This window comes from Amycolatopsis sp. 505 (genome assembly GCF_031625235.1).
Classification (GTDB): Bacteria; Actinomycetota; Actinomycetes; order Mycobacteriales; family Pseudonocardiaceae; genus Amycolatopsis.
Genome location: NZ_JACKQP010000003.1, coordinates 838111 through 894475, shown reverse-complemented (window position 1 = coordinate 894475; position 56365 = coordinate 838111). Strand labels below are relative to the sequence as shown.

The window sequence follows — 56365 nt, the reverse complement described above, 5'->3', positions numbered from 1 at the left end:
TGCGGGAATTCCTCGAACTGCGTCCACTGGTTGTACGCGGTCGAAACGGGGACTTCCACGTCCACGATTTCGGTGATCGTGCTCATGCACTCCTCCTGGTCGTTGGTCGGTGCAAATCGGCTACCCGGTGCACGGGGCCTCAAACCCGGCGTGGTTGACGCGGGGCGGAGCCGGGTACACGGCGGCCAGGCAAGGAGGTGTTCGGTGATCGAAGAGGTGAACAAGAAGCCGGCTTCCGACCGCTCGGTCGGCGAACTGGTGACGGACCTGACCGACGAGGTCAAGCGGCTCGTCCGGGACGAGATGCGGCTCGCGGTCTTCGAACTGCAGCGCAAGGGCAAGAAGATGGGCCTGGGCGCCGGGTTGTTCGGCGCGGCGGGCCTGTTCGCGTTCCTCGGGGCCGGCACGCTGGTCGCGGCGGCCGTGCTGGCGCTCGCGCTGGTCGTGCCCGGCTGGCTGGCGGCCGTGCTCGTCGCGGTCGCGCTGTTCGTCGTCGCCGGGATCGCGGCGCTGGTCGGCAAGAAGGAAGTGACGCAGGGGGTGCCACCGGTGCCCGAGGAAGCGATCAGCGGCGTCCGCGAAGACGTGGACACCGTGAAGCAGGGAGTGCGGACATGAGCGGGGACTTCCCGAAGAACGCCGAGGAGGCGCGGCTCGACCGGGATGCCACCCGGGAGGAGCTCACCGAGACCCTGGAGGCGCTCGGGCAGAAGCTCGACGTCAAGACCAGGGTCAAGGAGAACGTCGACGAGAAGCTCGACCAGGCGACCGCCAAGGTCGCCGACGTGACGAACGAGGCGACCGCGGTCAAGTTCCGCCAGGGCGCCGACGCCGTCCGCGCCAACCCGCTGCCGGTCTTCGCCGGCGTGCTGGGCCTGCTGATCCTGATCCGCCTGATCCTGCGCCGGAGGAACTCGTGAACAAAGCGCTCTACAAGCCGCTGAGCTGGGTGGTGGGTGCCCTGGGCGGCATCCTCGCCGGCCAGGTCTTCAAGCAGGTCTGGAAGCAGGTGGCCGGCGAAGAGGACGCCCCGGACGCCACCGACCGCGACTACACCTGGCGGCAGGTGGTCATCGCGGCGGCGGTCCAGGGCGCGATCTTCGGAGCCGTCAAGGCCGCCACCGAGCGCGCCGGCGCCGTCGGTTACCGCAAGGCGACCGGCGACTGGCCCGGCGACGACTGACTGTACACAGTGGACGGCGGGAGGCGGGTCCGCGCGGCGGTCACGCCTCCCGGCCGGGCTCGGGGGTCAGGCCGACGAGCGCGGCCCCGACCCCGGGGTGGATCGTCAGCACCAGGTCGGCCCCGGTGGCTTCGAGCGAACGGGTGACCGCGTGGCCGCCGAGCACGACGGCGAGTTCGGTGCGGGCGTCCGCCTCCAGCAGCGACCGGACACCGGCGCAGCTGAGGAAGGCGACCCGGGTCAGGTCGACGATCAGCCGCCCGCCGGTGGCGAGGGCTTCGTCGAGGGTGCCGACGGTGGCGGCGTCGATGTCACCGACCAGGGTCAGGACGGTGATCCCGCCCGGTCGTTCGGTCGTGGTGACGGTGAGGCCGGACGGTTCGTAGATCGTGCGAAAACAGTCGTACATGGCGCTCCCTTTTTCAGCGGTGCAGGGGCGCTGACCGGAGCACGTGTCTGAACAACAGCCAACACCGTTGACCGTACGCCCCTGAGCGGTGAGGTCAACCCCGCGGGTTTCCCGGCTCCGACCTCGGGTAATCCGTTCGGGACCGAAATCGGCGTCCCGGAAGGAGATCCATGCGTGTCGTGATCGTCGGCGGCGGTTTCGCCGGATACCACGCGGCGAAGAGCCTGCGGAAAGAAGCCGGCGAAGACGTCGAAGTGGTCGTACTGAACCCGACGGATTACTTCCTCTACCTGCCGTTACTGCCCGAAGTGGCGGCCGGGATCCTGGACCCGCGGCGGGTGGCGGTTTCCATCCCCGAAACGCTGCGCGGGGTCCGGCTCGTGCTCGGCGTGGCCACCGGTGTCGACTTCGACGCCCGCCACGTCACCTACACCGATCCCGAGGACAACGAACACCGGATCGGGTACGACCGGCTGGTGCTCGCCGCGGGTAGCGTCAACAAGCTGTTGCCGATCCCGGGCGTGCCGGAATACGCGCACGGTTTCCGCGGCGTCCCGGAAGCGCTGTACCTGCGTGACCACATCACCCGGCAGATCGAACTGGCCGCCGCGGCCGAAGACCCCGCCGAGCGCGACGCCCGCTGCACGTTCGTGGTGGTCGGCGCCGGCTACACCGGCACCGAGGTCGCCGCGCAGGGTCCCGCGTTCACCGCGGCGCTGGCCGCGCGCCACCCCGAGCTCGCCGGGCAGAAGATCCGCTGGCTGCTGCTGGACGTCGCCGAGCGGGTGCTGCCGGAGCTGGACAAGCGGCTCGGCCGGACCGCCGACGAGGTGCTGCGCGCCCGCGGGGTCGAGGTGCTGATGAAGACGTCGGTCGACCACGCCGACGCCAAGGGTGTCACGCTGACCAACGGCGACGCCGTGCCGGCCCGCACCCTCGTGTGGTGCGTCGGCGTGCGGCCGGACCCGCTGGTGGCCGACCTCGGGCTGGAGACCGCCAAGGGCAGGCTCGTGGTCACCGAGCAGCTGAACGTGCCGGGCCGCGACGACGTCTTCGCCTGCGGTGACGCGGCCGCGGTGCCCGACCTGACCCGTCCCGGCCAGTACACCGCGATGACCGCCCAGCACGCCGAGCGGCAGGGCAGGCTGGCCGGGCGCAACGTGGCGGCGTCGCTCGGCTACGGCCGCCGCGGCAGCTACCGGCACCACGACCTCGGCTTCGTCGTCGACCTCGGCGCCGGCGCGGCCGCGGCGAACCCGCTGCACATCCCGCTGTCCGGGCGGCCGGCGAAGGCCGTGACGCGCGGCTACCACCTGATGTCGATGCCGGGCAACCGCGTGCGCACGGCCGCCGACTGGGTCCTGGAGGCGCTGACCGGCCGCCAGACCGTCCAATTGGGACTCGTCCGGTCCGGGGCCGTGCCGCTCGACACGGACAGCCCCGAACTCCCCCGTCGCTGATCGTCTCGTGTGAAAGGGAACCGCATGCCCGCCGAACCCGAACCCGTCCGTTCCGAAGGCCCGTCCGTGGTGACGGCCGGGGACCCGTCGGGCCCCAAGGTGATCGTGCTGGACCCGGCGGGTGCCGGGAAGCACGACGAGCTGCCGGCGACCTGGCGGCCGCTGGCGGACCAGCGAGCCGTCTTCTGGTGCCGCGTGCCGGCGGGCGGTGCCCTGACCGAAGCCGACGACCTCCTCGGCGACGCCGGCCCGGGCGACCCCGCCATCGCGGTCGTGGCGAGCGGCCCGTTCGCGGCGGAGGCGCTCCAGCTCGTCGAGCGCCACCCGGGCGCGGCCCAGCACCTGCTGCTGGTCGACCCGGCCTCGGACGCCTTCCTCGCCTCCGACGACGCCACCCAGGCCAACGACGCCTGGCTCGCCGAGCACGACGACGTGGTCACCAAGCTGCGCGAGGCGGGCACGGAGGTGCGGGTGGTGGCGTCGAGCAGCGAGAACCCGGACGACCGGGTGCCCCCGCCGCTGCCGCTCGGCCACCCGGTCGTGGTCACGGCGGTGCGCTCGGCGCTGGGCCTGGACTAGACCCAGGGCCGAGAAAAGTCCGCACGATCGGAGAAGCCGGCCCGAGCGCTCAACGCTGCCCGGCGGCCAGCTCCACGAAGGCCCGCACCACCGGGGAGACCGAGCCGGCCGGCCAGGCCACGCCCAGGTCGATCCTCGGGGGCGGGTCCTCCAGCCGCCGCAGCACCACGCCGCGGCGGCGCAACGCCCGCGCCCGGTGCTCCGGGACCGCCGCGAGGCCCGCTCCCTCCGCCACCGCGCGCATCAGCTGCTCGTCCTCCGGCTCCTCGCGGACGATCGGCGGCAGCCCGCCCGGCCAGACCTGGCCGCTGATCGCGTCGTACTGGCCGGGGCCGTTTTCCCGCGGCCAGAACACCACCGGCTCGGCGGCGATCGCGGCCCGCCGCACCCGCCCGCGGCGGCGGGCCAGCGCGTGGTCCGACGGGAGCGCGAGCAGCACCTCTTCCGAGCCCACCACCGCGACCTCGATCCCGGCGGCGGTGGCCGGCGGCCGCACGAACCCGACGTCGATCTCGCCGGCCGCCAACCGGGCCAGGTTCAGGCTGGTCCAGCCCGTCTCGAGGGCGAGTTCGACGTCCGGGTGCCGCTCGCGGTAGGCCGCCACCAGGTCGCCCGCCCGCGGGCCGGGCGCGGACCGCGTGTAGGCGATCCGCAGCCGTCCGGTGTCGCCCCGGCCGGCCGCGGTGATCACGCTCCGGGCCCGGTCCAGCCGGTCGAGCAGGTCGCGGGCCTCCGCAGCGGCCACCCGGCCGGCCTCGGTCAACGCGAACCGCGGGCCCGTGCGGTCCAGCAGCGCCACCCCGAGGTCCGCCTCGAAGGCGCGGATCTGCTGGCTCAGCGACGGCTGCGACACGAACAGCCGGGCGGCGGCTTTCGTGAAGTGCATCTCCTCGGCGAGCACGGCGAAATAGTGCCATCGGCGCAGGTCCACGCAGTGATTATAGGGCGTTCCTATCATTCCATCGGGACGAAGTCTTGGACCGGACGCGCCGCCCGCTGCTGTCCTGGATCCCATGACCACGACGAGCGCGCCCCTGACCCGCCCCGACCGCAAGCTGCTGGCCCTCGCGGCCGGGCGGCGGCTCGTCGCTCCGATGGCCGGGTTCGTCGACCTCACCGCCGTCCGGGAAGCCGTCGAAGACCTCACCAAGGCGTTCGCGCCGCTCGGGGCGGTCCAGCACACCGTCGCCGCCAAGGCGTGCGGCCTCGCGCCTCTCCTGCGGTACCTCGGCGACCTCGGGATCGACGCCGAGGTCGCGAGCCCCGGCGAGACGGCGGTCGCGGAGGCCGCGGGCCTGCGCGGTCCGCGGCTGGTCCTCGACTCCCCCGCCAAAACCACCGCCGAACTCGCGCACGCCCTCGCCGGGGGCACGGCGGTCAACGCCGACAACTTCCAGGAACTCGCCCGGCTGGACGCGCTGGTCGGCACGACGCGCCCGCGGTCGGTGCTGGGCCTGCGGATCAACCCCCAGGTCGGCGCCGGCCGGATCGGCGACACGAGCACCGCCACCGCGGCGTCGAAGTTCGGCATCCCGTTGCGGGACAACGGAAACCGCGCACTCCTGCGGGAGGCGTTCGCGAGCCGGCCGTGGCTGACGCGGCTGCACGTCCACGTCGGCTCGCAGGGCTGCCCGCCGGAACTGATGACCGAGGGGGTCGCCGCGGTCCACGAGCTCGCCGAGGAGATCAACGCCGAAGCCGGGTACCGGCAGGTCACCAGCCTCGACCTCGGCGGCGGCCTGCCGGTGGACTTCACGTCCGACGCGCCGGGCCCGACGTACGCCGATTACGTCGCCACGCTGCTGGCCCGGGTTCCGGCCCTGGCCGACGGGCGCTACGCGTTCGTCACCGAATTCGGCCGGTCCCTGCTGGCGAAGAGCGGTTTCCTGGCCAGCACGGTGGAATACACGAAGGTCGCCGGGGGCCGGCACATCGCCGTGACGCACGCGGGCGGCCAGGTGGCGGCGCGCACGGTGCTCCAGCCGGAGCACTGGCCGCTGCGGCTCGGCGCGTTCGACGCCACCGGCGCGCCGAAGACCGGGCCCGAGGTGCCGCAGGACATCGCCGGTCCCCTGTGTTTCGCCGGCGACCTCCTCGCCCGCGAGCGGCCGCTGCCGCTGCTGGAGCCGGGCGACCTCGTCGTCGCCCACGACACCGGCGCGTACTACTTCGGCGCGCACTACGCGTACAACACGCTGCCCCGCCCGGCGGTGTACGGCTTCACCGTGTCGCCGCGCGGTGACGTCGAGTTCACGCCGCTGCGCCGCGCGCAGACCCTGGCCGAACTGGTCGCCGACGCGGGCGGCGAATTCCTCGGAGCGCTCCCGCAAGGGTGACCAGCCGCGTACGATGCCCGGCCATGGGGGATGGTCGAGAGTTGCCGCGGTTCGCCGCGCTACCGGTCGGCATTGTCGTTGCCGTGCAAGCCGTCGTGCTGACGGCGTTGTCCGGCCGCTACGGATTCCACCGCGACGAGCTGTACTTCGTCGCCGCGGGACGCCGGCCGGACTGGGGGTACGTCGACAACCCGCCGATCACGCCGTGGCTCGCGCGCGCGTCGACGGCGGTGTTCGGCGAGACGCCGAGCGGCCTGCGCGTGGTCGCGACCCTGCTCGGCATGGCGACCGTCGTGGTCGTCGCGCTGATCGCCCGCGAATTCGGCGGCGGCCGCGGCGTCCAGCTGTTCACCGCGATCGCGACGGCGTTGTCGTCCTACGTCCTGGTCGTGTCGCACATGCTGGCGACCAACTCCGCGGACGTGCTGCTGTGGTCGCTGATCGCGCTCTTCGGCCTGCGGCTGCTGCGCACCGGCGACGGCCGCTGGTGGCTCGCCGTCGGCGCCGCCGCCGGGCTCGGCCTGGCGAACAAGTGGCTCGTGCTGCTCCTGCTGTCCGGGCTCGGCGTCGGCGTGGCCGTCGCCGGCCCGCGCCGGGTGCTGCGGACCCGGTGGCTCGCGGCCGGCGTCGGGATCGCCGCTCTCCTAGCCGCGCCGGTGGTGGTCTGGCAGGCTTCGCACGGCTGGCCGATGCTCACCGTGGCCGGCGGGATCAGCGAGGACGACGGCGCCGAGAACCGCGTCCTGTTCGTGCCGATGCAGCTGGTCCTGCTCTCGCCGGTGCTGGTGCCGGTGTGGGTCGCCGGGCTCGTGCGGCCGTGGCGCGACCCCGGCCTGCGCTGGGCCCGCGCGCTGGCCGTCGCCTACCCGGTCGTCTGCGTCGAACTGCTGGTCGTCGGCGGCAAGCCGTACTACTCGGTGCCGTTGCTGCTGCCGCTGGTCGCGCTGGGCGCGGAGCCGGTGCTGCGGTGGCTGGGCCGGGGCGGCACGGTCCGGCGGGCGCTCACCGGCGCGGCCGCCGCGGTGTGCGTGGCCGTGTCCGTCCTCATCGGACTCCCGGTGGTGCCGGCGGCGGCGCTGAACGGCCCGCTGCTGGCGCTGAACAAGGAACCGGGCGAGCAGGTCGGCTGGCCGGACTTCGCCGGCAGTGTCGCGGGGGCGTGGCGGCGGATCCCGGACGCCGAGCGCGACACCGCGGTCATCCTGGCCGGCAACTACGGGGAAGCCGGGGCGCTCGAGCGCTACGGTCCCGAGCTCGGGCTGCCGCAGCCGTATTCGCCGCACATGTCGTACGCGGACTGGGGGCCGCCGCCGGACCGGCTGGTCGGCCCGGTGCTGCTCGTCGGCCGCGTCCGGCCCGGCTCGCCCGCGGCCCGGCTGATCACCGGCTGCCGCGCGGTCGGCAAGCACCACAACGCCGACGGCGTCGACAACGACGAGGACGGTGTCGTCCTTTCGCTGTGCACGCTCACGCGGCCGTGGTCCGAGGCGTGGCCCCAGCTGCGGCACTACTACTGAGCGGGGTTCGCGCTACCCTCGGGCGCATGGTGGCGAGGCGCACGGCGGTGGCCGTGGTGGGGGCGGGCCCGGCCGGACTCACGGTGGCGAACCTCCTGCGGCGCACGGGGATCGGCTGCGTGCTGCTGGAGGCGCAGAGCCGGGCGTTCATCGAACAGCGGCCGCGGGCCGGGTTCATCGAGGAGTGGGCGGTCCGCGGGCTCGAAGAGCGCGGTCTCGGCGAGCGGCTCGTGGCGCAGGCGCCGCGGCACGAGAAGTTCGAGTTCCGGTTCGCCGGGCAGCGGCACGTCTTCCGCTACGGCGACGTCACCGGGCAGCGGCATTTCGTGTACCCGCAACAGCTTCTGGTGACCGATCTGGTCGCGCAGTACACCGACGCGGGCGGTGACGCGGTTTTCGAGGTCTCGGACGTCGAACTGCACGACCTGACGTCGGACTCCCCCGCCGTCACCTTCCGGGCGGACGGCGCCGAGCACCGCATCGACTGCGACTTCGTCGCCGGCTGCGACGGCGCTCGCGGCATCTGCCAGGGCTACCTGCCCGCGGAATCGACCGTGAAAGCCCACCACGACTACGGAATCGGCTGGCTGGCCCTGCTCGCGGAAGCCCCGCCGTCCGCCGACGGCGTGCTGTTCGGCATCCACCCGCGCGGGTTCGCCGCGCACATGGCCCGCACGCCCACGGTGACGCGGTTCTACCTGCAGACCGCGCCGGGCGAGACCGAGGCGGACTGGTCGGACGAGCGAGTGTGGCGGGAACTGCACGCGCGGCTCACCGTGCCCGGCGGCGAGATCATCGAGGGCCGGCTGTTCGAGAAGCGGATCCTCGACATGCACAACTACGTCGTCGAGCCGATGTCGCACGGCCGGCTGCACCTCGCGGGCGAGTCGGCGCACCTGGTCGCCCCGATCGCGGCGAAGGGCATGAACCTCGCCCTGCACGACGCGTTCCTGCTGACCGACGCGTTCCGGGCGCACTACGCGGGCGACCCCGCGCCGCTGGCCGGCTACTCGGCCGCGTGCCTGCCGCTCGTGTGGCAGTACCAGGAGTTCTCGCTGTGGCTGTCCGACATCTTCCACCACACCGCGGCCGCCGGCGAGAACCCGTTCGCGGCGCGCATCGCCCAGGCCCGGATGCGCCGCCTGCTCGGTTCGCCCGCGGCCGCGGCGGCGTTCGCGGAGCTCTACGTCGGCAAGAACGCCGATTTCTGAGGCACGGCTGACGCTGTCAAGAAGAACAAGACTGCACTTTCCGCGAAATCGCGGGCACGCTCTCCGGCATGCACGAACTCGCCGCCGAGCAGGAGCACCTGAACGTCCTCTACGCCCGCCTCGACGTCCTCCGGGAAGAGGCGGCCGCCGCGCTCGCCCGCGGCCACGCGCCGGACGTGTGGCGGGCCGAGGTGGCCCGGCTGGCCGCGGTCGAGGACGGGCTGTGCTTCGGCCGGCTGGACCTGACCGGCGGCCGGCGCGTCCACATCGGACGGATCGGGCTGTTCGACGGCGACGAACCCCTGCTGGTGGACTGGCGCGCGCCCGCCGCCCGGCCGTTCTACACCGCGACCGCCGCCGCGCCGGGCGAAGTCGTCCGCCGCCGGCGGATCACCACCCGCGGCCGGACCGTCGTCGCCCTCGACGACGAACTGCTCGACCCGGACGCTCCGGGCGACGGGCTGGTCGGCGAGGCCGCGCTGCTCGCCGCGGTGACGGCCGGGCGCACCGGGCGGATGCGGGACATCGTCACGACGCTGCAGGCCGAGCAGGACCGGATCGTCCGCGACGACGCCCAGGGCGTCCTGGTCGTGCAGGGCGGCCCGGGCACCGGCAAGACGGCCGTCGCCCTGCACCGGGTCGCCTACCTGCTCTACACCCACGAACACCTGCGCACCCGCGGCGTGCTCGTCCTGGGCCCCAGCCGGGTGTTCCTCGACTACATCGGCCAGGTGCTGCCCGGCCTCGGCGAGCACCGGGTGGTGACGGCGACCGTGCCCGACCTCGTGCCCGGCGTCGTGGTCACCCGGGTGGACACCGCCCGGGAGGCCGCGCGCAAGGGCCGGGCGGCCATGGCGGCCCGCCTCGCCGAACGGGTCCGTGCCGCGGTGGCCGTCCCCGAGGACGCCGTGGCCGTCGAGTTCGAGCAGCAGGTGCTGCGGCTGGACCCGGCGGCGCTCCGCCGGGCCGTGCGGACGGCCCGGGAGACCGGGCTGCCGCACAACCAGGCCCGCCACGTGTTCCACCGGGAGGTGGTCACCACGCTGACCGGGGAACTGGCCGCCCGGATGGAGGCGGTGGTGTTCACCGAGACCGGCGAGGCGCTCGACGGCGGCAGTGCCGACGGCCGCCTCGGCGAGGCCGGACTGCGGGCCCTCGCCGCCGCGGGCGTGGTGCTCGGCCCGGAGGACGACGGCCCGCGCACGCTGCTCGACGAGGTCGACCGGGAGGCGTTGCGGACGGCTCTGCTCGCCGACGCCGGGGTCCGGGACGTGCTCGACGGGCTGTGGCCGCCGCTGACCCCGGCCGACGTGGTCGAGGGGCCGTGGAGCGCCGCGGACGTCCCGTTGCTGGACGAAGCCGCCGCGCTGCTCGGCACGAGTGTGCCGGTGTTCGGCCACGTCGTGGTCGACGAGGCCCAGGAACTGTCCGAAATGGACTGGCGGATGCTGGTGCGCCGCTGCCCGTCCCGGTCGATGACCGTCGTCGGGGACCTGGCCCAGACCGGGAGCGCGGCGGGGGCCACGTCGTGGGACCGGGTGCCGAAGCCGCACCGGCTCGCGCAGCTGACCATCGGCTACCGCACCCCGCGGGAGATCATGGAAGCCGCTGCGGAGGTGCTGGCCGTCCACCACCCGGCGTTGCGGCCGCCGACCTCGGTGCGGGCGAGTGGCGAGCCGCCGTGGCGGCAGGAGGCCGACGACGTGCCCGGTGTGCTCGCCGAGCTCGTCGGCGAGCACACCGAGGGGAAGCTGGCCGTCATCGCGCCGGCGGCCGGGGACCTGGCGGCCGCCCTCTCGCTGCGGCGGCCACCGGACCCGGCCGACGACGTGGTGGTGCTGACCCCGGCCGAGGCCAAGGGCCTGGAGTTCGACGCGGTGGTGATCGCCGACCCCGCCGCCGTCCTCGCGGCCGGCCCGCACGGCGCAGGCGACCTCTACGTGGCCATGACGCGGGCCACCCGGTCGCTCGGTGTCGTCCACCCCGGGCCGGTGCCGCGGGAACTGCGCTCCCTGGCCGAACGGCCGGTCAGCTCCAAGCGATCTTGAACACCCAGGTGTAGCGGCCCGCCTGCCGGGCCGCGGCCGGGACGTCGATCACCAGCGAGCCGTTCTCCACCGTCCAGTGCAGGTTCCCGCGGTACCCGAGCAGCGTCACCCGGTCACCGGCGCGGATCGGCACCGGCGCGGCCACCACCACGCGGCTGCCCGGCGCGGTCAGCGAGTGCACGTAGAAGGCCTCGTTCTGCTTGACCGTGAACCGCAGGTCGCCGAGCTGGGCCATCCGGGACCAGTACGTCGTGCCGTAGATCGCCTCGCCGTTGACCTTCAGCCACGCGCCCGCATCGCGCAGGTGCTTCTGCATGACGTCCGGGATCGTGCCGTCGAAGTCCGGGCCGATGTCGAGCAGGAAGTTGCCGTTCTTGGAGACGATGTCGACGAGCGTCCGGACGACCTCCTCCGCGGTCATGTAGCGGTCGTCGGGGGTGGCGCGGTTGTAGCCGTAGGAGAACGGGTCGAGGCCGCGGCTCGCCTCCCACTTGGCGACGACCGTGTTCGGGTACGTCGTGTACTCCGGGGTCGTGAAGTCGTGGTCGGGGATGCCGCCGCGGTCGTTGTAGGTGACGTCCTTGGGGCGCTTGCGGTTCTTCGCGCGGTTGAAGTACTCGGTGAGCACGGTCCGGCTGTCGTTGACGCCGCCGATGTCGAACCACAGGACGTCGGGGTCGAACTCCGAGATCAGTTCCAGGACCTGCGGCGCCTGGTAGTCGCGGACGAAGTCCTTCCCCGCGGTGTAGCCGGTGTAGGGCAGCGGTGCGCCGGTGTAGGGGTTGCGCGGCGCGTGGCCCATCCACGGGTTGTCCGGGTTGAACCACTCCGGCAGCGAGAAGTACAGGCCGTTGCGCAGCTGCGGGGTGTACTTCCGCGACGCGGTGAACAGCTCGTCGATGATGTTCCGCTTGGGCCCGAGCTTGACGGAGTTGCGGTCGCTGACCTTGGTGTCCCACAACGCGAAGCCGTCGTGGTGCTTCGACGTCAGGACGTAGTATTCGGCGCCCGCGTCCGCGATCAGCTTCAGCCACGTGCGCGGGTCGAACTTCGCCGCGGTGAACAGCGGGATGAAGTCGTCGTAGGCGAAGTTCTCGCCGTACTTCTGCTTGTGGTAGGCGTAGGTCGCCCCGTTCGGGTCCTGCTGGTTCTGCCAGTACCACTCCGCGTACTGCTGCCCCACCGGCGCCCACGCGGGCACGGCGTACACGCCCCAGTGGATGAAGATGCCGAACTTGCTGTCGTTGAACCAGTAGGGCGCGCGGTGTGCCGACAGGGAGGCGTCGGTCGGCCGGAAGTCCGGGACGCCGAGGGTGATCGGCACCTGCTGGGTGGCGAGCGTGCCGCGGCCGGCGGTGACGCGGATCTGGCCGTTCGTCGTGGTCCCGGGCGGCACGGACGCGTTCGGGGCCAGGCCGAGCCGGACCGTCGCCTGCTCCCCCGGCGCCAGCGCGCGGATGGCCGCGGGCACGGTCGTCCGGCCGCCGGGGACGTCGACGGTGACGCTCACCCGGTCGCCCGCGCCGAGCCACACGGTCCCGGCGTTGACGATGGTCGCTTCGGCGGCCTGCGGGCCGCCGTCGGTCAGCAGGTTCGCCGTCGACCGGCCGTCCAGGACCAGCGCCGAGCGGCCCACGGCGACCGGCTGGAGGGTGAGGGCGAAGACGTGCAGGCTGGAGACGTTCGGCGCCGGGTTCGCCGTCGTGGGCAGGGTCAGCGCGACGGCTTCGCGGGCGGGGTCGATCCAGACCTGGCCGGTGGCCAGGGAAACCGGGTTGTTGTCGACGACGCCGCCGGGTGCGTAGCGGAACGGCGAGACGAGCGCGCCGCTGCCGGTGTACCAGTCGGGGCCGGAGAGGGATCCGGTGCTCGTGCTGCCGTCGGCGTAGTGCACGGTCGCCGGGCCGCCGGTGGCGCCGTAGCTGGCCGCGACCAGGAAGTACGCGACGAAGTACCGGCCCTTCGGCAGGTCGATCCGCTGGCCGGTGGCGGCGATGTTGTTCTTGGCTCCGGCGGCCGCGGACCCGAGCTCGAAGGGGACGCCGCCGGCGGTGACGGTCTGCCCGGCGGGCACGTGCTCGGCCGGGAAGGTGTAGCCGGAGCCGTCGAAGTCGCCGCCGGTGGCCGACGCGCTGTCGATGCCGTCGTTGCCGAACCAGGCGTCGAGGGCGACCGGGACGGGCGGCGGGGGCGGGACGATCGGGGTTTCCGGGCGGTCGGGAGCGGCGTCGACCGGGACGCCGGCGCCGGCCGGGGTGTGGCCGGCCACGCCGAGCGCGACGGCACCTCCCAGGGCGATGCCGAGGGCTTGGCGGCGGGGGAAGGTCGGCACTGAACCTCCAGAGATCGGATGACTACGGCGGATTTGCGACAAATTCCACCCACAATGGGCACACCTGTCGCTAGCGGAACTGATTCATCCGATGAATGACCCTGCTCGTTGGCCTCCGCTCTGTCAAGGGGCCATTCGGCGCGATCGTGGTGAACCGGGTTCGTGTTCGCCGCGTATCCCTAGGTAACGAGCTGCAGCACTCGCCGCCAGGACCCAGCCGCACCGAAAGGCCAGACCGATGTCCACCGATTCGAACGCGCTGAGCCGCCGCGCGATCGCCATGCTCAAGGCGATCGCCGACGGGCGCGCCGAGCTCCGCTGCAGCTGCGAACCCGACCTCCGCGTGGACGGCCTGTCGTGCTGCGACCAGAACACCGCCCACGACCTCGCCCGCGCCGGCCTGGTCAGAGCCACCCGGCTCGTCGCCCCCGGCCAGTGGGCGCCCGCCGAACTGACCGAAGCGGGCCACCGCGCCCTGACCGGGTTGCCCGCCGCCGCGGCTTGAGCCTCCCGCTCACCCAAGACCGTGAAGGCCACCTCGCGCTCGTCGAGGTGGCCTTCACGGCGTTCGGACGTCCTCGGCCGAGAAACCCCCGAGAGGGCTGAACCGGCGCGGGCCGGCGGCCGTGCTTTGGGTGAGGGCGTCTCGCACACGCCCTCCGGGGTCGCCACGACGCAACGATCCGGGCCAGCCTCCGCCCGATCGGGACCGGGCACCCCGGCGAGCGGCCGTCGCGGCAACGGCCACCTCGCGCGGGCCCGTCCGGCATCCCCAGAATCCCGGACGGGCCCGCCCCTTTTCCCGACGGGCGCTGTCGCGGATCTTGTCCGGTACCTCACCTGATCAGCGGTCACCGTCCCGCGAACCCACGCGCGACGGTGGGGACATGCGACGTTTCGTGGCCGTGAGCGCGGCCGTCCTGGCGGGCATCGGACTCCTCACGACCCCCGGGAGCGCGAACCCGGGCAGTGCGCATTCGAGAAGTGCCGTCCCGAACGTCGCCCAGCACGCGGTCGGCGGCTGGGTCGGCACCTGGGCCGCGGCGCCCGCGGCCGCCGTCGCGAACACGCCGGACGGCTACCCGGGCTACTCGATCCGCAACGTCGTGCACACCAGCGCGGGTGGTGGCCGCGCCCGCGTCCACCTGTCGAACGCCTTCGGCGCCGCTCCCCTGACCTTCGGGCACGTCACCATCGCGGTCCAGGGCACCGGGCCGGACGCCGTGCCGGGCACCCTGCGGTCGCTCACCTTCGGCGGCGCCCCGAGCGTCGTCGTCCCGGCCGGCGCCGAAGCCTTGAGCGATCCGGTGAGCCTCCGGATCCCCGCCGACACGAACCTGCTCGTGACCACGTACGTCCCCGCGAAATCCGGGCCGGTGACCTACCACCCGGCCGCGGCGCAGACGTCGTACTTCACCCGCAACGGCGACTTCGCCGCCAGCGAGTCCGGCACCCCCTACACCGAGCAGACGTCGGTGTGGCACTACGTCACCGGGGTCGACGTCCAGGGCGGCGCCGAAGCTTCGATCGTGACGCTCGGCGATTCGATCACCGACGGCGTCGGCTCGGTCTCCGGCGCCAACCACCGGTGGCCGGACTACCTCGCCGACCGCCTGCACGGCCGCTTCGGCGTGCTCAACGCCGGCATCAGCGCCAACCGGCTGCTGCTCGACGTCCCCGGTTCCGGCGCCGGCCAGAACGCGCTCTCCCGCTTCGACCGCGACGTCCTCAGCGTCGGCGGCGTGCGGACGCTCATCGTGCTGGAGGGCATCAACGACATCCAGCAGGACCCGCACCAGACCGACCCGGCCGCGATCACCTCGGCGTACCGGCAGCTGGTGGCGCAGGCGCACGCGCGCGGCATCCGGGTCCTGGGCGGCACGCTCACGCCGTTCAAGGGCTGGCGCGTGTACGACGACACCCTCGAAGCGACCCGCCAGGCGGTGAACGGTTTCATCCGCACCGGCGGGGTCTTCGACGGTGTCGTCGACTTCGACGCCGCGGTCCGCGACCCGGCCGACCCGCTCCGGATGCTCCCGGCCTACGACTCCGGCGACCACCTCCACCCCGGCGACGCGGGTTACGAGCGGATGGCCGCCGCCGTCCGGCTCGACCGGCTCTGATCCCGCGGGATGAACAGCACCGCGACCAGACTGAGCACCGCCACGGCCACCAGGTAGAGCGAAACCGAAAGCGAAGTGCCCGTGGCGGTCTGCAACGCCGTCGCGATCAACGGCGCGAAACCCCCGCCCAGCACCGCACCCACGGCGTAGGAGAACGAAGCCCCGCTGTAGCGGTAGCGCGGCTCGAACAGCTCCGCGAACAACGCCGACTGTGGCCCGTAAGTGGCGCCCAGGCCGATGTTGAGCACGACCACCGCGACGATCAGCCACACCGTCGCCTTGGTGTCCACCAGCAGGAAGAACGGGATCGGCCAGACCACCAGGAGCACCGAACCGGCCAGGTACACCGGTTTCCGGCCGACGCTGTCCGACCACGCGGCCGAGGCGAGGATGCTCACCAGCCACGTCACACTGCCGACGATGACGACGACCAGCAGCGTGGTGCGGTTGATCTTGAGCACCGACGTGCCGTAGGACAGCAGGTAGGCCAGGAAGATGTACCCGATCGCGGTGTTGGCGATGAAGCTGCCGGAGGCGACCAGCACTGCCCGCGGCCGCTCGCGCAGCACCTCGACCATCGGCCGGCTGCTGCGTTCCTCCGCCTCCCGCAGCCGCTTGAACACCGGGCTTTCCTCGATCCGCAGCCGGATCACCAGGCCGACGCCGACGAGCACGATGCTCGCCAGGAACGGCACCCGCCACCCCCACGACGCGAACTGGGCGTCGGTCAGCGCGCGGCCGAGGACGAAGAACATCAGCTGCGCCAGGATCAAGCCGGCCGGGACGCCGATCTGCGAGAACGCACCGTACCGCCCGCGGCGGTCCTCGGGCGCGTGCTCGACCGCCATCAGCGCGGCCCCGCCCCATTCGCCACCCGCGCTCAACCCCTGCAGCAACCGCAGGATCAGCAGCAGGATCGGCGCCCAGACACCGATTGCGGAGTACGTCGGCAGCAATCCGACGCCGACCGTGGCGAAGCCCATCAGCAGCAGCGACAGCACCAGCATCGCCTTGCGGCCGACGCGGTCGCCGAAGTGGCCCCAGAGGATGCCGCCGACCGGGCGGGCCAGGAAGCCGACGCCGAGCGTCGCGAACGCCGCGAGCGTCCCGGAAGCGGGCGACAGCGTCGTGAAGAACAGCTTGCCGAACACCAGCGCCGTTGCCGTGCTGTAGATGAAGTAGTCGTACCACTCGATGGTGGTCCCCACCGCGCTCGCCACGGCGACCCGCCGCAAGGGCCGGGCCGCGACCGCGCGGCCGGTCACGAGCCGGCTAGTGCTGGGTCGGCGGCAGCGACCAGGTCGTCCACGAGCAGGTCCATCAGCAGCCCGTCGTGCCAGCTGCCGTCGGGACCGCGCTCGTAGGACCGCATCGTGCCGACCGGCCGGAAGCCGAGCGACGCGTAGAGCCGGATCGCCGCCTCGTTGCCGGCCGCGGGGTCGATCACCAGCCGGTGGTGCCCGCGCACCGTGAACAGGTGCTCGGCCAGCGTGCGGATGGCGTCCGAGCCGAGGCCGCGGCCCTGGAAGTCCGGGTGCACGGCGATGTCGATCCCGGCGTGGCGGTACTGCGGATCGGCTTCCTCGAAGGCGAGTTCGATGCCGATCACGGCGGTGTTCCCCACGTCGTCGTACTCGATGGCGTAGGTCGTGGTGCCTTCGTCGGGGTCCAGTAGATAGGACACCTGGGCGGCCACCGGCTCCTCGGCGTCGGCCCACCAGCGGGCGACTTCGGGGTGCGACAGGATCTCCTCGAACCGGGCGGCGTCCGGGGCGGCAGCTGGCCGCAGCCGGACACGGCTTCCGGTGATCAGGCCGGTCATCGGCCCAGTGTCGCCCGCACGGGCGCCCGCTGTCGAGACCCCGAAAGGACCGCTCAGGCGTAGACGGTGACCACGTCCTGGCCGGCACCGGCCGCCTTGCGCAGGGCCGCGAGCACGTCGTCGATCACCTCGGCGTCGTCCTCGTCCAGGTCACCGGGCCGGTCGTCGCCCGCCTTCGCGAAGGCTTCCTCGAGCTCCCCGGCCAGCACGAACCCGACCATCGGGTAGTCGTACCAGACGATCCCTTCGAAGTTCCGCGAGATCAGGTGGTCGGCCACGTCGGCGCCCAGCAGCCCGGCGAGGACGCCGTCGAACAGCTCCTCGCGGAACCGGTCGCCGCCCGAAGAGGAGTGCCCGGTGCGGCCCACCTCCTCGCCCAGTTCCATGGCCGTGCGGGCGACGACGTCCGCCACCTCCGGCGTCGGCTCGCCGCCGCCCGCGTCGCGGAACGCCGCCACCACCGGGTCGGCGGCCACGCGCGCCCGGAACTCGTCGAACGACATCGCGCGGAAGACCAGCGCGTAGCTCATGCCCCTACTCCCCGTAGCCCGGCGTCACCTTGACGACCGCCTTGCCGTCCGGCCCGACCGTCGTGTTGACCGGAACGTACTTCACCGGCGGGTGGCCGTTGTGAATGGCGTTCCAGATCGACGTCCCGACCTCGCCACGGCCGTCGTAGGTCGCGTTCTCCGGCTTGCTGTTCTTCATGTTCGCGGCGACGTCCTTGAGGTACTCCGTGCTGCCCTGGTCCATCCGGTGGTCGTTGGGCCGCTGCGCGGGCGGCACCGGGTCACCGGTGTTCGGGTCGAACTTCTGCACGCGGCCGTGCATCGGGCCGCCGGTCAGCGTCGACCCGTTGCCCTTCGCCTCGACGACGTGCAGGGTCTTGCCGTCCCAGTAGGCGACGTCGGCGACGTTGTTGCCGTTGAAGGCGACCGCGTTCGGCCACGGCTCGCCCGGCTTGGTGCCGTACTTGCCCGCCGGCAGCGGGTTGGCCTTCGTCGGCGTGATCATCTCGAGGTCGTCCTTGCCGGTGGTCTTCTTCAGGTAGTCGTGCGCCCCGGCCTCGCCGACGTCCTCGGACCGCTTGACCTTCGTCTTGCCCTCGTCGTCCTTCAGGCGCCTGCCGAGCGGGTTGTCCGGGTCGTCCTTCGGGAAGTTCTTGTACTTGTCGATCGCCGGGTCCTTGAGGTCGTCGTTGACGATGTCCCCGGGCTTGTAGTCCTTGCCGGTGTTGGGCTTCTTGTTCGAGCCGGACCCGGAGGCCTGCGTCGAGTCGTCCTCGGAGCGCTTGCGCTTCGGGACCCGGTCGTCCTTGACCTTCCCGCACGGCGACACCGTCGGCGCCAGGCCGAGCGGGTCGGCCGCGACGAGCGGGTTCGCCACGTACGCGACCGGGTTCGGCGCCGGGTCGAGGCCCAGCGGGTCCGGGCTGAGGTACCGGCCGGTCGCCGGGTCGTAGTAGCGGTAGACGTTGTAGTGCAGGCCGGTCTCGGCGTCGCGGTACTGACCGGGGAAGCGCAGCGGCGTGCCGCCCGGGTCCGCCAGGTCGGTGCCCCACAGGTCCGCCTGGCCGCGCCACAGCAGCGCCCCGGCCGCGTCGACGAGCTCGATCGGTGTGCCCACCTGATCGGTGACGACGGTGGCCAGCCGCCCGGCGGCCAGCTGCGCCAGGGGTTTGCCGTCGTCCGGGTGGTACTCCCAGGTGGTGACCCGCGGACCGGTCTGCTCCTCGACGAGGGTGGTGCCGTCCCAGGTGAACAGCACCTGCTCGGCCACCACCGGGGCGCCGCCCGGCCCGGCGACGATCCGCTGCTTGGCGGTGCGCCGGCCGAGCGGGTCGTAGCGGTAGCGCCAATGGCTGCCGTCCGGGGTGACGACGCCGGTGAGCCGGCCGAGGGCGCTCCAGGCGTACTGCCAGACCGCGCCCGAGGCGTCCCGGCGGGACACGAGCCGGCCGTGGGCGTCGTACTCGTAGGCCGCGGTGTCCGAGGCCGTCAGCCGGGTGCCGGTGTAGAACCGGCGTTCCCGGGCGGTGCCGGTGATGTTGCCCGCGCCGTCGTAGCGGTACTGCTCGGCGCGGTTCGGGCCGGTGACCGCGGTGACCCGGCCGGCGGCGTCGAGCTGGTAGCGCACCGGGCCGGTCGCGTCGTCGTCGACCCCGGCGAGCTCGCCGTCGGGCCGGTAGTCGTACCCACGGGCGTGCACCCGCCGGCCGGCGACCGTGACGGTCTGCCCGGTGAGGCGCTCCCCCGCGTAGGCCTGTTCGAGCACGACGTCGCCGAAGACGCGCCGGGTTTCCGCCCCGCCGTCGTGCCCGAAGCGGATCGACTGGCCGGCGGTTTCCAGCGCGACCGGGACGCCGTCCGGGTCGAAGCGCCACACACTGTCCACTCCGGACGGTGTACGGCGGTGCACGACGTGGTTTTCGTCGTCGTAGCCGAAGGAAACGGTCCGGCCGTCGACGGTGTGGGCGAGGACGCGGCCGGAGTCGTCGCGCTCGATGTCCACGCGGGACTCGGCGTTCGCCGCGGTGGCGAGCCGGCCGACCGGGTCGTGGGCGAACGTCGTGAGCTCGTCGGCCGTGCGGCGGGAGACCACGTTGCCGAGCACGTCGTAGCCGTACTCGACGACCAGGCCGCCGGATTCCGAGCGCACCAGCCGGCCCGCGGCGTCGTGGGTGTAGCGGGTCACGCGGCCGTCGAAGTCGGACTCGGCGGCCAGGCGCCCGGCCGGGTCGTAGCTGTAGTGCCAGGTCAGCCCGGCCGGGTTGGTCACCGCGACCAGGCGCAGCTCGGTGTCGTAGGTGTAGGCCGTCCGCGCGCCGGTCGGGTCGGTGACCGCGGTCAGCAGGTCGAACGGGCCGTACTCGCGGGCTTCGGCCTGGCCGAGCAGGCCGGTGTGGCCGAGTTCGTTGCCCTGCCGGTCGTAGCGCCACACCTCCTGCGCGCCGGACGGCGTCGTCCGGGCCAGCAGCTTCCCTTCGACGCTCCAGCGCACCGCGGACCGCCCGCCCGCGGCGTCGACGACGGCCTTCGGGCGGCCGAACAGGTCGGTGCCGTCGCCGCGCTCGCGCACCCGCTCGCCCGTGGCCGCGGCGGGCTCTTCGGCGACGGGCGCCGTCTCGTCCGTGCCGTCGGCGATGCCGAGCAGCGTCGTGTACGGGTCCGGCGCACTGCCCGCCGGGTAGTGGCGGCGCCAGACGCGGCCGGCGGCCTCGACCGCGATGTCGAGGGCGCCGTCGAGGTGCCGGGTGACGGCGACGCGGCTGCCGTCGGGCCGCACGACCGCGCGCAGTGCGCCGGCCTCGTCGTGCTCGAACAGCGTCGTGTGGCCGAGCGGGTCGGTCCGGCTCCGCATCCGGTCGTAGCGGTCCCAGGTGTAGCCGGTGACCGCGCCGAGCGGGTCGACGTCCCGCACGAGCTGGCCGAGCTCGTTGAAGTGGTGCTCGCTGGTGTGGCCGAGCGAGTCGGTGAACCGGGTGACCCGCTGCGCGCTGTCGTAGGCGAACCGGCCGTCGAGGAACCCGCCGTCCCCGACGGTGACCACGCAGCGCCCGCCGGCGTCGTAGACGTAGCGGTACCAGACGCCGTTGCGGTCGTGCCAGCCGGTAATCCGGCCGGCGTCGTCGTACTCGAACCGGACCGGGGTCTCCGACGAGTCGACCACCGCGACCAGCCGCCCGCGCGGGTCGTAGTCGTAGCGGACGGCGCGGACGCGGTAGCCGGTGTCGCCGTCGACGACGTCCACCGCCACCACGCGGCCGCGGTCGGTGGTGAGCGCGACCTCGTAGCCCGCCGAGTGCGTCAGGCGCGAGGGCTCGCCGGAGGGCGTGTAGGCGCACTCGATGACGGCACCGGTGGCGTCTTCGACGCGGTCCAGGGGCTGCAGCGCGGCGCCGCGGCCGGGCAGCGGCGCGAAGGTGAGCGTGCGCCGGGCCAGGGGGTCGTGCAGCGTGTAGCCGGTCGCCGTGCGGGTCAGTGGCCGCCGCGGGCCTTCCAGCGGCAGCACCGCGACCCCGGGTTCGGCGTGCGGGTAGACCAGGACCAGGCCGTCGGCGGAGAAGTAGCAGACGTGCTCGTCGTCGAGCTCCAGCCGCTGGTCCACAGTGGACGTCCAGGTGGGACCGAACCACTGACCGGCCCGGTAGGACGAGATGTGCGTCCGGTCGAGCACGAGCGGGAGCGGGTCCGGCAGTTCGAGGTCGCGCTGCTCCAGGATGACGTCGCCGTTGGCGACGTCGACCGGGTCGGACTTGCAGACCCGGTCGTCCGGGCCGACGCCGCGGTCGCGCGGGTTGTCCGGCTTGTTCGAGCCGCCCTTGCCGCTGTCGCCCTTGCCCCCGCCCGACGGCGTGGTCGAGCCACCGCCCGGAGAGGAATCCGGGCCCTTCGGGTTGTCGTCGGGGCCTTTGGAGCCCGGCGGCGGGTCGGTCTTCGGTGGCGGGTCGCCTTTGGCGCCGGAAGTGCTGGTGCCGTCGCCCTTCGCCCCCGAGGTCGTGGTGCCGTCGCCGTCGCCTTTGCCCTTGGGGCCGCCGATGTCCTTCGGCCCGCTCTTGATGTCGGTGTGCTTGGGCGGTGGCGCGGTCTTGCCCGGCTTGATCTTCCGCAGCGCTTTCGCCGCGTCTGAGAACAGGTCCCCGGCGCGTTTGAGCAGCGGAACCAGCGCCTTCAACGCCGTCACCAGCCGCTTCACCAGGTCGGCGATCTTCGACGCCGTCTTGGCAACGGCGTTGATCACCTGCGGCACGACCCAGGTCATGCCGATGCCGAGGGTGAACAGCACCTGCAGCGCCCAGCTGATCAGGTGCCCCACCAGCTCCGCGATGATATCCCGCACCAGCGCCCGGACCGCGGCCACGACCTCACCGGCCGTCTTGACCCCGCTGGAAGCGCCTTCGCAGCCCTTCTGCGCGGTCTCCAGCAGCGTCACCGTGTCCTGCGCCCGCTGCCGGTAGGTGTCGGCCGCGGCACCGGTCCAGGACACGGTGTCGGCCTTGACCATGCCGGTCAGGTCCTCGCCGACGCTGCCCAGCTCGGTCGCGATGTTCTTCCACGTCTCCGACTGCGCGGCGATCTCATCGGCGTTGCCGGTGAGGCCGTTGAGCGCTTCCTTGAGCGGCCCGACGTGTTCCATCAGCCAGCCGACCCCGGCGGCCAGGATCGCCCCGAACGGGTCCATCGCCATCGACAGCGCGTCCAGCGCCGTCCCGACCGAACCCAGCGCGACCGACGCCCAGTCCCCGCTCTCGATGGCCGACTTCAGATCGTTCGCCGACTCCAGCAGCGAAATGCCCGAATACGCCTTGGTGGAATCCTTCGTCTCCGCGACCAGCGGATTCACCACGGATTGTTGTCCTCGTCGTCGGAAGTGGCAGGCCGCCGCGGCGGCTGCGGGGCACCGGGGGCGGGCGGGGTCGCCGCGCCACCCGCGGGGGCCGGGGGCACCGGCGCGGGCGGGGTGGGCGGCTGCTCGTCCGGTTCGTCCGGGTCGGGGAACCGGCCCCGCAGGTTGTCGAGCAGCAGGCCACGGGTTTCGCGGTCTTCGTCGCCGAGCTGCTCGGCCATCACCCCGGCGACGCGGTCGGCGATGCCGGACTGCGCCCGGCGCATGGTCGTCAGGATCTGCCGCGAGAGCTCTTCGAGGGGGAACGACTTGACCTTGTTCGAGAACGTCAGGTCGGTGACGGTGCCGTCCGCGCCGACGGTCACGCTGACCGCGCCGTCGGAACTGGTCGCGGTCAGCCGCAGCCGTTCGGTCTGCTCCTGCGCCGCCTGGTACCGCTGCGCCTTCGCGGCGAACCCGGCCGCCCAGTCGTCCATCCGGCGGATCGTCTCGTCGGGGTCCCGCATGAGGTCCCCCAGCCCGTTCGGACCCGTCATGCGTTGGACCTCGCTTCCACTGCACGCGGCGAAGCCGCGAGCTGACGCTCGAACGGCTGCGCGTTGGCTTCTTCGCCTTCCCGGTAGGACTTCGCGGCCGCCGTGACGTTGTCCGCCAGCCCGCGCACGCCTTCCGCGGACGCGGTCAGCGCGTCCTTCGCCTCCTCGTTGGTCGGCCGGATGATCGGCGGGAGGAAGGCGCACAGCAGCCCGTAGGCGTGGTCGGACATCGCCGTGTCGGCCGCCGAGCTCGCCGTGTTGAGCCGGTCCACCAGGCTCTCGACGTGACTCGCGTGCGCGACCAGGTCGTCCGGTTCGACCTCGAAACCGGGAGCCGTCACGGGCGTCACTTCCAATCCTGGTTCTTCCAGTCGCCGATCACCGGCGGTGCGACCGCCTGCTCGCCCGCGAAGAAGTTCGGGTCGTCGCTTTCGAGGTAGTCGGCTGCCTTGTGTTCCTTGTCGTCTTCCTTCTTGCCCCCGCGGCCGGCCCCCATGCCGCCCATGCCCGGGGAGCCCGCGGCACCGGCCGCACCGCGGCCCGACATCGCGTTGCGCGCCGCCGCCGCTTCGGCTTCCGCGGCCGCGCCGGACGCGGCACCGCCGCTGAGGTTGCCGGCACCGCGCAAGCCTGCGCCACCGGCGCCGGACCCACCGGCCCCGGAGCCGCCGATCCCGCCGAGCGAGCCACCGCCGCCACCGCCGCCGCCGGGGATGCCGCCGAGCCGGCTGGCGATGCTCTCGCCGTTGATGCCGCCGCCGCGGCCGATGGTCGGCATCTTCGCCCCGCCGGGGGTGTTGAGGCCGCCGGTGCCGGTGGGCAGCCCGGTGAGCGGGTCGATGCCGGGCGGGGTGAACCCGGGGATCGGGCCGCCGCCGCGGACGGTCCCGCCGCCCCCGGAGACGTCCGGGATGTTCGGGATCGACGGCGGTGTGAACCCGCTGCCGCCACCGGTACCCCCGCCGCCCGGGATGCCGGAGGGCGTGAAGCCGGAGGACGTCGTCGAGTCGTCGAAGTGCGGCAGCGACGAGCCGGGGATGCCGGCGCCGCTGAAGTTGCCGCCACCGGGGCCGTTCGGGGCCTCGAAGTTCGGCGGGGTGAAGCCCGCACCACCGGAGCCGCCCGCACCGCTGCCACCGCCGGGGATGCCACTGCCTGAATTGCCACTGCCTGAATTGCCACTGCCGTCGCCGCCCGCACCCGGGATGCCACTGCCGGAGAAGCCGGACCCTCCGGCGCCGCTGCCGTCGCCCGGGATGCCCGCGCCCACGGCACCACCGGCGCCGAGGCCGGCGGCGTTCACGTCGGCCGGGGTGCTCGCGGCATCGGGCAGCCGCCGGCTTCCCGCCAGCAGCGGCTGCACGTCACCGCCCGCCCCGGCGCCGCCCCGCGCGACGACGTTCTGCCTGGTCGCGGTCGCGGTCGGCAGCTTCGGCGGGGCCGGGAACCGCGGGGTGGCGACGGCGGCGCCGATGGTCTCGTCGTACTGCGTCATGATCTGCGCGGCGTGGTCCCGCGCGGCCTGCTGCGCCCGGTAGGTCTGCATGGCTTCGCCCGCGGCCGCCGCGTACTGGATCGGGTCGGTCATCGACATCAGGCGCTGGTTGGTCGACTGCAGGTCGAACTGGACCGGCGGGTTCGCGACCATCTGCCGCTGGGTCTCGTTGAGCGCCTGGGAGTGGATTTCCTGCTGCCGCCCGGCGAGCGTGGCGCCCTGCGCGGTCGCGCCGAGCCACTTGCCGACACCGGCGAGGTGCTCGCGGACGGCGTCACCGGCGTCGCCCTGCCAGTTGTTCGTGCTGGCGTTGATCGCGTCGGCCAGCGTCTTCTGGTGCGTGCCGAGGTCGTTGCCGACCCGGACCCACTCCTCCGAGGTTTCCGCGACGGTCGCCGGGTTGGCGTCCTGCGTGATGGCCTCGTTCATCTGCTCGTGGCTGGCGTTGTTCCACAGGGTGCGCGGCGCCCCGCCGTTCTCCCGCATGGTGAGGCCCTCGTCGAGGCCGTGCTTGGCGTCGTTGAGGTGCTGCTGGTAGAGCTCCTGGATCTTCTTGTCGCGCAGCACCGGGTCGACGACCGGGCCGAGCCAGCCGGCCCGGATCTCGTCGTCGATCTGCTTCGTGGCCATCTCGCGGATCTCGTCACCCGAGGGCGACTTGTCCGTGGTCAGCGGCCCGACGTAGTACTTCGACGACGAATCGGCGGTCACGTCGTAGAGCGGACTGCGCGGGTCGTAGTCCGGCGACGACGGGTCCGAGACGGACTCGGCGGTGGGTGCCACGGTCTCCCTCAGCTCTGGTCGGCGGTCGGGAGCGAGGTCAGCGTCGTGCGCGTGGTCTCTTCCCGGGACTTGTAGTTCTTCTTGGCCAGCTTGATGGCTTCGATGTAGGTCGGGAACTCCTGCCGCGCGGCCTGCAGCTGGGTGACCAGGCCGTGCTCGTCGGCGGCGGTGCTGACCATGTGCGCGGACACCCACTGCCCGGTGGCGGTGCGGCTCATCGCGGGCGCGTCGTGCAGCCGCTGCAGGTTGGCCCACCGCTGCTCGAGCGACTCGAGCACGCCTTCGAGGGCCTCGATCAGCTGGTTGCCGGTGGTGTCGTCGATGGCGAAGCCACCGGTCTGCGCCAGCCGCTTGAGCTGCGCCCCGGCGAGCCCGACCCGCACGGCGGCCATGGCCTTCGCCTCGGGGGTGGCCGCGCTCTGCATCTGCATGGTGGCCTGGATGGCCTGGGCCGCCGCGGCGGTCTCTTCCGTGGTCATGACTGCTCCTCCCCGATCAGTAGACGGCCGCGATGGCGTCGCGGATGGCGCGCGCGAGATCGGCCCGCCCGGCGGGCACGTAGTCCGCGGTGAGTTCCCCGCCGTCGCCGGTCCGGGTGTGCACGAGGTACCGGCCATCGGCGGTGTCGAGCCAGCTCAGCGGCTCGCTGGCGACGCGTTCCCCGCGCCGGCCCTGGGCGCTGACGGCAATGTGCCCCCCACCCAGCCGAGGTTCGGCCAGCACCCGTTCGAGCACGGCGACATCGGACGGTTTCGGAGCCGGCGGCCGCCGCCCGGGCCGCACGACGGCCTTGACCTCGATCATGCCGAAGGCATCGGTCTCTTCTTCGTCGAACTCGGCGTCGGCGATCCGCTTGGCGGCCATGGCGGAGACCTCCCGCCCGGCGGCCCGGTGCACGGTGTGCCGCCCGGTGCTGGCGGCGGGAGCCGGCGGAAGCACCCCGGTGACGACCTCGACGAGGTCTTCGTCGGCGAACAGCGAGAACAGCAGTTCATCGGTGTCGGCGGACTGCGTGATCCCGAGAGCCTGGGCACCATCGCTGACGACGAGGACGGCCACATCGGCCCCCAGCCCATCGATCCCGCTGACGGCCACGGAGATCCGCGGTTCGGCAAGCAGTTCGAAGGCGGTCCGCACGCCGGGGTGCAGCTCACCGGAGACGGACAGACGCCGCTCCTCGAGCTCGTCGTAGACCTGCCGGGCAATGTGCACGAACCGCACGGGATCGGACGGCAGGTTCCCGGCCCGGAGCGGGTACCGCCGGACATCGCCCCCGGTAGCCCGCCCGACGACGAGTGCTTCGAAGACCTCGAGGACGAACTCGAACCGCTCCGCCATTTCCCCTCGCCGGATCCTTTTCGTCAAACCTTCAAGCAAGTTCCCTGATGAACATTAGCAGTGCGGCCGCACCGGGGGTCGCGACCGCCACCCGGATGCCCGAAAGACCACGCTCCGCTGGCCCGGGCGGGCAAGGGGATGTCGCCCGATGGAGTGGTGGGGCGCTCGTTCGGGGGCCGGGCTGCTGGCGGGTTGCTCGGCCGCGGAGGGCGGCCGGACGGTGGCGAGCTCGGGCGGCGAGCAGCGAGGGCGGCGATTTACGCTGGCAGGGGCTGTGCTTTTAGGTCGCAGTGGCGGGATGGTCGGTCCGATCGGGGATACCGCTGGGTGGGACAGAGGATGGAGGGCCCGACGCCGAGCGCGGCGAGGCCGGGCCGAGCTTCGGCACGGTTTGGGCACGGCGGCACGACGGCAGGGAAGGTCGCGCAACGCTGGGCCGAAGTTGCACGCCGGCGACGAGACCGCGCGCGATGGAGAGAGGTCGCGCGACGGCGGGCGCGGTCGCACGGCGACGGCGAGCTCGCGCGGCCGAGGTTGCACGGCGGCGGGCGAGGCTGCGCAGCGATGCGGCGAGGTTGCGCGGGGTGCAAAGTTTGCGCGACGGTGGGAGCTGCACGGTGGCGGGCCGAGATTGCACCGCAGCGGAGGAAAGGTCGCGCGCCACGGCGGACGGGATTGCGCGGCGATGGGCGAACTGTGCAGCGACGGAGCGAGGTTCCGCGGCGACGAGGCGAGGTTCTGCGGCGATGGGCGAGGCTGCACGGCAATAGGGCGAGATTGCGCGGCGATGGGGTGCAGGTGCGTGGCGTTTGCGGGCGGGGGTTGTGGGTGTAGGCCCGTAGCCGTGTGGCTGCGGGCCTTTCCCGTTGTTCGTTGGCTCAGGCTGCGAATGGGAGGGGTTCGTGAAGGTTGTTGCGCCGGGGTTTTCGGCGCCGGTCGAGGAACGTGGGTGGGAGGAATTCGGGCAAGCCGTCGGGAGCGATGCGAACTTCCCAGCCTGAGCGGTGCAGCAGCCGATGGTGGTGGGCGCACATCAACACCAGGTTGTTGAGATTGGTCGGGCCACCGTCGGCCCAATGCCGGATGTGATGGCCCTGGCAGTGGCGTGGTGGGCGGTGGCAGCCGGGGAAGGCGCAACCTCGGTCTCGTAGGAACAACGCCCGGCGGAGTCCGGCGGAGATGAGGCGGCGGAGGCGACCCAGGTTGAGCGGCTCACTCTTCGCACCCAGCACGGCGGAGATGATCATGGCGTCGCAGGCGTGGACCCGGGCTTCGGCGGCGGTCATGGTCCCGGTGTCGCCGAGCGTGGCCTGACCGGTGCCGGACTGCAGGTCGGTGAGGGAGACCGCGACCATGACGTGAGCCCGTTCCCCGGCCTGCATCGGCAAATCCGGGGAATTCAACGCCAGGTCGACCGCGTCGGAGAACGCATCGCCGTAACGCTGCGGCATCGCACGGTGGTCGGGGCCGTCGTCACCGGTGCGGCGCTCCGCCAGCGCATCGAGCAGAGCGCTGGCGCGGGTGCCGGTCTCATCGTCGAACTTACCGTTCAACACCCACACCCCGGATCTTCGACGCCGCAGGAACAACTCCCGAACCGGGACGACCGGCTCAGTGTCCTCGGGCTCGGCACCATCAGGGTTGAGATGAGCAAGGATCCGGGCACCGAGAACCGCCACCTGCTTGTGCCCGGCCTCGGCCGCGAACGCCAACAGATCAGCCTCGACGCGGTCACGATGCTCAGGCGGCACATCGGCCAGCACCCCGGTAATCGTGTCGATCATCGGAGCACTCAGAGACCCAGACCGGGCCGCAACACCCGTGCCCGGCGCCAACGCCGGGATCGGGGTGCCATCCAGGTTACGGCCCGGATTCACCAAGCGGGCACGCCTCACCAGACGTTCCGCCGCCGACCTCGGAAGGTCACCGAGATGCTCCAGCAACCGGGCGACAGACCGGTAGCCGAACACCTCCATCACCCCACGCTGCTCGATCTCCACCACCAGCGCCCCCAGCTCCGCCTCAGCAGACCGCATACACGCGAGCAACTCACCGAGACGGTCGGCGAAAGCCACCGCCTCGGCAGACGAAGAACCGCTGTCGGACATAGATCAAGATTACCCGACCATCGAACACAAGTTCACCACTCGAACGGGTACGAATCCAGGACCGCAAGCCACCGAAAACCCAAGCTCGGCAACCAGAACCCAAAGCACCAAGATGAAGGCTCAAGAAGCAACCCGGCGAGCCCGTTCGATATCAGGCCCCCGGTAGAGCCGCTCAGGGATCCGGGCCAAAGTGGACGGATGGACCTGCTCCCCCAGCCCGTAGAACTTCTGGAAGCTCATGATCAGCGGCCGCCAGGCGTCCGGGTCGATCCGGTCCTCGGTCCCCGCCATCCGGATCGACTCGTGCACGAAGACCCGCTGTACCCGGACCTCGAAGGACACCACTCCCCCGTCCGAACCCACCGGGTGCACCTCCTCGACGACGACCTCCATCGCCACCGGGCACTCGGCGACCCGGGGCGGCGCGACCGTCGACGAGGCCACCGCCGTCAGTCCGGCGCGGCCGAACTTGTCCGCCACGTGGAAGTATCCCCGCTCCTGCTTGCCCGCGGGCACCGGGTCCGATCCGGTCGTCAGCGCCAGCCGATCGACCGCCGCGGCCATCGACGACGAAGGCAGGTTCAGCACGCCTTCGCGGCTGCGCAACAGGTTCTGCGCCGTCCGGGAGCGGACGCCGAGGCCGAGTACCGCCCGCCAGCCGAGCCAGAACGCCGATGACATCGGCGCCAGATTGACCGATCCGTCCTCGTTGGTGGTGGAAATCAACACCACGGGCGTACCGAAATACAGAATACCGGGCTCGATGGCCGTGTGCTCGTTCACCCCACCGATCCTGCCGTCCACTGGGGACGGACCGCTGGCGGGAATCGGCCATCGCAATCACCAAAAAAAGGGGCGGCACCCGCAAGCAAGTGCCGCCCCCGGTGACGAGACTCAGCGAGAGGCCAGCGCCCGCCGGGTCAGCACGCGCGCGAGGTGACGGCGGTACTCCGCCGTCGCGTGGGGCTCGTCCGGCGGGTTGGTCCCCTCAGCCGCCAGCTCCGCCGCCTCGTCGATCGACGCCCCGGCCGCGAGCGCCTCCTCCGTGGCCGTGGCCCGCAGCGGCACGCCGCCCATGTTCACCAGGCCGACGCGGTCGCCGGCCACCGTCACCCCGACCATCGCCCAGTCGATCGCGCGGCGGGTGAACTTCCGGAAGCCCCATCCCTGCCCCGTCTGGGCCGGGAGGCGGATCTCCGTCAGCAGCTCCGCCGGCTCCAGCGGCGTCGTGAACGGGCCCAGGAAGAACTCCGAGGCGGGGATGCGGCGCTCCCCCGCCGGCCCGCGGGCCACCAGGACCGCGTCCGAGGCCAGGACCGCCGCCGGGAGGTCCGCCGCCGCGTCCGCGTGGACCAGGGAACCGCCGATCGTGCCGCGGTGGCGGACCTGGCGGTCGCCCACCTCGCCGGAGACGTGCGCCAGCAGCGGCGCGTGCTCCAGCAGCACCGGGTCCTGCACCAGCGCGCTGTAGCGGGACAGCGCGCCGATGACGACCTCGTCGCCCTCCAGGCGGACGTAGCGCAGCTCGTCGAGCGGGCCGATGTCCACCAGGTACTCCGGCGCGGCCAGGCGCAGCTTCATCAGCGGCAGCAGGGAATGCCCGCCCGCCAGCACCTTCGCGTCGTCGCCGTGCGAGGCGAGCAGCGAAAGTGCTTCGTCCACTGTGGACGCGCGTAGGTACTGGAACGAAGCTGGGATCACCGGTCCACCTCCTGGCCCGACGCGTCGATCACGGCGCTGACGATGTTGTGGTAGCCGGTGCAGCGGCAGAGGTTGCCCTCGAGCCCGGCCCGGACCTCGTCGCGCGTCGGCTTCGGGTTGTCGGCCAGCAACGACACCGACGCCATGATCATCCCCGGGGTGCAGAACCCGCACTGCAGGCCGTGCTGCTCCTGGAACGCCCGCTGCACCGGGTGCAGCGAACCGTCCGAAGAGGACAGCCCTTCGACCGTCGTGACGGCGTGGCCGTCGGCCTGCGCGGCCAGCACCGTGCAGGACTTGACCGACTCGCCGTCGAGCAGCACCGTGCAGGCGCCGCAGGACGTCGTGTCGCAGCCGACGTTCGTGGCGGTCAGGCCGGCCGTGTCGCGCAGGAAGTGCACCAGGAGCGTCCGGTCCGGCACCTCCTCGGTCAGCGGCCGCCCGTTGACCTCGATCGAGACCTTCACTGCGCGCTTCCCTTCCGAGCTTCTTCCAGTGCGGCCCAGACCCGGATCGGGGTCGTGGGCATGTCCAGGTGCTTGACGCCGCGGGCCGACAGCGCGTCCACCACGGCGTTGTGCACCGCCGGCGTCGAACCGATCGTCGCCGCCTCGCCGATCCCCTTGACGCCCAGCAGGTTCCGGTCGGTCGGGGTGGCCATCTCGACCAGCTCGAAGTCCGGCAGCTCGGCGGCGGTGACGAACGAGTAGTCCGCCAGGGTCGCGGTCGTCGGGTTGCCGTCGTCGTCGTAGGTGACGACCTCCATCAGCGCCTGCGCCGCGCCCTGCCCGAGCCCGCCGTGGCGCTGGCCGCGGAAGGTGAGCGGGTTGACGATCGGGCCGGCGTCGTCGACGGCGACGATCCGGCGCAGCTCGACCTTGCCGGTCTCGGTGTCGACCTCGACCACGGCCAGGTGCGCGCCGAACGGGAACGTCGGCGCGCCGCCGCCGAACCAGACGTCGGCCGAAAGCTTGCCCTCGCTCGCCGTCTCGGCGACCTGCGCCCAGCTGAGCACCGTGCTCGACGGCGCGCCGCGGACCTGCCAGACGCCGCGATCGGCGTCCAGTTCGAGGTCGTCCGGTGCCGCTTCCAGCAGGTCGGCGGCGAGCTGCCGGGCCTGGGCGATCACCTCGTCGGCCGCCTGCCGGATCGCCGAGCCGCCGAGCTGCAGCGACCGGGAGCCGAACGTGCCGACCGCCTTGGGCACCTCGTCGGTGTCGCCGTGCCGGACGGTGATCTTGTCGAGGGAGACGCCGAGCTGGTCGGCCAGGAGCATCGCCAGCGACGTGCCGAGGCCCTGCCCGTGCGGCGAGCTGCCGGTCCACGCGACGACCGAGCCGTCCGGGTGGATGTCGACGCGGCCGCTCTCGCCGCCGCCGTCGCCACCGGTGATCTCGACGTAGGCCGCGATGCCGAGGCCGAGCTCGACCGGGTCGCCCGCCTCCCGCCGGCGCCGCTGCTCGGCGCGCAGCTCCGCGTACCCGGCGGCGTCCAGGGCCTTGTCCAGCGCCGCCGCGTACTCGCCCGTGTCGTAGGACGCCCCGGTCGGCGACTGGTAGGGGAACTCGTCCGGCCGGATGAAGTTGACCCGGCGGACTTCGGCCGGGTCCAGCCCGATCTCGGCGGCGAAGCGGTCCATCGCCCGTTCGACCGCGGCCGTCGCCTCCGGGCGGCCGGCGCCGCGGTAGGCCCCGATCGGCGTGGTGGTGGTGACGACCGCGCGGCTGCGGGTCTCGACCTTCGGGAACCGGTAGACGCCGACGGCCATCAGCTCGGTCAGCGTCGGCAGCAGCAGCATCCGCGGGTACGCGCCGGCGTCCTGGACGACGTCGAGGCGGTACGCCAGCACCGTGCCGTCGCGTTTCCCGCCGATGGTCACGGTGTTGCGCTGTGCGCGCCCGTGCGTCATGGCCGTGAGGTTCTCGCTGCGCGACTCGACCCAGCGCACGCCCCGCCCGAGCTGCTTCGCGGCCCAGCCGAGCACGGTCGCCTCGGGGTCCGCGCCGATCTTCGCGCCGAAGCCGCCGCCGACGTCCGGCGCGATCACCCGCACCGACTCTTCGGCCACGCCGAGGCTCCCGGCCAGCTGGCTGCGGGCCATCTGGGCGTTCTGGGTGGACAGCCAGGCCGTCAGCCGGCCGTCCTCGCCCCACACGCAGGACGCACCGCGCACTTCGAGCGGCGCCGGTGCGACGCGCTGGTTGAGGATGGTCTCGGTGACGACGACCTCGCAGTCCTCGAAGATCGCGTCGTCGAACTCGGCCGCTCCCTTGACCTGCACGACGTTGCTGTCGCGGTCGGGGAACACCAGCGTCTCGCCCGCGAGGGCCGCGTCGATCGACGCGACGGCGTCGAGCGGCTCGTAGTCGACGTCGACCAGTTCGGCCGCGTCGGCCAGCTGGTAGCGCTCTTCGGTGACGACCAGCGCGACCGGTTCGCCGACGTAGCGCACCACCTCACCGGCCAGCCACGGTTCCGGCACCGGCCCCGCCGGGTGCGGGGGCAGCCCGAGGTCCGCGGCGGTGAACACGCCGAGCACGCCCGGCGCCTCCTTCGCCGCGCTCACGTCGATGCCGCCGATCCGCGCGTGCGCGATCGGACTGCGCACGAACACCGCGTGCGCGGCCCCGGAAAGCGCTTCCGTCCGCAGGTCGTCCACGTAGGTGCCGCCCGCGGTGATCAGATTCCGGTCTTCCCGGCGGACCACCCTGGTCCCGACAATGCTCATCTGGTCTCCTGCTCGCCGATACCCCGCCGATCATGCCCGCAGGCCCAGGACGATCGCCAGGCCCAGTCCGCCTATTCCGATCGCGATGCGCAGCGGGGTGGCCGGCAGCCGCCGCACGAGCGCGGACCCCAGCCAGGAGCCGCCGAGCGAGCCGAGGCAGACGGCGAGCGCAGCCGGCCAGACGACCTTGCCGGTGACCGCGAAGACGATCGCGGCGAGCAGGTTCGCCGAGCCGGTGACCAGGTTCTTCGCCGCGTTGGTGCGGGCCAGCGGCTGGCTCCAGACGGTGGCCAGCAGCGCGAGCATGAGCACGCCCGCGGCGGCGCCGAAGTAGCCGCCGTAGATCCCGATCAGGAACGCGACCACGCCGGTCACCGGGCTGAGGCCGTGGTGTTCGGCGCCTTCGGCCAGCCGGCGCAGCCGCGGCCCGGCCATCAGCACCAGCGATGCCCCGCCGATCAGCCACGGCACGATGACGGTGAACGCGCCGGACGGCGTCAGCAGCAGGATCAGGCCGCCGCACGCGCCGCCGACGGTGGTGATGGCGCAGAGCGGGAGGAGCCGGCGGCGCTGCCCGGCCAGTTCGGGACGGGCGCCGGCCGCGGCGCCCACGGTGGTGCCGAGCATGGCGACGGTGTTGGTGACGTTGGCGGTCACCGGCGGCAGCCCGGCGGCCAGCAGTGCGGGGTAGGACACCAGCGACGCGAGCCCGGCGGTCGCCCCGGTCAGGCCGGCCCCGACGCCGGCCAGCACGAGCAGGAGCAGCACCCACGGGTCGATGATCACGTTGTCATCTCACCACGCGCCCCGGCGGTCGATCCCGGCCGCCGCCGTTCGTCTGGGCGGTGACACCTCCCCGGAGCGAAAGGACCTTCGATGCGTTCGATCACCGTCACCATGAGCGTCACCCTGGACGGCGTCGTGCAGGGCCTCGGCCGTCCCGACGAGGACACCCGCGGCGGCTTCGCGCACGGCGGCTGGGGCACGCGGTACCAGGACGACGTCCTGGCCCGGGAGATGGGCCGGGGCATGAGCAAGCCCGGTGACATGCTGCTCGGCCGCCGCACCTGGCAGGACTTCACCACCGCCTGGAGCCGTCGGACCGACGGGAACCCGTTCACCGCGCACCTGAACGCCGTCACCAAGTACGTCGCCTCGACCACCCTCGAGGACGCCGGGGCCTGGGAGAACTCGGTCCTGCTGCGGGGCGACGCCGTCGCGGAGGTGGCCGAACTGAAGAACCGGCCCGGCCGCGACCTGTCGGTCATCGGCAGCGCGTCGCTGGTGCGAAACCTGCACGCCGCCGGCCTGGTCGACCGGTACACCCTGCTGGTCCACCCGCTGACGCTCGGCACCGGAGCCCGGCTCTTCGGCGACGGCCCGCTCACCGAGTTCGACCTCACCGGCTGCGTTCCGACGACCAAGGGCGTGCTGATCGCGCACTACGAGCGCCGGGTATAGGTCGTTATACGCAGCCAGTGTCCACATCGGACCGGAGGCCGCCGCGGCGGCGATGTCGTCCGCACTTGATCGATCTCGCACCGGTCGCGGCGGGCCCGCGGGCGAGTACCTTGTCACCACGGGGCTTTCCACCGCCCGATCGGGAGGACGGATGCGCGTCACGATCGCCGAGGTCGCCCGCCGCGCGCGGGTGAGCAAGACGACCGTGTCGCGGGTGCTCAACAACAAAGCCGACGTGGACGCCGCGACCGCGATCCGGGTGCGCGAGGTGATCGCCGCGACCGGGTACATCCCCAGTGCCGGCGCGGTCGGGCTGGCCCGCGGGGTGACGCGCACGGTCGGGATGCTGGTGCCGGGGCTGACCTGGCCGTGGATGGGCGAGGTGCTGCAGGGCGTCGCCGACGTCGTGGAGTCGAAGGGCTACGGCCTGCTGCTGTCCACCGCCAACCGCGGCGCCGACTCCCTCGGCGAGTTCTCGCGCCAGGTGTCGGCGAAGGCGTTCGACGGCCTGCTGCTGGTGGAACCGCCGGACGCGGTGCGGCACCTGCGCGTGCTGCACGACTCCGGGCTGCCGGTGGTGGTGATCGACGACCGCGGCCGCCGTCCGGCGTTCCCGTCGGTGGGCACGGACAACCGGCAGGGCGGCGCGGCCGCGGCCCGCCACCTGCTCGGCACCGGCCGCACCCGGCTCGCCACGGTCACCGGGCCGCGCGACTTCGGCTGCACCGCCGATCGCCTCAACGGCTTCAACGAGGCCGTTCTCGACGCCGGTCTGACCCTCGACTCGCGGCTGATCATCGAAGGCGACTTCACGAGCGAAAGCGGGGAGGCGGCGATCCTCCAGCTCCTCGAAACGGGCCCGGAGTTCGACGCGGTCTTCGCGCACAACGACCTCACGGCCGCGGGTGTGCTGGCGGGTCTGCGCAAGGCGGGCCGCGCGGTGCCGGGGGACGTCGCCGTGGTCGGGTTCGACGACATCCCCCTGGCCGCGCACACCCAGCCGCCGCTCACCACGATCCGCCAGCCGCTGCGGCAGATGGGCGAGACGGCGGCCGGGCTGCTGCTCGACCGCCTGGCCGGCGCGCCGGCCCCGGAGGCCCCGCTGATCGTCCCGACGGCACTGGTGGTCCGCGAGTCGACGCAGCCGGTCAGCGCCCCCGGGGGCGGGGACTCACCGGGGTAACCGCCTCACTGGTACACCCGCACGTAGTCGATCACCATGTCCTGCGGGAGAACCGTCCCCGCGCCCGGCGGGCCGGGGAAGTCGCCGCCGATCGCGTTGTTGAGGATCAGGAAGAACGGGTGGTCGTAGACCCACGGCCCGCGCGTGCTCTCGACGGTGTCCCGGTCGATCGTCTGGAACGGGGTGCCGTCGACGGAGAAGGTCATGTGGGTGGCGTCCCAGTCGAGGCCGAAGCGGTGGAAGCCCGCCGAGACGTCCTGGCCGAGGTCGTAGGGCGCGCCGACACCCCCGGCGCCATTGTAGGCCGGGGCGTGGATCGTCGAGTAGGCCAGGTTCGGCGCCTTCCCGACGTGCTCCATGATGTCGATCTCCCCGCAGTTCGGCCACGGCGTGCCGCTGAAGAAGTTCGCGCCCAGCAACCAGAACGCGGGCCAGAGGCCCTGCGTGCCGGACACCTTGATGTTGGCCTCGACGTGGCCGTAGGTGAAGCTGAACTTGCCCGCGGTGTTGAGCCGGCCGGAGGTGTATTGGCAGGTCGTGCTGCCGCTGATCGGGTCCGGCGGGCAGGCACTGCCCGGCGTGGCTTCGCGGCGGACCTGGATGACGAGGTTGCCGCGGCCGTCCTGCTTGGCGTTGTTGTTGTTCGTGTAGTACTCGAGCTCGTTGTTGACGCCCGGCCCGGTCTCGGCCGTCCACTTGCTCGCGTCCGGGGCCGCGCCCGCGGCGCCGTTGAACTCGTCGCTCCAGACCAGCGTGCCCGGGAAGTGCGGCGCCGGTGGTGCGGGCGGCGGCTGCGTCGGGTTGCCGCCGGTGCCGTAGACGTCGAAGCCCCACAGCGAGTAGCCGTAACCGTTGGAGCGGGCGGTGCCGTACATCCGGACGTACCGCCCGGATCCGTTGACGGTCAGCGTCTCCTTGAACCCCTTGCCACTGGCGGTCGAGTAGATCGGCGTCCAGCCGGCGTTGTCGTTCGAGACCTGGAGCTGGTAGGCGACCGCGTAGGCCGGGTCCCACTGCAGGACGACCCGGTGGATCGCCGCGGGCGCCCCGAGGTCGACGGTGATCCAGCCGGGGTCGACCCAGCCGGTGGTCGCGCTGGTCGCCCAGCGCGTGGCCGGGTCGTGGTCGAAGGCCTTCGCCGGGACGCAGCCGGGGCAGGCACCGTCGTCCTGGTACGAGGACGCCGTGCCGGACTTGCCGTAGGACAGCAGGACGTCACCGGGCTGCGTGGTGCCGCCGCCGTAGACCTGGAACTCCCAGAGCGAGTAGCCGTACTGCGTGGCGCGCTGGGTGCCGGTGAGCCGGACGTACCGGCCGCTGCCGGTGACGGTCAGGGTCTGCGTCCCGCCGGTCCCGGTCGTGGTGGCGTAGAGGGAGGTCCAGGTCGTGCCGTCGGCGGACGCCTGGAGGGTGAAGGCCTTGGCGTAGGCGGCTTCCCAGTTCAGGACGACCTGCGAGAGCTGCTGGTTCGAACCGAGGTCGACCTGCAGGGTCTGCGGATCGGAGAAGGCGCTGGACCAGCGCGTCCCGGGATCGCCGTCGACGGCGGCGGTCGCCGGGAACGCGGCGGACTCGGCCGACGACGCCGTCACCGGACGGCCTTGCGAGAGCAGGACGGGCGCGGCCCGGGCGACGGGAGCGGTCAGCAGAGCGGCCAGGGTCAGGGCGAGGACGGTGAGAACCCGGATCCTCGGCATGCGGCGTTGCATGGGCACCTCCACGGCGAACCGGCGCCGGGACGGCGTTGCCCCGGCGCGGATCGGCTCACGTGGCCCGCGGCGCGGGTGTGGGTCCCGGCCGACGGCACGCTCTTAATTCAAGGTATAAATAAAGAGTCGTAAAATGTCAACGGGCACTGGGCCGGGGGAAGGAATCCGCGCCGGATCCTTGACTCCGCCGAGTCCCGCGCTGTTAACTGCGATCTCACCGACGGAACCGGTTCCGTGACCGCCAACCGGAACGGCTCCGCCGCGCCAAACCCGTTCGGGCTGACCGGTTCGCGCCGGCACCCCACCCGGCACCGCTCCTCCGGCTCACGGTGCCCGGGCGGGGCTGCGGGCGCGCACCCGCCGCACCACCCGACACCGGCGCGAGCTGTGGGGCTCGCCCGGTCCGCCGCCGTTCCCCTCGTCCTCCCGATCCAGCAGGCAGGCTCATGAGATCAACGACGTTCTCCCCCGTGCACCGCCTCCTCGTCCTCGCGACCGCCGTGGCCGCCGCGCTCGCCACCACGGTGGTGGCCGGCGCCCCGGCGCGGGCCGCCGCGTGCGGCACCACGAACCTCGCGCAGGGCCATCCCGCGACCGCCTCCTCGACCGAGAACGGCGGGACGCCCGCGTCCGCCGCGGTCGACGGCAATCCCGGAACGCGCTGGTCCAGCGCGTTCAGCGACCCGCAGTGGCTGCAGGTCGACCTGGGCTCCGCGCAGCAGCTCTGCGACGTGGTCCTCAGCTGGGAAGCCGCGTACGCCCGCGCGTTCACCGTGCAGCTCTCGGCCGACGCGGCCACCTGGACCACCGCGTACTCGACGACCACCGGCACCGGCGGCACGCAGACCGTGCCGCTGTCCGGCACCGCGCGGTACCTGCGCGTCCACGGCACCCAGCGGGCGACCGGCTACGGCTACTCGCTCTGGGAAGCCGCCGTGCACGGCACCGGCGGCGGCACGACCATCCCGCCGACCGACCCGCGCAACCCGGACTTCGGGCCGAACGTGTCGGTGTTCGACCCGTCGACCCCGGCCGCGACGATCCAGAACCGGCTGACGCAGCTGGCGAACCAGCAGCACACCAACCAGTTCGGCAACGAGCGCTACGCCGTGCTGTTCAAGCCGGGCACCTACAACGCCGACGTCAACCTCGGCTTCTACGAGCAGGTCGCGGGCCTGGGCCTCTCCCCCGACGACGTCAACCTCAACGGGCACGTCCGCGTCGAAGCGGATTGGCTGCAGCAGGGCGACAACCCGAACAACAAGGGCAACGCGACGCAGAACTTCTGGCGCTCGGCCGAGAACCTGTCGGTGACGCTGCCGGCCGGCCAGGTCGAACGCTGGGCGGTCGCGCAGGCCGCGCCCTACCGCCGGATGCACCTGCGCGGCAGCCAGATCCAGCTCTGGAACGGCGGGGACGGCTGGGCCAGCGGTGGCCTGATCGCCGACAGCAAGATCGACGGCGTCGCCGTTTCCGGATCCCAGCAGCAGTTCCTGACCCGCAACAGCGAGCTCGGCGGCTGGCAGGGCGGCGTCTGGAACATGGTGTTCGTCGGCTCGACCGGCACCCCGCCGGCGTCCTTCCCGAACCCGCCGGAGACGGTCGTCGGGCAGACCCCGGTGATCCGCGAGAAGCCGTTCCTCTACGTCGACGGCGGCGGGAGCTACAACGTGTTCGTGCCCGGGCTGCGGCAGAACTCGTCGGGCACGAGCTGGGGTCACGGGGCTCCGGCCGGGCAGTCGATCTCGCTGAGCGAGTTCTACGTGGCGCATCCGTCCGACTCGGCCGCGACGCTCAACGCCGCCTTGGCCGCGGGCAAGAACCTGCTGGTGACACCGGGCGTCTACCACCTCGACCAGTCGCTGAACGTCACCCGCCCGGACACCGTGGTGCTCGGCCTCGGCCTGGCGACCCTGATGCCCACCAACGGCACCGCGGCGATCACGACGTCCGATGTGGACGGTGTGAAGATCGCCGGGCTGCTCATCGACGCGGGCGCGGTCAACTCGCCGGTACTCGTCCAGGTCGGCCCGCCGGGCTCGAACGCCAACCACGCGGGCAATCCGACGTCGCTGCACGACGTGTTCTTCCGGATCGGCGGCGCGGCCGTCGGGAAGGCCACGCAGACCCTGGTCGTCAACTCGAACAACGTCCTCGGCGACCACATGTGGCTCTGGCGCGGCGACCACTCCTACGGCGTCGGCTGGAACGTCAACACCGCGGCCAACGGCCTGGTCGTCAACGGCGCCAACGTCACGATGTACGGGCTGTTCGTCGAGCACTACCAGCAGTACGAAGTGCTCTGGAACGGCAACGGCGGGCGGACGTACTTCTTCCAGAACGAAATGCCCTACGACCCGCCGGACCAGGCGTCCTGGTCCAGCGGCGGCGGCCGGCAGGGCTGGGCGGCGTACAAGGTGGCCGACTCGGTGACCAGCCACGAAGGCTGGGGCCTGGGCAGCTACTGCTTCTTCAACACCAACCCGTCCATCGTGGCCGCTCATTCCTTCGAGGTGCCGAACACCGGCGGGGTCCGGTTGCACAACCTCGTCTCGGTGTCACTCGGCGGCGTCGGCACGATCGCCCACGTCGTCAACGATGCGGGTGACGCCGCGAACACCGGGCACCAGGTGAGCCCGCTGGTCTCCTACCCGTAGCACCGCGGCGACGTACGCGTCCGGGCGGACCAGCCAGGCTTCGCCCGGACGCGCACCCAGCGCCCCGCCCACCGGGATCCGCACCGACCGCACGCCGGGCGCCCGCACCCCGGGGGTGGTCAGGACCAGGAACCCCTGCCGGGCCAGGTCCCGCAACCGTCCACCTTCGACGGTCACGTCCGGGAGCAGCACGCCCGGTCCCGGCGGCGGCAACGCTCCCCGCGGCGGCCGTCCCGCGAACGGCCGTTGCGGATCGGGCGTGGTCAGCGGCGAATCGGCGTACCAGAACGGTTCGGCCAGCCGGCCCGAGTCGACCTGCGCGCAGGCGTCCGGGTCGTGCTCCGCCCGGGTGAGGACGTCGAGCCGGCGACGGCGCTGCTCCTCGTCCTGGGGCACCAGGAAATCCATCGTGGCGGTGGTGACGGCCGCGTTCTCCACCGCCGCCGCGTGCCGCTCGGTGTGGTAGCTCTCCAGCAGCTCCTCTTCCGCGTCGCCGCGCAGGACGGCGGCCAGCTTCCAGGCCGCGTTCTCGGCGTCGGCCACGCCGGAGTTGAGGCCGCGCGCCCCGAACGGCGCGACGAGGTGCGCGCAGTCCCCGGCCAGCAGCACCCGGCCGACGCGCATCCGGTCGACGAGCCTCGTGTGGAAGCGGTACACCGACCGCCAGGCCACCTCGTACGGCCGGGCGCCGATGATCGCACGGATCCGCCGGTCGAGCGCCCCCTGCGACTCCTCCGCCGCGAGGTCGTAGTCCTCGGGGACCTGCCAGTCGATGCGGAACCGCGAGCCGGGGCACGGGTGGATCAGCACCTGGCGGCCGGGGTTCCACGGCGGGTCGAACCAGAACCGCCGCTCGGCCGCCCAGCCCGGCAGGTCGGCGCGGATGTCGCAGATCAGGAACAAGTCCCGGAAGGACACGCCGGCGAGGTGCTGGCCGAGGGCCAGGCGCACCGCGTCGCCGTGGGCTCCGGTGCAGGCGATCGCGTAGTCCGCTTCGATCCGGCGCGGGCCGTCTTCCGTGTCGCACCGGATCTCGACGCAGCCCGGCTGGGTCAGGCCGGTGACGCGGTGGCCGCGGCGGACGTCGATCAGCGGCTGCCGGGCGATCAGCTCGTCCAGGACCTCCTCGACGCGGGCCTGGGACAGGTTCACGAACGGCGGCAGCGCCGATCCGCCGTCGGGGAGCTGCAGCGAGAACAGTTCGCCGTCGCGGTGGAACGTCCGCGCGGTCGTCCAGGTGAGGCCTTCCTCGGCGAGGCAGCCCGCGCCCAGCGACGCCCAGACGTCCAGGGTGTCGCGCTGGTGGCAGATGCTCTTGGACCCCACGGGGTCGCGCACCTCGTGCTCGTCGACGAGCACGACCGGCACGCCCCGGCGCGCGAGCAGCAGCGCGGCCGTCTGGCCGACCGGGCCGCTGCCGAGGACCGCGACCGTCATCCCTGGAGCCGGTCCCAGACTTCGCGGTCGCGTTCGGCCGTCCACACCACCGGCCGCTCGATCCCGGACAGCTCGTCCCACAGGCGCGAGACGTCGAAGGGCAGGCAGTGCTCGAAGATCGGCCAGTGGCCGTACCGGTCGTTCAACGCCGCGTGCGTGCGCTCGAAGGCCTCCTTGAGGGTGCCGCCGGCGTCGCGGACCGCGCCGACCTCGCGGAGCATCGTGGTCAGGAAGTGCCGGGTCTGCGCGATGGCGGCGTCGACCGCTTCGCGGCCGCGGCTGACCCCGCCGCGGCCACCGATCAGGGTCTCGGCGGCGAAGGCGGCCACCCGGTCCAAAGTGGACGAGGCCCAGTCGCGGTGGAACGCGTCGCCGGTGTACAGCGCGGCTTCGGCTTCGACGAGGTCGCCGGCGTAGAGGATCCGCTGACGCGGCAGCCAGGCGACGATGTCGCCCTCGGTGTGGCCGCGCCCGCAGTACTGCAGCACGAGGTCGCCGCGGTCGCCGCCGAGGTCGATGGTGAGCCGGTCGGAGAAGGTCAGCGTCGGCCAGGTCAGCCCGGGCACCGAGTCCGCGCCCTTCGCCAGCCGCGGCATCCGGCCGAACTCGCTCTCCCAGTCTTCTTTGCCGCGCTCGGCGACCAGGGCGCGGGTGTTCTCGTGCGCGACGATCACTTCGGCGTCGAAGGCGGACGCGCCCAGCACGCGCACGGCGTGGTAATGGCTGAGCACCAGGTACCGCACCGGTTTGTCGGTGTGCTCGCGCAGTTTCGCGAGCCACTCCGCGGCCGCGACCGGCGTGGCCAGCGCTTCGAAGCAGACGAGGAAGTCCTCGCCCTCGATGGCGCCGATGTTCGGGTCGCCTTCGGCGGTCAGCGCGTAGACGCCGTCGGCGAGGACTTCGAGGGTCTGCGCTTTCTCCGCCAGGTCGGCCGAAGAGGCGAAGGCTTTCTTCGTCACGGCGAGCGCTCCTTGATCGTCAAAGGATTGACTATCCGGCCAGGCTAGCCCGCCGGACCGCCGCGGGGAACCCCGTTTCCCCTAACCTGGGCCGCATGACGGACCGACCGGCCGACCTCGACTACCTCTCGTTCGTCGACTACGCGATCGGGAAGACGCAGGCCGAGCTCCCCGCGACCGACCCGGTGGCGATGCGCCTCGGCCTCACGCTGCACCGCCTGGCGGGCGCGCTGGTCTACGACTGGGAGTCGACGGTCCACCGCCCCCGAGGCTGGAGCTGGGGTGGCTTCCGGGTGCTGTTCGTGCTGTGGCTGGCGGGGCCGCTGGAGTCCCGCCACGTGGCCCGCCTCGCCGGGATGAGCCGCGCGGCGGTGTCGGCACTGGTCAAGACCTTGGAGCGGGACGGCCTGGTGACCCGCACCCAGGTCGCCCACGACCGCCGCGCGGTGGAGCTGGCCCTGACGCGCGCGGGCCACACGGCGGTGACCGACGCGTACCAGGAGCACAACAAGCGGGAGCAGGCCTGGGTGGCATCGCTGACACCGGAGGAGCGCGCGGTGCTGATCGGACTCCTGGAGAAGCTGACCACCGGCCCGGCCGCCGCGGCCGCGCAACGCCTCACCTGACCGGCCCTGACGGCACGCGAGCCGACCCTCCAGGACCAGCCCGCTCCGCGCGCCGGCCGCGGGTCAGCTGGCCAAGCCCGGCAAACTCAGCGTGTGCCCGGTCTGCTCGGCCTTCGCCCGCAGGTACCGTACGTTGCTCTCCGTCGCGAACACGCCCGTCGGCACCCGGTCGCGCACCGCGATGCCGGCCGCGCTCAGCTGGGCGGCCTTGTCCGGGTTGTTCGACAGCAGGTCGACCCGGCTCACGCCGAGCGCGCCGAGCATCTGCGCCGCGACCGTGTAGTCGCGGGCGTCCTCGGGCAGGCCGAGCGCGGCGTTCGCGGCGTAGGTGTCGAGGCCGCCGTCCTGCAGGGCGTACGCGTCGAGCTTGTTGTACAGCCCGATCCCCCGGCCCTCCTGCCGCAGGTACAGCAGGTACCCGCCGGTCTCGGAGATCCGCGCGACCGCCTCGGCCAGCTGCGGCCCGCAGTCGCAGCGCGCCGACCCGAAGACGTCGCCGGTCAGGCACTCCGAGTGCGGCCGCACCAGCGGCACCTCGCCGGGCGTGCCCAGGACGAACGCCAGGTGCTCGCCGCCGTCGGCCAGGCCGCGGAACGTCACGGCTTCGGCGTCGACGGCGACACCGCCGTCGAGCCGCAGCGGGATCCGCACCCGCGTCCGCACCCCGGCCGTCATGTCCTCGCCCCTGGTGTCACCCACAAGATCGACCCTACACGAGGTTCAAATTCGAACATCCGCGTCGTTCCACCAGGGAAAACCACTGGCGTCCGGTCGTATCCTCGGCGCATGATCCCCGCCGCCACCGCCGCCTCGTTCCTGCTGGTCGTCGTGCTCGGGGCGATGTCGCCCGGGCCGGACTTCGTCGTCGTGACGCGGTCGGCACTCGCCGGCGGGCGGCGGGCCGGGATCGCCGCCGGGACCGGGATCGCGCTCGGGGTGTTCGCCTGGGTGGTCGCGATCGCCCTGGGGGTCGCCGCCGTGCTCACCGCTTCGGCCGTCGCGTTCACCGTCGTCAAGCTCGCCGGCGCGGCCTACCTCGTCGTGCTCGGGGTCAAGGCGTGGCTGGCCGTGCGCCGCGGCGAATACCGGGATCTCGCCGAGACCACCGGGGCCCGGCAGCTCAAGGCCGGCGCCGCCTTCCGCCAAGGCCTGGTGACGAACCTGCTCAACCCCAAGGTCGCCGTCTACTTCCTGGCCCTGCTCCCCCAGTTCCTGCCCGCCGACGGCTCCACCCTGCAGACCCTGGAGCTGGCCGCGATCGCCACCGCCGGCACCGTCGGCTGGTTCGTCACCCTCGCCGTCGTGGTCGGGGCGCTGAAGCGGTTCTTCAGCGCCGGCCGCGTCCGCCGGAGCCTCGACGCCGTCCTGGGCACCGTGCTCGTCGCCCTCGGGCTGAAGGTCGCCGCCGAGACGGCGTGAGCCCGCCGGCGGGCTCACGCCGCCGCGCTCAGCCGAGCTTCTCGGACGCCAGCCGCGTGCCCTCGACCCGGGCCGCGATCTTCGCGAACGCGATGTCGCGCGAGGTCGACGTGTCGTCGGCGAACGGCGAGAACCCGCAGTCGTCGCAGGTGCCGAGCCGGTCGGCCGGCAGGTACTTCGCCGCGGTGAGCACCCGGTCGCGGACCTCCTCCGCCGTCTCCACGCGCGGGTCGATCGGGTCGGTGACGCCGACGAAGACCCGCTGGTCGGCCTGGACGTTGTCGGCGATCACCCGCAGCGCGCGCTCCGGGTCGGCTTCGCTGGCCAGCTGGACGAAGAAGCGGCCGGCCTTGAGGTCGAACAACGCCGGCAGCAGGCCCGCGTAGTCGACGTCGAGGCTGTGCACGGAGTCCTGGTCGCCGCCCGGGCAGGTGTGGACGCCGATCTTCGCGCGCTCCTCGGCGGTGAACCGGTCGAGGACGGCGTTGTTGAGCTCGACGAACTGCCGCAGCAGCCCACCGGACGGGTCGAGCTTCAGCGACAGCCGTCCCTCGGTGAAGTCGATCTGCACGCTGTCGGCGCCCGCTTCGAGGCTGCCGCGGATGTCCGCCTCGGCCTCGTTCACCAGGTCGGCGACGAACTGCTCCTGCGAGTACCCCTCGATGCCGTCGGCCGGGTAGATCAGCGAAAGCGCGGACGCGGCGATCACCGCCTGCTTGACGGGCCGGTCGGTAAGCGTTTTCGCGCGCGTGAGGTACGAGTCCGCGTGGGTCGCGTAGCGGAAGGGGCCCGCGGTCAGCCGCGGCAGCCGGCGGGTGTGCCCGTCGGCGAACGGGATGACGACCCCGTCCGGCGCCAGCGCTTCGAGGCCGGCCAGCGGGTACGTCGCGAAACTCGGCTTGCCCTGCTCGCCGTCGCTCAGCACCGGCGAGCCGGTCTCCTCGAACCGGCGGATCGTGTCCGCCAGCGCGCGGCTCTCCAGTTCGGCGAGCGCGGCCGCGTCGATCTCGCCGGCCGCGAACGCGCCGAGGCCTTCGACGAGGTACCCGGGACGCGGGATGCTGCCGATCGGTTCGGTGGGCAGGGTCATGGAATCCTCCGGCTGCTTGAAGGGCCTGACCGGGCACGGGCGCGACAGCAGGACGTGGCCGCCCCCAGCCGCCGGGCCGTGACCGGCCACGTTCATGCGGCAACTTAACGTGGCAAACGCCGGTCACGGAGCGCGGATCACCCGGTCGGACCAGAGAAAAGCACGAAATCAGAAGGCGTTCGGCGGTTCGCGAGGAGGACGATTGGGTATTCGCTACGGCGATACGGCGGGTTCGGCGCCGAAGGAGTGCCCCGATGCTCAGTCACCACGATCGCACCGAGCTCGAGAAGATCGAGCGCAGTCTCGAGCTCAGCGACCCCGACCTGGCGGCCGCGCTGCGCGACGGCCGGCGCCCGAAGTCGCGCGCGCTCCGCAGCGCCCTCCTGATCGTCTTCGACATCACCGCCGTGACCCTGCTGGTCCTGGGCCTGGTGCTGCCCGACCCGGGCGTGACCCTGTGCGGGATCCTCGCGCTCACCGCCACCGTCTGGACCCACGTGGCGAGGCACCGCCTCTGACGATCTGAGGCAGACTGAGCGACGTGAAGTGGGTCCTGCACGTCGACCTCGACCAGTTCATCGCCGCGGTCGAGATCGCCCGCCACCCGGAGCTGCGCGGGAAGCCCGTCGTGGTCGGCGGCAACGGCGACCCCACCGAGCGCGCGGTCGTCGCGACGGCGTCGTACGAGGCCCGCGAGTTCGGCGTCCAGTCCGGCATGCCGCTGCGGACCGCGGCCCGGCGCTGCCCGGACGCCGTCTTCCTGCCCAGTGACCCCGACGCCTACCTCGAGGTGTCGGCACGGGTGATGGCCGCCGTGCGGGAGCTGCCGGTGGTGGTCGAGGTGCTCGGCTGGGACGAGGCGTTCGTCGGGGCGGAGACGGCCGACCCCGAAGCGCTGGCCGTCGCGATCAAGGAGGCCGTCGCGCGCGAGACGGGCCTGTCGTGCGCGGTCGGGATCGGCGACAACAAGCTGCGGGCCAAGCTCGCCACCGGGTTCGGCAAGCCCGGCGGGATCTACCGGCTGACGCAGGAGAACTGGTGGGACGTGATGGCGGCCCGCCCGACCGACGCGCTGTGGGGCATCGGCGGCAAGACGGCGAAGAAGCTCGCTTCGCTGGGCATCCACACCGTGCTTGACCTGGCCGGCGCCGACCCGGCCGAGCTGGCGGCGCGGTTCGGCCCGAAGACCGGCCCGTGGCTGCGGCTGCTCGGCGGCGGCATCAGCGACGCCGAGGTGAGCGCCACCCCGTGGGTGGCCCGCTCCCGCAGCCGCGAGACGACCTTCCAGCACGACCTGACGGACCCGGCGCAGATGGCGGCCGAGGTCTCGGCGCTGGCGAAGCGCGTCGCCCAGGACGTCCTCGGCGAAGGCCGCCCGGCGGCGCGGGTGGCGGTCAAGGTGCGGTTCGTGCCGTTCCTGACCCACACGCACAGCATCACGCTCCCGGAACCGACCTCGGACGCGGCCGAGCTGGACCGGGCGGCGCAGGAGGCGCTCGGGATGTTCGAGCTGACCCGCGCGGTGCGGCTGCTGGGCGTGCGCGCCGAGTTCCCGCGCGAAGACTAAAGCCCCTCCGGCAGCGGCAACGGCCGGTCCGGGTCGAGCTGCACCCCGCCCGCCCGCAGCGTGTGGTCCAGCATCGCCCAGATGGTGCCCGTGAGCTGGGCCGTCAGCTGGGGCCGGGTGAGCGTGCCCGGGTGGTCGAGCCAGCGCGTCGTCGCCGACTCGACGTAGCCGACCAGGCCGAACGCGATCGTGTCGCCGGGGGCCGGGTCCAGGCCGAACGCCGTCAGGTACCCCGTGAACAGCCCGCTGAGGTGGCGGGCGATGGCGCCGCGGACGTCGGGGCCGTCCGGCACCCCGCGGGCGAGGTAGCGGTGCAGGTGGGCGTGCTCGGTCAGCCAGCGCAGGTGCGTCGAGATCACCGTGGAGATCATCTCGTTCGGCGACCCCTCGGGGTGCCAGAGCGGCGCCAGGTCGGCCGTCACCAGCTCGGCCGCCCGCTGGGCGATCGCCCGCCGGAGGTCGGCCGCGTCGGAGAAGTGCCGGTACAGCCGGGTGCGGGCGACGCCGGCGCGTTCGGCGATCTGCTCGGTCGAGACGTCCGGGCCGTGCTCGGCGATGGCGGCCAGCGCGGCGTCGACGAACTCCGCGCGCCGGCGTTCCTGCTGGCCCGCCCAGCGCGTCGCCCGTCCGTCGACCTTGGTCACGGCGAAAGCCTACTCAGGACCGGCCGGGCGGTGTACGCTCGCCGAAGTAACTAGTACATCGCGTACCCCCTACTTTCCGGAGGCCGCCATGGGCGTCGAGGCCCAGGACCGGGACGTCACCGCGGCTCGCCTGCTCAAGAGCTCCGCGAAGAACTCCTACGACCCGTACGTGGACGTCGACTGGGCGGCACCGCTCGCCGAGGGCAAGGCCTACATGCCGCTCGAGCGCGTCTCCCTCTACGGCACGGACCTGTGGGCGAAGCTGACGCCGGAGCAGCGGATCGAGCTGTCCAAGCACGAGATCGCCAGCATCATGAGCGTCGGCCTGTGGTTCGAGATCGTCCTGATGCAACTGCTCGCCCGGTACGTCTTCGACCTCGACGCGCGCACCGAGCACGCGCAGTACGCGATGACCGAGATCGGCGACGAGACGCGCCACTCGGTGATGTTCGCCCGCACCGCCGAGCGGCTCGGCGTCCCGCGCTACGGCGTCCCGAAGATCGTCCACCGCGCCGCGAAGGTGTTCGGCGCGACCGCCGCCGGGCCGTCGATGTTCGCGAGCGTGCTGGTCGCCGAGGAGACCACCGACCGGCTCCAGCGGTCGATGATGGACGACGACGGCATCCAGCCGCTGATCCGCTCGGTCAACCGCATCCACGTGGTCGAGGAGGCCCGGCACGTCCGGTTCGCCAAGGAGGAGGTGCTGCGCGAGACGCCGAAGTTGTCGAAGGCGGCGCTGCGGCGGCACCGGCTGCGCACCGCGCTGGTCGCGTTCGGCGTGATCGACAGCATGGTGGACGCGCGGATCTACCGCAGCGTCGGGATCGACCCGCGCGAAGGCCGCGCCGCGGCGCTGGCGAACCCGCACTTCCACGAGACGCGCCGCTGGATGGCCGAGAAGATCGTGCCGTTCCTGCGCGACGCGGGGCTGATCGGCGGCCGCTCGGAAGCCATCTGGCGACGCGCGCACCTCCTCTGAAAAACCCGTTCGCGCACGCCGTCCGGTTCGGCCAGGATGTCCCGGTGATCACGATCCGGGCCGCCCGTGCCGACGACGAATCCGCGCTCGCGAAGATCGACGAACGCACCTGGACCCCGGCCGTCTCCCCCGCCCCGGCGCCCCCGCCGGGTACTCCCTTCTTCGACGACGGCACGCGGCCGGAGGACGTGCTCGTCGCCGAGCAGGACGGCGTCGTCGCCGGGTACGTGCGGCTCGGCGAGGGGTTCGGCATCCCCGCCCACCGGCACGTGGTGGTGATCGACGGGCTCGCCGTCGATCCGGACCGGCAGCGGCTCGGCATCGCCGGGCAGCTCGTCGAGGCCGCCGTGGCCGAGGCGCGCCGCCGGGGCGCCCGCAAGGTGACGCTGCGGGTGCTCGGGCCCAACACCGGTGCGCGGCGGGTCTACGAGCGCTGCGGGTTCGTCGTGGAAGGCGTGCTGCGGGGCGAATTCCACCTCGGCGGGACCGACGTCGACGACGTTCTCCTGGCCCGCTCGCTCGCTTGACAGCCTCGCGGCGGCTTTGCCATCCTGGATCCGGGCCGAGAGGCGCTGCGACGGAAGCCACTTCCGCCACGCTCGGCCCGACACACGACTCCAAGGGCGCCTCCCGCGAGGGAGGTGCCTTCTTCTTTGTCTCCGCACGCACTTCCGTGCCGCCTCCCGAGCGCATCCCGACGAACTCCGGAGTGCACCGAAGCATGAGTGACAAACTGCAGACCCGAAACGGCCTCGACTTCGCCGTGGCCGACCTGTCCCTGGCCGACGCCGGCCGCACCCAGCTGCGGCTGGCCGAGCACGAGATGCCCGGCCTGATGGCGATCCGCCGCGAATACGCCGCCGCCCAGCCGCTGAAGGGTGCCCGGATCGCCGGGTCGCTGCACATGACCGTGCAGACCGCCGTGCTCATCGAGACCCTGGTCGCCCTCGGCGCGCAGGTGCGCTGGGTGTCCTGCAACATCTTCTCCACCCAGGACGAGGCCGCCGCCGCGGTCGTCGTCGGCCCGGAGGGCACGGTGGACGCGCCCACCGGCACGCCGGTGTTCGCGTGGAAGGGCGAGACGCTCGAAGAGTACTGGTGGTGCACCGACCAGCTCTTCGCCTTCCCCGGCGGGCAGGCCCCGAACATGATCCTCGACGACGGCGGCGACGCCACCCTGCTCGTCCACAAGGGCGTCGAGTTCGAGGCGGCCGGCGCGGTGCCGCAACCGTCCGAAGAGGACCCGGAGGAGTACCGGATCATCCTCGACACGCTCCGCGCGAGCCTCGCTGCCGACGGCGACCGGTTCACCCGGATGGCCAAGGAGATCCGCGGCGTCACCGAAGAGACGACCAACGGTGTCAAGCGGCTCTACAAGCTGGCCAAGGACGGCGAGCTGCTCTTCCCGGCGATGAACGTCAACGACTCGGTGACGAAGTCCAAGTTCGACAACAAGTACGGCATCCGGCACTCCCTTGTGGACGGCCTGAACCGGGCCACCGACGTGATGATCGGCGGCAAGCGCGTGGTCGTCTGCGGCTACGGCGACGTCGGCAAGGGCGCGGTCGAGGCGCTGCGCGGCCAGGGCGCCCGGGTCGCGGTCACCGAGATCGACCCGATCTGCGCGCTGCAGGCGGCGATGGACGGCCTGGACGTGGTCGAGCTCGACGACGTGGTGGGCACCGGCGACATCTTCATCACCACCACCGGCAACTTCGGCATCATTTCGGCCGCCCAGATGAGCCGCATGAAGCACAACGCCATCGTCGCCAACGTCGGGCACTTCGACAACGAGATCGACATGGCCGGGCTGGCGAAGCTGCCGGGCATCGTGAAGAAGGAGATCAAGCCGCAGGTGCACGAGTGGACGTTCCCGGACGGCCACGCGATCATCGTGCTGTCCGAGGGCCGCCTGATGAACCTCGGCAACGCGACCGGCCACCCGTCGTTCGTGATGTCGAACTCGTTCACCAACCAGGCGATCGCGCAGATCGAGCTGTTCACCAAGCCCGGCGAGTACGCCACCGACGTCCACCGGCTGCCGAAGCACCTCGACGAGAAGGTGGCCCGGCTGCACCTGGACGCGCTCGGGGTGAAGCTCACCAAGCTCACGAAGGCGCAGGCCGAGTACATCGGCGTCGACGTCGAAGGTCCGTACAAGCTCGATCACTATCGGTACTGACCCGAGATTGCTCCATTCGCCGTAGTTTGGTTTATCCGGAAACTGGCCATCCTCCCGGCGAGAGCGCATCCGCCCGGACGGCACGGAGCCGGGCCGGGTCTCATGCGAAGGAGTGTGTCAAGTGATCATTCTCGGTGTGATTCTCCTTGTCATCGGGTTCATCGTGGGCATCCCGGTGCTGTACACCATCGGTATCATTCTCGCGGTGGCCGGCGTGGCACTGGCCATCCTGGGCGGCACCGGCCGCCGGATCGGTGGCCGGGCGCACTGGTACTGATCCCGAGACCCCGCCACGGCCTGGCGCGGCCGGCATTGCCGGCCGCGCCAGGCCGTTCGGCTGTCCCGCGGAGAGGGCCGGCACCACGGCCGGGGAAATGGCCGCGAGCACGATTCCGGCCCGGGAAGTTTCCGGCGCCGTGCCGGTGAAAAACGAACCGACGTCTCCAGTGGTCACGTAAATCGTGAGCGCGAAGAAGGAAATTGCGATCGCCTTCGAGGGCGGGCGTTCCCGCGCTCCCGGATCACGACCGCGCCTCGGCCAGGACCCCGACCGTGCCGCCTGGAAAGTAAAGGGTCCTCCGGCTCCGAGGGGGAGGGAGAGCCGAAGGACCCCGTTAGTGTTAGCACATCGCCAAGCCGCTGTACACAGCTGCATACACGATCGTGTGACCACCTTGACGAATCCCGAACGCCGCGAAGGCCTTCCCGGCCGGCTCACACCCGGCCGGGAAGGCCTTCGCGGTTCCTGGCGGGAGGCTCAGGAAGCTCGGCGCAGCAACGGCTTCCGCGGCGCGGTGGCACAGCCGCAGCCGCCGCCGACGCCCCGGCAGTCGACGATCAGGGCGTGGCGCACGCGGTCACCGTCCGCACAGGCCGGTTCGGTGCACTCGGCGAACCCGCCTTCCGGGTGGACCACCAGCGTCCCGTGGCAGTGATCGATCCCGGCGTCACAGGATGCACACTCCATGTCCGCACCGCCTTTCCGCGCTCGTGCACCCCAAGGTAGGACCGGGGAGCGCGCGGGCGCGGGAGCCGGGCGGCGTGTCGGCACAACCACCCGTCCGAGCGCACTCAGGCGGACTTCGGTGCCCGCTTCCGGGTGGCCGGCTTCTTCTTCGCCGGCTTCTCGTCCTCATCGGACGCTGCGGGAGCTTCGGACACTTCGGACGCCGCGGCGGCCTCCGAAGAGGACTTTCGCGACTTCTTCGCGGCGTCCACACTGGCCTGCAGCGCCGCCATCAGGTCGACGACCTCGGCCTTGGCGGTGACGGCGGCGGGCTTGGTCGTCTCGTCCCCCGCGACCTTGGCCTCGATCATCTCCTCGAGGGCCTCGCGGTAGTGGTCGTGGTACTTCTCCGGCTCGAACACCGGCTCGGCCAGCGAATCGATCAGCGACCCGGCCATCGTGACCTCCTGCGGCCGGATCTGCGGCGGGTCGTCGCGCAGGAACGGGAAGTCGGGCTCGCGGACCTCGTCCGGCCACAGCATCGTGGTCATCACCAGCACGTCGGCGTGCACGCGCAGCACCGCCATGCTCTCCCGCTGCCGGACCGCGACCTTCGCGATGGCCACCTGGCTCGACTTGTGCAGCGCGTCCCGCAGCACGACGTACGGCTTCACCGCGTTCTTCTGCGGCTCGAGGTAGTACGTCCGGTCGTACTGGATCGGGTCGATCGACTCCAGCGGCACGAACTCCAGCACGTCGATCGTGCGCTGGGTGGCCAGCGGCAGCTCGGCCATCTCGGCGTCGGTGATCACCACCATCTCGCCGTCGGGCAGCTCGTAGCCCTTCGCGATTTCGGCGTACGGCACTTCCTGGCCGTCGATCGTGCAGAACCGCTTGTACTGGATGCGGCCGCCGTCGGCTTCGTGCACCTGGCGCAGGGAGACGTTCTTGTTCTCGGTGGCCGCGTACATCTGGATCGGGATGCTGACCAGCCCGAACGACACCGAGCCCTTCCACATCGCCCGCATGCCACGCACCTCCGATGAACCACGCTGTCGTCTTCACGCAACGTGACCACGGTAGCCGGAATCGACCCGGGGCGACAGTCCGATCTAGACCTCTGCCAGGTACTTCTCCCAGAGCGCCGGGTCCATGAACCAGTGCTGGAAGTCCGCCGGGTCGGTGAATCCGTTGGCGAACCGCCGCGCGACCGCGGGGTTCTGGCCCGCCACCCCGAGGATCTGGAGCACGTGCGGGGGCGGCGGCAGGAGGAGCGCGTTGGTCCATTCGGTCACGTGCCGGGCGTACTCCCAGTAGCGCTCGAACGTGGCTTCCATCCAGGCCGCGTCGAACGGCCGGTCGCCGTGGGAGACGATCGCGTCGAGGTAGGTCGCCGCGCAGTGGCTCGCGTTGTTGGAGCCCTGCCCGGTGATCGGGTCGTTCGCCACGACGACGTCGGCCATGCCCAGCACGATCGCCCCGCCGGGCAGGGTGCCGACCGGGTGGCGGACCACCGGCGGGTACCCGCCCGCGAGGGTCGCCTTCGAGTCGGTCAGCTCGGCGTCGCGGCAGCGCTCGTACTCCCACGGCACGAACTGCCGCATGAGGTCGAGCACGCGCCGGAAGTGCTCGTCCGGGCCCGGGTGGTCGCCGAAGCAGTCCAGCGGCCCGCCGGGCACGCCTTCGAAGAACAGGATGTCGCAGTTCCCGCTCAGCGTGTACGCCGGGATCATGAACAGCTCCCCGACGCCGGGGACGATGTTGAACCGCACCCCCATCTTGTCCGGGTGCTCCGGCCGCCGGCCCACGCCGTGGGCGTAGACCAGCGACAACGCGCGCATCGGCCGCGTGTACGGCGAGCGCTCGGGCACCCGGTCGAACAGCTGGACCAGCTCGCCCTTGCCGGCCGAGATGACCACCAGGTCGTAGAGCCGGGCCAGCGCGTCCAGTTCGGACGTCATCACGCCGTGGATGACGAGCTTGCCGCCGCGGTCCTCGAACAGCTCGAGCCAGCCGGCCATCTTGACCCGCTGGTCCACCGACTGCGCGGGGTGGTCGAGCTCGGCGAACCAGTCGAGCGCGCGGCCGCCGTCGGGCGCGGCCACCGAGACGCCGAGGCCTTCGACGTTGACCGTCTCGGCCTCCCACAGGTTGATCCCGAGGTCGCGTTCGTGCTGCAGGGCGTCGTGGAACATGCACTGCGTCGACATCACCCGCCCGTTCCGGATTTCCTCCGGCGTCCGTGCGGACATCACGGTGACGTCGTAGTCCTTCGCCTGCAGCCCGAGGGCCAGCTGCAGGCCGGACTGCCCGGCGCCCACGACCAGGACCTTGCGCATGGAGCTCGTTCTCCTTCTCAGGCGTGCGGGGCGCTGCCGGCGAGCTCGCGGCCCGCCGGACCGGAGAGCACCGCCAGCGACAGCGTGTGGCCGACCAGTTCGGTCAGAGTGGCGATGGTGGACGCGCGGTCGCGGGCGTCGCAGGTGACCAGCGGGACAGCCGGGTCGAGCGCGAGGGCGTCGCGCACCTCGTCGAGGTCGTGCACCGGCTTGCCCTCGAACTGGTTGACCGCCACCACGAACGGCAGCTCCGAGTCGTTCTCGAAGTAGTTGATCGCCGCGAACGACTCGTCGATCCGGCTGGTGTCGACCAGGACGACCGCGCCGAGCGCGCCGCGGCTCAGGTCGTCCCAGAGGAACCAGAACCGCGCCTGCCCCGGCGTGCCGAACAGGTACAGCAGCAGATCCGGGCGCAGCGTGATCCGCCCGAAGTCCATCGCCACGGTCGTGGTCGACTTGCCGCCGGGCGGGATTTCGTCGATGCCTTCCCCGGCCTCGGTCATCCACGCTTCGTTGCTCATCGGCGGCACTTCCGACACCGCACCGACGAAGGTGGTCTTGCCGACACCGAAGCCCCCGGCGACGACGATCTTCGCGGAGATCGTCAGCAGATCGCCCTCAGGCGGGGAGCCGCTTGAGCCCATCAAGGATCCTCTCGAGCACGTTGGTGTCGTGGTGGTAGGCGTGCGCGGTGGGGTGGACGAACACCGCACCCTGGGAGGCGAGGTCGCCGAGCAGCACCCGCACCACGCCCAGCGGCAGGTCCAGCCCGACCGACAGCTCGGCGACCGAGCAGCGCACCCGGGCGCGTTCGTAGAGCGAGCGCGACTCGGGCATCAGCGTGTCGCTCAGCGCCGGGTCGTACTGCGGCACCGAGATCAGCGTCTCCACCAGCAGCTGGTGGCGCGTGCCGGTGCGGCCGCCGGTGAGCGCGTACGCGCGGATCCGGCGGTGCCGGCGGGGCAGTGTGGTGTCCTTTTCGGACACGGGCATCACATCCTCGGGCACGGGCGTCACATCCGGGGCCGGCGCGCGGTCAGCACCTGCCGCAGCTCCGCGCGCACCTCGGGGGTGAGCGCGTGGCCGGCGTTGCTGATGAACTGGGTCATCTCGTAGGCGACCACCTTCATGTCCGCCTCGCCCGAGGTCAGCACCGCGAGCCCGGCACCGGATCCGATGCCCATGAACAGGAAGTAGCCGTGGGTGAGCCGGATGATGATCTGCTCGCAGGCGCCCTTCCCGAACAGCGCGGCGCTGTTGCCCGCCAGGGAGAGCAGGCCGCTGGCGATCGCGGCGAGCTGTTCGGCTTCGGCCTCGCCGACCGAGTCCGACGCGGTGAGCGGGAAGCCGTCCACGCTCATGATCAGCGCGTGGCTGACGCCGTGCACCTTGCGCACGAAGTCGTCGAGCAGCCAGGCGAAGTTCGCCGTGGCCGAGTGGGGCGCGCTCACCGGGCGGTTCCTCCGGGCGTCTCGTCCTGCCGGGTGCGGTTCTCCGCCAGCGCGGCCTGCTCGCCGTCGGCGAACGCGCCGAGGTCGGCGAGCAGCCGCTCGTGCCCGGCCGCGTCCTCGGCGGGCGGTGGTGGCGGTGGCGGGGGTTCCGGCGCGGCCCCGCGGATGCTGCCGGGCACCCGGCGCGGCAGGCCGTTCGCCGTGATCCCGCCGGTGGTGCCCTCGACCGGGCGGGGCCGCGGGCTGGGCTTGCGGGCCGTCAGCGGCTCCGGCGACTCGCGGGGGAAGGTGCCGGCGCGGCGGCGCGGCAGCCCGCCGACGGTGGCCGGCTCGGGGCCGGCGCCGGTCTTGACCGGCTCGACCGTGACGGTGCGCGTCCCAGACCACGCGTTCTCGGCGAGTTCGGTGACGACGCCGGTGGGCAGCAGCACGGTGGCGACCGTGCCGTGCGGGCTGCGGCGGTCGAGCCGCACGGTGACGCCGTGGCGGGCGGCCAGGCGGGCGACCACGGCCAGGCCCATGTGCCGCGCCGAGGCGTCGTCGAGGTCGCCGCCCGCGGCCAGCCGCGCGTTGAGGTCGCCGATCCGGTCGGCGGGGATGCCGATGCCCTCGTCCTCGATCCGGACGAGCACGCTGCCCTGCTCGGTCAGGTGCGCGCTCA

The 56365-nt window shown here is 72.3% G+C and carries 54 protein-coding genes and 1 riboswitch (2 of these 55 running past the window's edge); of the genes, 22 read left to right on the top strand and 32 right to left on the bottom strand.

Features of this window, described 5'->3' with window-relative positions:
- A protein-coding gene (locus H5965_RS15750) for an SRPBCC family protein (RefSeq protein WP_310970537.1) crosses the window boundary here: on the bottom strand, positions 1-86 show its beginning. The gene continues 376 nt to the left of window position 1, outside the view; 86 of the gene's 462 nt are visible here — the first part of the coding sequence; its start codon is at positions 84-86; the stop codon falls past the left edge of the window.
- A 118-nt stretch (positions 87-204) separates the two neighbouring features.
- Here H5965_RS15750 and H5965_RS15745 point away from each other — a divergent pair, with 118 nt between their 5' ends.
- From H5965_RS15745 to H5965_RS15735, 3 genes are read left to right on the top strand one after another with little or no spacing between them, the layout of a single operon-like run.
- The gene (locus H5965_RS15745; RefSeq protein ID WP_310970535.1) at positions 205-618 is read left to right on the top strand and encodes a phage holin family protein; all 414 of its coding nucleotides are present in this window, start codon (positions 205-207) and stop codon (positions 616-618) included.
- Complete coding sequence (locus tag H5965_RS15740) at positions 615-920, top strand: DUF3618 domain-containing protein (protein WP_310970534.1); 306 nt, start codon at positions 615-617, stop codon at positions 918-920. Before H5965_RS15745 ends, H5965_RS15740 begins: the two co-directional genes overlap by 4 nt.
- A complete protein-coding gene (locus H5965_RS15735) occupies positions 917-1183 on the top strand; it encodes a DUF4235 domain-containing protein (RefSeq protein WP_310970533.1) in 267 nt (88 codons plus the stop codon). Before H5965_RS15740 ends, H5965_RS15735 begins: the two co-directional genes overlap by 4 nt.
- A 40-nt stretch (positions 1184-1223) precedes the next feature.
- On the opposite strand, the gene H5965_RS15730 is transcribed toward H5965_RS15735, so the two are convergent.
- Complete coding sequence (locus tag H5965_RS15730) at positions 1224-1592, bottom strand: STAS domain-containing protein (protein ID WP_310970532.1); 369 nt, start codon at positions 1590-1592, stop codon at positions 1224-1226.
- A gap of 170 nt (positions 1593-1762) precedes the next feature.
- Between H5965_RS15730 and H5965_RS15725 the strand changes: the two genes are divergently transcribed.
- The gene (locus H5965_RS15725; protein WP_310970531.1) at positions 1763-3052 is read left to right on the top strand and encodes an NAD(P)/FAD-dependent oxidoreductase; all 1290 of its coding nucleotides are present in this window, start codon (positions 1763-1765) and stop codon (positions 3050-3052) included.
- 24 nt (positions 3053-3076) lie between these two features.
- A complete protein-coding gene (locus H5965_RS15720; protein WP_310970530.1) occupies positions 3077-3631 on the top strand; it encodes a hypothetical protein in 555 nt (184 codons plus the stop codon).
- A gap of 49 nt (positions 3632-3680) precedes the next feature.
- Here the strand turns inward: H5965_RS15720 and H5965_RS15715 are convergent, their stop codons facing one another.
- Positions 3681-4562 carry a LysR family transcriptional regulator gene (locus H5965_RS15715; protein ID WP_310970528.1) on the bottom strand — a complete coding sequence of 294 codons (882 nt, stop codon included), beginning with the start codon at positions 4560-4562 and terminating at the stop codon, positions 3681-3683.
- A gap of 82 nt (positions 4563-4644) precedes the next feature.
- Between H5965_RS15715 and H5965_RS15710 the strand changes: the two genes are divergently transcribed.
- From H5965_RS15710 to H5965_RS15695, 4 genes are all read left to right on the top strand, one after another.
- Positions 4645-5967 carry a diaminopimelate decarboxylase gene (locus H5965_RS15710; RefSeq protein ID WP_310970527.1) on the top strand — a complete coding sequence of 441 codons (1323 nt, stop codon included), beginning with the start codon at positions 4645-4647 and terminating at the stop codon, positions 5965-5967.
- 23 nt (positions 5968-5990) lie between these two features.
- Positions 5991-7484 carry a glycosyltransferase family 39 protein gene (locus H5965_RS15705; protein WP_310970525.1) on the top strand — a complete coding sequence of 498 codons (1494 nt, stop codon included), beginning with the start codon at positions 5991-5993 and terminating at the stop codon, positions 7482-7484.
- 26 nt (positions 7485-7510) lie between these two features.
- Positions 7511-8695, top strand: a complete 1185-nt coding sequence (locus H5965_RS15700; RefSeq protein ID WP_310970523.1) for a 4-hydroxybenzoate 3-monooxygenase — start codon at positions 7511-7513, stop codon at positions 8693-8695.
- A gap of 68 nt (positions 8696-8763) precedes the next feature.
- The gene (locus H5965_RS15695; RefSeq protein WP_310970522.1) at positions 8764-10743 is read left to right on the top strand and encodes a UvrD-helicase domain-containing protein; all 1980 of its coding nucleotides are present in this window, start codon (positions 8764-8766) and stop codon (positions 10741-10743) included.
- On the opposite strand, the gene H5965_RS15690 is transcribed toward H5965_RS15695, so the two are convergent.
- The gene (locus H5965_RS15690) at positions 10724-13075 is read right to left on the bottom strand and encodes an alpha-L-fucosidase (RefSeq protein ID WP_310970520.1); all 2352 of its coding nucleotides are present in this window, start codon (positions 13073-13075) and stop codon (positions 10724-10726) included. The genes H5965_RS15695 and H5965_RS15690 overlap by 20 nt on opposite strands.
- 238 nt (positions 13076-13313) lie before the next feature.
- On the opposite strand from H5965_RS15690, the gene H5965_RS15685 reads away from it, so the two are divergent.
- On the top strand, positions 13314-13580 hold the full coding sequence (locus tag H5965_RS15685) for a hypothetical protein (RefSeq protein WP_310970519.1): 267 nt from the start codon (positions 13314-13316) through the stop codon (positions 13578-13580).
- Between the two features lie 382 nt (positions 13581-13962).
- Positions 13963-15198 carry an SGNH/GDSL hydrolase family protein gene (locus tag H5965_RS15680; RefSeq protein WP_310970518.1) on the top strand — a complete coding sequence of 412 codons (1236 nt, stop codon included), beginning with the start codon at positions 13963-13965 and terminating at the stop codon, positions 15196-15198.
- Here H5965_RS15680 and H5965_RS15675 read toward each other — a convergent pair.
- The 15 genes from H5965_RS15675 to H5965_RS15605 all read right to left on the bottom strand — a co-directional run bounded on the left by H5965_RS15675 (position 15156) and on the right by H5965_RS15605 (position 33841).
- A complete protein-coding gene (locus H5965_RS15675) occupies positions 15156-16463 on the bottom strand; it encodes an MFS transporter (protein WP_310970517.1) in 1308 nt (435 codons plus the stop codon). The two genes, H5965_RS15680 and H5965_RS15675, sit on opposite strands and share 43 nt — an antisense overlap.
- A complete protein-coding gene (locus H5965_RS15670; protein ID WP_310970516.1) occupies positions 16460-17020 on the bottom strand; it encodes a GNAT family protein in 561 nt (186 codons plus the stop codon). The genes H5965_RS15675 and H5965_RS15670 overlap by 4 nt, the downstream gene beginning before the upstream one ends.
- A gap of 53 nt (positions 17021-17073) precedes the next feature.
- Positions 17074-17550 (bottom strand): hypothetical protein, encoded by a 477-nt coding sequence (locus H5965_RS15665; RefSeq protein WP_310970514.1) that lies wholly within the window; start codon positions 17548-17550, stop codon positions 17074-17076.
- A gap of 4 nt (positions 17551-17554) precedes the next feature.
- A complete protein-coding gene (locus H5965_RS15660) occupies positions 17555-22366 on the bottom strand; it encodes a DUF6531 domain-containing protein (RefSeq protein WP_310970512.1) in 4812 nt (1603 codons plus the stop codon).
- On the bottom strand, positions 22360-22902 hold the full coding sequence (locus tag H5965_RS15655) for a YbaB/EbfC family nucleoid-associated protein (RefSeq protein ID WP_310970511.1): 543 nt from the start codon (positions 22900-22902) through the stop codon (positions 22360-22362). The genes H5965_RS15660 and H5965_RS15655 overlap by 7 nt, the downstream gene beginning before the upstream one ends.
- Entirely contained in the window at positions 22899-23243 is a 345-nt protein-coding gene (locus H5965_RS15650; RefSeq protein WP_310970611.1) for a type VII secretion target, read from the bottom strand. The genes H5965_RS15655 and H5965_RS15650 overlap by 4 nt, the downstream gene beginning before the upstream one ends.
- A gap of 5 nt (positions 23244-23248) precedes the next feature.
- Complete coding sequence (locus H5965_RS15645) at positions 23249-25180, bottom strand: hypothetical protein (RefSeq protein WP_310970510.1); 1932 nt, start codon at positions 25178-25180, stop codon at positions 23249-23251.
- Positions 25181-25188: 8 nt separating this feature from the next.
- Entirely contained in the window at positions 25189-25659 is a 471-nt protein-coding gene (locus H5965_RS15640) for a hypothetical protein (protein WP_310970509.1), read from the bottom strand.
- 16 nt (positions 25660-25675) lie between these two features.
- Positions 25676-26518 carry an ESX secretion-associated protein EspG gene (locus tag H5965_RS15635; protein WP_310970508.1) on the bottom strand — a complete coding sequence of 281 codons (843 nt, stop codon included), beginning with the start codon at positions 26516-26518 and terminating at the stop codon, positions 25676-25678.
- An 878-nt stretch (positions 26519-27396) separates the two neighbouring features.
- Entirely contained in the window at positions 27397-28626 is a 1230-nt protein-coding gene (locus H5965_RS15630) for a DUF222 domain-containing protein (protein ID WP_310970507.1), read from the bottom strand.
- 120 nt (positions 28627-28746) lie between these two features.
- On the bottom strand, positions 28747-29358 hold the full coding sequence (locus H5965_RS15625; protein WP_310970610.1) for a flavin reductase: 612 nt from the start codon (positions 29356-29358) through the stop codon (positions 28747-28749).
- A gap of 162 nt (positions 29359-29520) precedes the next feature.
- On the bottom strand, positions 29521-30327 hold the full coding sequence (locus tag H5965_RS15620) for a xanthine dehydrogenase family protein subunit M (protein ID WP_310970506.1): 807 nt from the start codon (positions 30325-30327) through the stop codon (positions 29521-29523).
- The gene (locus H5965_RS15615) at positions 30324-30794 is read right to left on the bottom strand and encodes a 2Fe-2S iron-sulfur cluster-binding protein (RefSeq protein WP_310970505.1); all 471 of its coding nucleotides are present in this window, start codon (positions 30792-30794) and stop codon (positions 30324-30326) included. The genes H5965_RS15620 and H5965_RS15615 overlap by 4 nt, the downstream gene beginning before the upstream one ends.
- A complete protein-coding gene (locus H5965_RS15610; protein WP_310970504.1) occupies positions 30791-33055 on the bottom strand; it encodes a xanthine dehydrogenase family protein molybdopterin-binding subunit in 2265 nt (754 codons plus the stop codon). Before H5965_RS15610 ends, H5965_RS15615 begins: the two co-directional genes overlap by 4 nt.
- Before the next feature lie 30 nt (positions 33056-33085).
- Positions 33086-33841, bottom strand: a complete 756-nt coding sequence (locus H5965_RS15605) for a sulfite exporter TauE/SafE family protein (RefSeq protein WP_310970503.1) — start codon at positions 33839-33841, stop codon at positions 33086-33088.
- A gap of 90 nt (positions 33842-33931) precedes the next feature.
- Between H5965_RS15605 and H5965_RS15600 the strand changes: the two genes are divergently transcribed.
- The gene (locus H5965_RS15600; RefSeq protein WP_310970502.1) at positions 33932-34516 is read left to right on the top strand and encodes a dihydrofolate reductase family protein; all 585 of its coding nucleotides are present in this window, start codon (positions 33932-33934) and stop codon (positions 34514-34516) included.
- 151 nt (positions 34517-34667) lie between these two features.
- On the top strand, positions 34668-35699 hold the full coding sequence (locus H5965_RS15595) for a LacI family DNA-binding transcriptional regulator (RefSeq protein WP_310970500.1): 1032 nt from the start codon (positions 34668-34670) through the stop codon (positions 35697-35699).
- 5 nt (positions 35700-35704) lie between these two features.
- On the opposite strand, the gene H5965_RS15590 is transcribed toward H5965_RS15595, so the two are convergent.
- The gene (locus H5965_RS15590; protein ID WP_310970499.1) at positions 35705-37408 is read right to left on the bottom strand and encodes a discoidin domain-containing protein; all 1704 of its coding nucleotides are present in this window, start codon (positions 37406-37408) and stop codon (positions 35705-35707) included.
- A gap of 446 nt (positions 37409-37854) precedes the next feature.
- On the opposite strand from H5965_RS15590, the gene H5965_RS15585 reads away from it, so the two are divergent.
- Positions 37855-40065 (top strand): discoidin domain-containing protein, encoded by a 2211-nt coding sequence (locus H5965_RS15585; RefSeq protein WP_310970498.1) that lies wholly within the window; start codon positions 37855-37857, stop codon positions 40063-40065.
- Here H5965_RS15585 and H5965_RS15580 read toward each other — a convergent pair.
- Entirely contained in the window at positions 39967-41502 is a 1536-nt protein-coding gene (locus H5965_RS15580) for an FAD-dependent monooxygenase (RefSeq protein ID WP_310970497.1), read from the bottom strand. The two genes, H5965_RS15585 and H5965_RS15580, sit on opposite strands and share 99 nt — an antisense overlap.
- Positions 41499-42461 (bottom strand): MBL fold metallo-hydrolase, encoded by a 963-nt coding sequence (locus H5965_RS15575; protein WP_310970496.1) that lies wholly within the window; start codon positions 42459-42461, stop codon positions 41499-41501. Before H5965_RS15575 ends, H5965_RS15580 begins: the two co-directional genes overlap by 4 nt.
- A 95-nt stretch (positions 42462-42556) precedes the next feature.
- Here H5965_RS15575 and H5965_RS15570 point away from each other — a divergent pair, with 95 nt between their 5' ends.
- Complete coding sequence (locus H5965_RS15570) at positions 42557-43087, top strand: MarR family transcriptional regulator (RefSeq protein ID WP_310970495.1); 531 nt, start codon at positions 42557-42559, stop codon at positions 43085-43087.
- A gap of 63 nt (positions 43088-43150) precedes the next feature.
- On the opposite strand, the gene ribA is transcribed toward H5965_RS15570, so the two are convergent.
- Complete coding sequence (ribA, locus tag H5965_RS15565; RefSeq protein ID WP_310970609.1) at positions 43151-43762, bottom strand: GTP cyclohydrolase II; 612 nt, start codon at positions 43760-43762, stop codon at positions 43151-43153.
- A gap of 111 nt (positions 43763-43873) precedes the next feature.
- Here ribA and H5965_RS15560 point away from each other — a divergent pair, with 111 nt between their 5' ends.
- Positions 43874-44506: a LysE family translocator gene (locus H5965_RS15560; RefSeq protein WP_310970494.1), complete on the top strand. Its 633-nt coding sequence runs from the start codon at positions 43874-43876 to the stop codon at positions 44504-44506.
- A 28-nt stretch (positions 44507-44534) separates the two neighbouring features.
- Here H5965_RS15560 and H5965_RS15555 read toward each other — a convergent pair whose 3' ends face one another.
- Positions 44535-45596 (bottom strand): cobalamin-independent methionine synthase II family protein, encoded by a 1062-nt coding sequence (locus H5965_RS15555; RefSeq protein WP_310970493.1) that lies wholly within the window; start codon positions 45594-45596, stop codon positions 44535-44537.
- 254 nt (positions 45597-45850) lie between these two features.
- On the opposite strand from H5965_RS15555, the gene H5965_RS15550 reads away from it, so the two are divergent.
- Positions 45851-46114 (top strand): DUF3040 domain-containing protein, encoded by a 264-nt coding sequence (locus H5965_RS15550; RefSeq protein WP_310970492.1) that lies wholly within the window; start codon positions 45851-45853, stop codon positions 46112-46114.
- A 23-nt stretch (positions 46115-46137) separates the two neighbouring features.
- Entirely contained in the window at positions 46138-47163 is a 1026-nt protein-coding gene (locus tag H5965_RS15545) for a DNA polymerase IV (RefSeq protein WP_310970491.1), read from the top strand.
- Here the strand turns inward: H5965_RS15545 and H5965_RS15540 are convergent.
- Positions 47160-47807 carry a TetR/AcrR family transcriptional regulator gene (locus H5965_RS15540; RefSeq protein ID WP_310970490.1) on the bottom strand — a complete coding sequence of 216 codons (648 nt, stop codon included), beginning with the start codon at positions 47805-47807 and terminating at the stop codon, positions 47160-47162. The two genes, H5965_RS15545 and H5965_RS15540, sit on opposite strands and share 4 nt — an antisense overlap.
- A gap of 88 nt (positions 47808-47895) precedes the next feature.
- Here H5965_RS15540 and H5965_RS15535 point away from each other — a divergent pair, with 88 nt between their 5' ends.
- From H5965_RS15535 to H5965_RS15520, 4 genes are all read left to right on the top strand, one after another.
- The gene (locus H5965_RS15535) at positions 47896-48786 is read left to right on the top strand and encodes a diiron oxygenase (protein ID WP_310970488.1); all 891 of its coding nucleotides are present in this window, start codon (positions 47896-47898) and stop codon (positions 48784-48786) included.
- 44 nt (positions 48787-48830) lie between these two features.
- Entirely contained in the window at positions 48831-49313 is a 483-nt protein-coding gene (locus H5965_RS15530) for a GNAT family N-acetyltransferase (RefSeq protein ID WP_310970487.1), read from the top strand.
- 31 nt (positions 49314-49344) lie between these two features.
- A riboswitch (S-adenosyl-L-homocysteine riboswitch) is annotated at positions 49345-49422 on the top strand.
- A gap of 85 nt (positions 49423-49507) precedes the next feature.
- Complete coding sequence (gene ahcY, locus H5965_RS15525; protein ID WP_310970485.1) at positions 49508-50968, top strand: adenosylhomocysteinase; 1461 nt, start codon at positions 49508-49510, stop codon at positions 50966-50968.
- Positions 50969-51104: 136 nt separating this feature from the next.
- A complete protein-coding gene (locus tag H5965_RS15520; protein ID WP_162472556.1) occupies positions 51105-51245 on the top strand; it encodes a hypothetical protein in 141 nt (46 codons plus the stop codon).
- A 480-nt stretch (positions 51246-51725) separates the two neighbouring features.
- Here H5965_RS15520 and H5965_RS15515 read toward each other — a convergent pair whose 3' ends face one another.
- The 7 genes from H5965_RS15515 to H5965_RS15485 all read right to left on the bottom strand — a co-directional run.
- Positions 51726-51935, bottom strand: coding sequence for a hypothetical protein (locus H5965_RS15515; RefSeq protein ID WP_310970484.1), 210 nt, complete (start codon positions 51933-51935; stop codon positions 51726-51728).
- A 104-nt stretch (positions 51936-52039) separates the two neighbouring features.
- Positions 52040-52942, bottom strand: a complete 903-nt coding sequence (locus tag H5965_RS15510) for a Ku protein (protein WP_310970482.1) — start codon at positions 52940-52942, stop codon at positions 52040-52042.
- Positions 52943-53026: 84 nt separating this feature from the next.
- Positions 53027-54253, bottom strand: coding sequence for a styrene monooxygenase/indole monooxygenase family protein (locus H5965_RS15505; RefSeq protein ID WP_310970481.1), 1227 nt, complete (start codon positions 54251-54253; stop codon positions 53027-53029).
- Positions 54254-54270: 17 nt separating this feature from the next.
- Positions 54271-54897, bottom strand: coding sequence for an ATP/GTP-binding protein (locus H5965_RS15500; RefSeq protein WP_310970480.1), 627 nt, complete (start codon positions 54895-54897; stop codon positions 54271-54273).
- The gene (locus H5965_RS15495; protein ID WP_310970478.1) at positions 54872-55246 is read right to left on the bottom strand and encodes a DUF742 domain-containing protein; all 375 of its coding nucleotides are present in this window, start codon (positions 55244-55246) and stop codon (positions 54872-54874) included. Before H5965_RS15495 ends, H5965_RS15500 begins: the two co-directional genes overlap by 26 nt.
- Before the next feature lie 20 nt (positions 55247-55266).
- Positions 55267-55704, bottom strand: coding sequence for a roadblock/LC7 domain-containing protein (locus H5965_RS15490; RefSeq protein ID WP_310970477.1), 438 nt, complete (start codon positions 55702-55704; stop codon positions 55267-55269).
- Positions 55701-56365, bottom strand: the 3' portion of a protein-coding gene (locus tag H5965_RS15485; protein WP_310970476.1) for an ATP-binding protein. Its footprint extends 577 nt past the window's final position; the window shows 665 of its 1242 coding nt (coding positions 578-1242); its start codon lies off the right edge, out of view — the gene reads right to left on this strand; the stop codon is at positions 55701-55703. The genes H5965_RS15490 and H5965_RS15485 overlap by 4 nt, the downstream gene beginning before the upstream one ends.

What these genes read in the sequence shown, in the direction of transcription:
- H5965_RS15740 (WP_310970534.1), top strand. Translation starts at nt 615, where the DNA reads ATGAGCGGGGACTTCCCGAAGAACGCCGAGGAGGCGCGGCTCGACCGG.
- H5965_RS15730 (WP_310970532.1), bottom strand. Translation starts at nt 1,592, where the DNA reads ATGTACGACTGTTTTCGCACGATCTACGAACCGTCCGGCCTCACCGTC.
- H5965_RS15725 (WP_310970531.1), top strand. Translation starts at nt 1,763, where the DNA reads ATGCGTGTCGTGATCGTCGGCGGCGGTTTCGCCGGATACCACGCGGCG.
- H5965_RS15720 (WP_310970530.1), top strand. Translation starts at nt 3,077, where the DNA reads ATGCCCGCCGAACCCGAACCCGTCCGTTCCGAAGGCCCGTCCGTGGTG.
- H5965_RS15710 (WP_310970527.1), top strand. Translation starts at nt 4,645, where the DNA reads ATGACCACGACGAGCGCGCCCCTGACCCGCCCCGACCGCAAGCTGCTG.
- H5965_RS15705 (WP_310970525.1), top strand. Translation starts at nt 5,991, where the DNA reads ATGGGGGATGGTCGAGAGTTGCCGCGGTTCGCCGCGCTACCGGTCGGC.
- H5965_RS15700 (WP_310970523.1), top strand. Translation starts at nt 7,511, where the DNA reads ATGGTGGCGAGGCGCACGGCGGTGGCCGTGGTGGGGGCGGGCCCGGCC.
- H5965_RS15695 (WP_310970522.1), top strand. Translation starts at nt 8,764, where the DNA reads ATGCACGAACTCGCCGCCGAGCAGGAGCACCTGAACGTCCTCTACGCC.
- H5965_RS15685 (WP_310970519.1), top strand. Translation starts at nt 13,314, where the DNA reads ATGTCCACCGATTCGAACGCGCTGAGCCGCCGCGCGATCGCCATGCTC.
- H5965_RS15680 (WP_310970518.1), top strand. Translation starts at nt 13,963, where the DNA reads ATGCGACGTTTCGTGGCCGTGAGCGCGGCCGTCCTGGCGGGCATCGGA.
- H5965_RS15670 (WP_310970516.1), bottom strand. Translation starts at nt 17,020, where the DNA reads ATGACCGGCCTGATCACCGGAAGCCGTGTCCGGCTGCGGCCAGCTGCC.
- H5965_RS15665 (WP_310970514.1), bottom strand. Translation starts at nt 17,550, where the DNA reads ATGAGCTACGCGCTGGTCTTCCGCGCGATGTCGTTCGACGAGTTCCGG.
- H5965_RS15655 (WP_310970511.1), bottom strand. Translation starts at nt 22,902, where the DNA reads ATGACGGGTCCGAACGGGCTGGGGGACCTCATGCGGGACCCCGACGAG.
- H5965_RS15640 (WP_310970509.1), bottom strand. Translation starts at nt 25,659, where the DNA reads ATGACCACGGAAGAGACCGCCGCGGCGGCCCAGGCCATCCAGGCCACC.
- H5965_RS15635 (WP_310970508.1), bottom strand. Translation starts at nt 26,518, where the DNA reads ATGGCGGAGCGGTTCGAGTTCGTCCTCGAGGTCTTCGAAGCACTCGTC.
- H5965_RS15630 (WP_310970507.1), bottom strand. Translation starts at nt 28,626, where the DNA reads ATGTCCGACAGCGGTTCTTCGTCTGCCGAGGCGGTGGCTTTCGCCGAC.
- H5965_RS15610 (WP_310970504.1), bottom strand. Translation starts at nt 33,055, where the DNA reads ATGAGCATTGTCGGGACCAGGGTGGTCCGCCGGGAAGACCGGAATCTG.
- H5965_RS15600 (WP_310970502.1), top strand. Translation starts at nt 33,932, where the DNA reads ATGCGTTCGATCACCGTCACCATGAGCGTCACCCTGGACGGCGTCGTG.
- H5965_RS15595 (WP_310970500.1), top strand. Translation starts at nt 34,668, where the DNA reads ATGCGCGTCACGATCGCCGAGGTCGCCCGCCGCGCGCGGGTGAGCAAG.
- H5965_RS15590 (WP_310970499.1), bottom strand. Translation starts at nt 37,408, where the DNA reads ATGCAACGCCGCATGCCGAGGATCCGGGTTCTCACCGTCCTCGCCCTG.
- H5965_RS15585 (WP_310970498.1), top strand. Translation starts at nt 37,855, where the DNA reads ATGAGATCAACGACGTTCTCCCCCGTGCACCGCCTCCTCGTCCTCGCG.
- H5965_RS15580 (WP_310970497.1), bottom strand. Translation starts at nt 41,502, where the DNA reads ATGACGGTCGCGGTCCTCGGCAGCGGCCCGGTCGGCCAGACGGCCGCG.
- H5965_RS15570 (WP_310970495.1), top strand. Translation starts at nt 42,557, where the DNA reads ATGACGGACCGACCGGCCGACCTCGACTACCTCTCGTTCGTCGACTAC.
- ribA (WP_310970609.1), bottom strand. Translation starts at nt 43,762, where the DNA reads ATGACGGCCGGGGTGCGGACGCGGGTGCGGATCCCGCTGCGGCTCGAC.
- H5965_RS15560 (WP_310970494.1), top strand. Translation starts at nt 43,874, where the DNA reads ATGATCCCCGCCGCCACCGCCGCCTCGTTCCTGCTGGTCGTCGTGCTC.
- H5965_RS15555 (WP_310970493.1), bottom strand. Translation starts at nt 45,596, where the DNA reads ATGACCCTGCCCACCGAACCGATCGGCAGCATCCCGCGTCCCGGGTAC.
- H5965_RS15550 (WP_310970492.1), top strand. Translation starts at nt 45,851, where the DNA reads ATGCTCAGTCACCACGATCGCACCGAGCTCGAGAAGATCGAGCGCAGT.
- H5965_RS15535 (WP_310970488.1), top strand. Translation starts at nt 47,896, where the DNA reads ATGGGCGTCGAGGCCCAGGACCGGGACGTCACCGCGGCTCGCCTGCTC.
- ahcY (WP_310970485.1), top strand. Translation starts at nt 49,508, where the DNA reads ATGAGTGACAAACTGCAGACCCGAAACGGCCTCGACTTCGCCGTGGCC.
- H5965_RS15515 (WP_310970484.1), bottom strand. Translation starts at nt 51,935, where the DNA reads ATGGAGTGTGCATCCTGTGACGCCGGGATCGATCACTGCCACGGGACG.
- H5965_RS15510 (WP_310970482.1), bottom strand. Translation starts at nt 52,942, where the DNA reads ATGCGGGCGATGTGGAAGGGCTCGGTGTCGTTCGGGCTGGTCAGCATC.
- H5965_RS15505 (WP_310970481.1), bottom strand. Translation starts at nt 54,253, where the DNA reads ATGCGCAAGGTCCTGGTCGTGGGCGCCGGGCAGTCCGGCCTGCAGCTG.
- H5965_RS15500 (WP_310970480.1), bottom strand. Translation starts at nt 54,897, where the DNA reads ATGGGCTCAAGCGGCTCCCCGCCTGAGGGCGATCTGCTGACGATCTCC.
- H5965_RS15495 (WP_310970478.1), bottom strand. Translation starts at nt 55,246, where the DNA reads ATGCCCGTGTCCGAAAAGGACACCACACTGCCCCGCCGGCACCGCCGG.